The organism is Streptacidiphilus anmyonensis, from assembly GCF_000787855.1.
Taxonomy (GTDB): Bacteria; Actinomycetota; Actinomycetes; order Streptomycetales; family Streptomycetaceae; genus Streptacidiphilus; species Streptacidiphilus anmyonensis.
In genome coordinates this window covers 67,794-125,464 of sequence record NZ_BBPQ01000015.1, presented here as the reverse complement: position 1 = coordinate 125,464, position 57,671 = coordinate 67,794, and the positions used below count along the sequence as shown (strand labels likewise).

Annotated in this window: 45 protein-coding genes and 2 pseudogenes (1 of these 47 only partly in view); 22 read left to right on the top strand and 25 right to left on the bottom strand. The window is 73.2% G+C overall.

Annotation, left to right across the window (positions count from 1 at the left end; all coding sequences use genetic code 11):
• Together TR50_RS16865 and TR50_RS16860 are read left to right on the top strand one after the other, a co-directional pair.
• On the top strand, positions 1–146 hold the 3' end of the coding sequence (locus tag TR50_RS16865; protein WP_042421537.1) for a diacylglycerol/lipid kinase family protein. 730 nt of this gene lie to the left of the window's left edge; only the last 146 of its 876 coding nucleotides appear in the window; its start codon lies off the left edge, out of view; it ends in the stop codon at positions 144–146.
• A 119-nt stretch (positions 147–265) separates the two neighbouring features.
• Positions 266–1,321: an LLM class flavin-dependent oxidoreductase gene (locus TR50_RS16860; protein WP_042421535.1), complete on the top strand. Its 1,056-nt coding sequence runs from the start codon at positions 266–268 to the stop codon at positions 1,319–1,321.
• 12 nt (positions 1,322–1,333) lie between these two features.
• Here the strand turns inward: TR50_RS16860 and TR50_RS16855 are convergent, their stop codons facing one another.
• The 3 genes from TR50_RS16855 to TR50_RS16845 form a co-directional block, all read right to left on the bottom strand.
• Positions 1,334–1,771, bottom strand: a complete 438-nt coding sequence (locus tag TR50_RS16855; RefSeq protein ID WP_042421533.1) for a lytic transglycosylase domain-containing protein — start codon at positions 1,769–1,771, stop codon at positions 1,334–1,336.
• Between the two features lie 390 nt (positions 1,772–2,161).
• Positions 2,162–4,321 carry an RNA polymerase recycling motor ATPase HelR gene (helR, locus tag TR50_RS16850; protein WP_042421532.1) on the bottom strand — a complete coding sequence of 720 codons (2,160 nt, stop codon included), beginning with the start codon at positions 4,319–4,321 and terminating at the stop codon, positions 2,162–2,164.
• A gap of 162 nt (positions 4,322–4,483) precedes the next feature.
• Complete coding sequence (locus TR50_RS16845; protein ID WP_042421530.1) at positions 4,484–5,380, bottom strand: PfkB family carbohydrate kinase; 897 nt, start codon at positions 5,378–5,380, stop codon at positions 4,484–4,486.
• Between the two features lie 282 nt (positions 5,381–5,662).
• On the opposite strand from TR50_RS16845, the gene TR50_RS16840 reads away from it, so the two are divergent.
• The 4 genes from TR50_RS16840 (at position 5,663) to TR50_RS16825 (ending at position 9,997) form a co-directional block, all read left to right on the top strand.
• On the top strand, positions 5,663–6,646 hold the full coding sequence (locus TR50_RS16840; protein WP_042421528.1) for an alpha/beta hydrolase: 984 nt from the start codon (positions 5,663–5,665) through the stop codon (positions 6,644–6,646).
• Positions 6,647–6,733: 87 nt separating this feature from the next.
• The gene (locus TR50_RS16835; protein ID WP_236654448.1) at positions 6,734–7,918 is read left to right on the top strand and encodes an acyltransferase family protein; all 1,185 of its coding nucleotides are present in this window, start codon (positions 6,734–6,736) and stop codon (positions 7,916–7,918) included.
• 73 nt (positions 7,919–7,991) lie between these two features.
• Entirely contained in the window at positions 7,992–9,332 is a 1,341-nt protein-coding gene (locus TR50_RS16830) for a sensor histidine kinase (RefSeq protein ID WP_152648438.1), read from the top strand.
• On the top strand, positions 9,329–9,997 hold the full coding sequence (locus TR50_RS16825) for a response regulator (RefSeq protein WP_042421523.1): 669 nt from the start codon (positions 9,329–9,331) through the stop codon (positions 9,995–9,997). Before TR50_RS16830 ends, TR50_RS16825 begins: the two co-directional genes overlap by 4 nt.
• 10 nt (positions 9,998–10,007) lie before the next feature.
• On the opposite strand, the gene TR50_RS42585 is transcribed toward TR50_RS16825, so the two are convergent.
• Both TR50_RS42585 and TR50_RS16815 read right to left on the bottom strand, forming a co-directional pair.
• Entirely contained in the window at positions 10,008–10,712 is a 705-nt protein-coding gene (locus tag TR50_RS42585; RefSeq protein ID WP_052441049.1) for an LmeA family phospholipid-binding protein, read from the bottom strand.
• On the bottom strand, positions 10,709–12,895 hold the full coding sequence (locus TR50_RS16815) for an MMPL family transporter (protein ID WP_042421521.1): 2,187 nt from the start codon (positions 12,893–12,895) through the stop codon (positions 10,709–10,711). The genes TR50_RS42585 and TR50_RS16815 overlap by 4 nt, the downstream gene beginning before the upstream one ends.
• Before the next feature lie 148 nt (positions 12,896–13,043).
• On the opposite strand from TR50_RS16815, the gene TR50_RS16810 reads away from it, so the two are divergent.
• Both TR50_RS16810 and TR50_RS16805 read left to right on the top strand, forming a co-directional pair.
• The gene (locus tag TR50_RS16810) at positions 13,044–13,781 is read left to right on the top strand and encodes a response regulator transcription factor (RefSeq protein ID WP_042421519.1); all 738 of its coding nucleotides are present in this window, start codon (positions 13,044–13,046) and stop codon (positions 13,779–13,781) included.
• Positions 13,778–15,151 carry a sensor histidine kinase gene (locus TR50_RS16805; RefSeq protein ID WP_042421517.1) on the top strand — a complete coding sequence of 458 codons (1,374 nt, stop codon included), beginning with the start codon at positions 13,778–13,780 and terminating at the stop codon, positions 15,149–15,151. The genes TR50_RS16810 and TR50_RS16805 overlap by 4 nt, the downstream gene beginning before the upstream one ends.
• A 113-nt stretch (positions 15,152–15,264) precedes the next feature.
• Here the strand turns inward: TR50_RS16805 and TR50_RS16800 are convergent, their stop codons facing one another.
• On the bottom strand, positions 15,265–16,047 hold the full coding sequence (locus tag TR50_RS16800; protein ID WP_042421515.1) for a sigma 54 modulation/S30EA ribosomal C-terminal domain-containing protein: 783 nt from the start codon (positions 16,045–16,047) through the stop codon (positions 15,265–15,267).
• Positions 16,048–16,362: 315 nt separating this feature from the next.
• Between TR50_RS16800 and TR50_RS16795 the strand changes: the two genes are divergently transcribed.
• The 5 genes from TR50_RS16795 to TR50_RS16775 all read left to right on the top strand — a co-directional run bounded on the left by TR50_RS16795 (position 16,363) and on the right by TR50_RS16775 (position 24,150).
• On the top strand, positions 16,363–18,048 hold the full coding sequence (locus TR50_RS16795) for a glycoside hydrolase family 27 protein (RefSeq protein WP_063775090.1): 1,686 nt from the start codon (positions 16,363–16,365) through the stop codon (positions 18,046–18,048).
• Between the two features lie 161 nt (positions 18,049–18,209).
• The gene (locus TR50_RS16790; RefSeq protein ID WP_063775089.1) at positions 18,210–19,172 is read left to right on the top strand and encodes an ROK family protein; all 963 of its coding nucleotides are present in this window, start codon (positions 18,210–18,212) and stop codon (positions 19,170–19,172) included.
• A gap of 101 nt (positions 19,173–19,273) precedes the next feature.
• Complete coding sequence (locus tag TR50_RS16785) at positions 19,274–20,290, top strand: S41 family peptidase (protein WP_084700444.1); 1,017 nt, start codon at positions 19,274–19,276, stop codon at positions 20,288–20,290.
• Positions 20,291–20,431: 141 nt separating this feature from the next.
• Positions 20,432–23,014 carry an RICIN domain-containing protein gene (locus TR50_RS16780; protein WP_084700442.1) on the top strand — a complete coding sequence of 861 codons (2,583 nt, stop codon included), beginning with the start codon at positions 20,432–20,434 and terminating at the stop codon, positions 23,012–23,014.
• Positions 23,015–23,127: 113 nt separating this feature from the next.
• Positions 23,128–24,150: a LacI family DNA-binding transcriptional regulator gene (locus TR50_RS16775; protein WP_042421512.1), complete on the top strand. Its 1,023-nt coding sequence runs from the start codon at positions 23,128–23,130 to the stop codon at positions 24,148–24,150.
• Positions 24,151–24,211: 61 nt separating this feature from the next.
• Here the strand turns inward: TR50_RS16775 and TR50_RS50380 are convergent, their stop codons facing one another.
• The 7 genes and pseudogenes from TR50_RS50380 to TR50_RS50000 all read right to left on the bottom strand — a co-directional run bounded on the left by TR50_RS50380 (position 24,212) and on the right by TR50_RS50000 (position 32,533).
• Positions 24,212–24,529, bottom strand: coding sequence for a fibronectin type III-like domain-contianing protein (locus TR50_RS50380; protein WP_439654228.1), 318 nt, complete (start codon positions 24,527–24,529; stop codon positions 24,212–24,214).
• 69 nt (positions 24,530–24,598) lie between these two features.
• Positions 24,599–26,101: pseudogene (locus tag TR50_RS50375) on the bottom strand (glycoside hydrolase family 3 protein); the annotation flags it as partial.
• Between the two features lie 153 nt (positions 26,102–26,254).
• Positions 26,255–27,595, bottom strand: a pseudogene (locus tag TR50_RS50370) (discoidin domain-containing protein); the annotation flags it as partial.
• A gap of 90 nt (positions 27,596–27,685) precedes the next feature.
• Positions 27,686–29,434 carry a discoidin domain-containing protein gene (locus TR50_RS16765; RefSeq protein WP_042421510.1) on the bottom strand — a complete coding sequence of 583 codons (1,749 nt, stop codon included), beginning with the start codon at positions 29,432–29,434 and terminating at the stop codon, positions 27,686–27,688.
• Between the two features lie 180 nt (positions 29,435–29,614).
• Positions 29,615–29,968, bottom strand: coding sequence for a VOC family protein (locus TR50_RS16760; protein ID WP_084700440.1), 354 nt, complete (start codon positions 29,966–29,968; stop codon positions 29,615–29,617).
• Positions 29,969–30,129: 161 nt separating this feature from the next.
• Complete coding sequence (locus tag TR50_RS16755; RefSeq protein WP_042421506.1) at positions 30,130–30,864, bottom strand: SAM-dependent methyltransferase; 735 nt, start codon at positions 30,862–30,864, stop codon at positions 30,130–30,132.
• A 79-nt stretch (positions 30,865–30,943) separates the two neighbouring features.
• On the bottom strand, positions 30,944–32,533 hold the full coding sequence (locus TR50_RS50000) for a bifunctional NAD(P)/FAD-dependent oxidoreductase/class I SAM-dependent methyltransferase (protein ID WP_042421504.1): 1,590 nt from the start codon (positions 32,531–32,533) through the stop codon (positions 30,944–30,946).
• A gap of 93 nt (positions 32,534–32,626) precedes the next feature.
• Between TR50_RS50000 and TR50_RS16745 the strand changes: the two genes are divergently transcribed.
• A complete protein-coding gene (locus TR50_RS16745; RefSeq protein WP_042421501.1) occupies positions 32,627–33,211 on the top strand; it encodes a helix-turn-helix domain-containing protein in 585 nt (194 codons plus the stop codon).
• 87 nt (positions 33,212–33,298) lie between these two features.
• Here the strand turns inward: TR50_RS16745 and TR50_RS16740 are convergent, their stop codons facing one another.
• From TR50_RS16740 to TR50_RS16730, 3 genes are all read right to left on the bottom strand, one after another.
• Entirely contained in the window at positions 33,299–34,213 is a 915-nt protein-coding gene (locus TR50_RS16740; protein WP_042421499.1) for a DUF2705 family protein, read from the bottom strand.
• Complete coding sequence (locus tag TR50_RS16735) at positions 34,210–36,888, bottom strand: alpha/beta fold hydrolase (RefSeq protein WP_042421497.1); 2,679 nt, start codon at positions 36,886–36,888, stop codon at positions 34,210–34,212. Before TR50_RS16735 ends, TR50_RS16740 begins: the two co-directional genes overlap by 4 nt.
• Before the next feature lie 100 nt (positions 36,889–36,988).
• On the bottom strand, positions 36,989–37,645 hold the full coding sequence (locus TR50_RS16730; protein WP_042421608.1) for a dienelactone hydrolase family protein: 657 nt from the start codon (positions 37,643–37,645) through the stop codon (positions 36,989–36,991).
• 137 nt (positions 37,646–37,782) lie between these two features.
• Here TR50_RS16730 and TR50_RS16725 point away from each other — a divergent pair, with 137 nt between their 5' ends.
• The 7 genes from TR50_RS16725 (at position 37,783) to TR50_RS16695 (ending at position 48,111) form a co-directional block, all read left to right on the top strand.
• Positions 37,783–39,330, top strand: coding sequence for a long-chain-fatty-acid--CoA ligase (locus TR50_RS16725; RefSeq protein ID WP_042421494.1), 1,548 nt, complete (start codon positions 37,783–37,785; stop codon positions 39,328–39,330).
• 163 nt (positions 39,331–39,493) lie between these two features.
• Positions 39,494–40,348: a TIGR03084 family metal-binding protein gene (locus TR50_RS16720; protein WP_063775088.1), complete on the top strand. Its 855-nt coding sequence runs from the start codon at positions 39,494–39,496 to the stop codon at positions 40,346–40,348.
• A gap of 268 nt (positions 40,349–40,616) precedes the next feature.
• Positions 40,617–41,267 (top strand): pyridoxamine 5'-phosphate oxidase family protein, encoded by a 651-nt coding sequence (locus TR50_RS16715; RefSeq protein ID WP_042421491.1) that lies wholly within the window; start codon positions 40,617–40,619, stop codon positions 41,265–41,267.
• A gap of 186 nt (positions 41,268–41,453) precedes the next feature.
• Positions 41,454–42,074 (top strand): SAV_915 family protein, encoded by a 621-nt coding sequence (locus TR50_RS50085; RefSeq protein WP_063775087.1) that lies wholly within the window; start codon positions 41,454–41,456, stop codon positions 42,072–42,074.
• Positions 42,075–42,087: 13 nt separating this feature from the next.
• Positions 42,088–43,428: a diaminopimelate decarboxylase gene (gene lysA, locus TR50_RS16705; RefSeq protein WP_042421489.1), complete on the top strand. Its 1,341-nt coding sequence runs from the start codon at positions 42,088–42,090 to the stop codon at positions 43,426–43,428.
• 119 nt (positions 43,429–43,547) lie between these two features.
• Positions 43,548–46,442, top strand: a complete 2,895-nt coding sequence (locus TR50_RS16700; RefSeq protein ID WP_042421486.1) for a penicillin acylase family protein — start codon at positions 43,548–43,550, stop codon at positions 46,440–46,442.
• 223 nt (positions 46,443–46,665) lie between these two features.
• Complete coding sequence (locus tag TR50_RS16695) at positions 46,666–48,111, top strand: glyceraldehyde-3-phosphate dehydrogenase (RefSeq protein ID WP_042421484.1); 1,446 nt, start codon at positions 46,666–46,668, stop codon at positions 48,109–48,111.
• 54 nt (positions 48,112–48,165) lie between these two features.
• Here the strand turns inward: TR50_RS16695 and TR50_RS16690 are convergent, their stop codons facing one another.
• Together TR50_RS16690 and TR50_RS46730 are read right to left on the bottom strand one after the other, a co-directional pair.
• Positions 48,166–50,004 carry an ABC transporter ATP-binding protein gene (locus tag TR50_RS16690; protein WP_084700438.1) on the bottom strand — a complete coding sequence of 613 codons (1,839 nt, stop codon included), beginning with the start codon at positions 50,002–50,004 and terminating at the stop codon, positions 48,166–48,168.
• Between the two features lie 225 nt (positions 50,005–50,229).
• Positions 50,230–50,400 (bottom strand): hypothetical protein, encoded by a 171-nt coding sequence (locus tag TR50_RS46730; protein WP_160311121.1) that lies wholly within the window; start codon positions 50,398–50,400, stop codon positions 50,230–50,232.
• A gap of 93 nt (positions 50,401–50,493) precedes the next feature.
• Between TR50_RS46730 and TR50_RS16685 the strand changes: the two genes are divergently transcribed.
• Positions 50,494–51,447 (top strand): GlxA family transcriptional regulator, encoded by a 954-nt coding sequence (locus tag TR50_RS16685; protein WP_042421480.1) that lies wholly within the window; start codon positions 50,494–50,496, stop codon positions 51,445–51,447.
• A 299-nt stretch (positions 51,448–51,746) separates the two neighbouring features.
• On the opposite strand, the gene TR50_RS16680 is transcribed toward TR50_RS16685, so the two are convergent.
• From TR50_RS16680 to TR50_RS16650, 7 genes are all read right to left on the bottom strand, one after another.
• A complete protein-coding gene (locus TR50_RS16680; protein WP_052441048.1) occupies positions 51,747–52,382 on the bottom strand; it encodes a TetR/AcrR family transcriptional regulator in 636 nt (211 codons plus the stop codon).
• Positions 52,383–52,431: 49 nt separating this feature from the next.
• Positions 52,432–53,139, bottom strand: a complete 708-nt coding sequence (locus tag TR50_RS16675) for an SDR family NAD(P)-dependent oxidoreductase (protein ID WP_042421478.1) — start codon at positions 53,137–53,139, stop codon at positions 52,432–52,434.
• Between the two features lie 100 nt (positions 53,140–53,239).
• A complete protein-coding gene (locus TR50_RS16670; protein WP_042421476.1) occupies positions 53,240–53,794 on the bottom strand; it encodes a DUF421 domain-containing protein in 555 nt (184 codons plus the stop codon).
• 36 nt (positions 53,795–53,830) lie between these two features.
• Entirely contained in the window at positions 53,831–55,105 is a 1,275-nt protein-coding gene (locus TR50_RS16665; RefSeq protein WP_042421475.1) for an MFS transporter, read from the bottom strand.
• Positions 55,106–55,279: 174 nt separating this feature from the next.
• Complete coding sequence (locus TR50_RS16660) at positions 55,280–56,665, bottom strand: GH1 family beta-glucosidase (protein WP_042421472.1); 1,386 nt, start codon at positions 56,663–56,665, stop codon at positions 55,280–55,282.
• A 110-nt stretch (positions 56,666–56,775) separates the two neighbouring features.
• Positions 56,776–57,192 (bottom strand): HIT family protein, encoded by a 417-nt coding sequence (locus TR50_RS16655; protein WP_042421470.1) that lies wholly within the window; start codon positions 57,190–57,192, stop codon positions 56,776–56,778.
• 57 nt (positions 57,193–57,249) lie between these two features.
• A partial coding sequence (locus tag TR50_RS16650) for an alpha/beta hydrolase fold domain-containing protein (RefSeq protein WP_152648437.1) occupies positions 57,250–57,671 on the bottom strand: 422 nt, incomplete at its 5' end.

The window sequence follows — 57,671 nt, the reverse complement described above, 5'->3', positions numbered from 1 at the left end:
ACCGCCCCGAGGTCACCCTCGCGACCGGCACCTCGGTCACCGTCGACGCGGACCGGCCCGTGCCCGTCTGCGCGGACGGCGACGAGGTCGCCACCCTTCCGGCCCGGATCACGCTGCTGCCCGGAGCGCTCAAGCTGCTGGCGTGAGCGTTTCGGGCGCGGTCGTTGCAAACACGTGAACAGTCCTCCGTCCCTGGAACAATCGGATCCGGGACCGGGTTCGGTTCGTCGACCTCGTCGACGACCACCACGGACGGAGGGCTGCCGTGCCCCTTCCTTCAGAGCCGCTGTCTTCGCAGCCGCTGCGCAGACTGGGCTTCCTCACCATCGGCCTGTTCGACCGGGAGGACCCGCGTGCCGGGCACGAGTCCACGCTGGAGCTGATCGAGCTCGGCGAGCGGCTCGGCTTCGACAGCGCCTGGCTGCGGCACCGGCACCTGCAGTACGGCATCTCCTCGCCGGTCGCGGTGCTCGCGGCGGCGAGCCAGCGAACCCGCCGGATCGAGCTGGGGACGGCCGTCATCCCGCTCGGCTGGGAGAACCCGCTGCGGCTGGCGGAGGATCTCGCGACGGTGGACCTGCTGTCCGGCGGGCGGCTGAACCCGGGCGTCAGCGTCGGCCCGCCGACGCACTACGAGCAGGTGCGCGGCGCGCTCTACCCGGACACGGGCGACGCGGAGGACTTCGGCTACGGGCGGGTGCGCCGCCTGCTGGACTTCGTCGCCGGCGGGGAGGCCGGCGGCTTCAGCGGCACGGAGGGCTTCGAGGTCTTCTCGGAGCGGGTCGAGCCGCACGCGCCGGGCCTGATCCGGCGCATGTGGTACGGCGGCGCGAGCACGCGTTCGGCTCTCTGGGCCGCGGAGAACGGCATGAACCTGCTGACCAGCAGCGTGGTCAGGGCGGAGGGGGATCCGGAAGGAGACTCGTTCGACTTCGCCGCGATCCAGGCGGAGCAGATCCGCGCGTTCCGCTCCGCGCACCCCGAGGGCGCGCGGGCCCGGGTCTCGCAGGGGCTCGTCGTCATCCCGACGGACAGTGCGACGGCCGGGCAGCGGGCGAGGTACGAGGCGTACGCGGAGAAGCGGCTGCCGCGCACCAGGGCCCCGCAGGGCCCGGGCCGGCTGCTCTTCGCCCCTGATCTGGTGGGCCCGAGCGCGCAGATCGCCGAGCGTCTCCACGCGCACGCGGGCTTCCGCGAGGTGGACGAGGTCGCTTTCGCGCTCCCGTTCACCTTCGAGGCCGAGGACTACGTGCAGATCCTGACGGACATCGCCACGTCGCTCGGCCCCGCGTTGGGCTGGACTCCCAGCCCCGTCAGGTGAACTGATGCTGAATCAGTAGCCCTGGGTGCCGTAGGCGATGTTCTCGAAGGCGCCGTAGGTGGCGTTCGCGTAGCGGACCGCGGCGACGATGTTGTCGACCGGGTTCCAGATGTCGGTGTGACCCGGCAGCGCGTAGGTGTCGAAGGTCGGCACGATGGTCTGCATCAGACCCTCGGACGGGGTGCCCGCGAGGGCGTTGGAGTCCCAGTTGTTCACGGCGAGGGGGTTGCCGGAGGACTCGGTCATGGCACGCGCCTCGATGGCGGCGGCCGGCGGCACGTGGTCACCGTGGGCGGCGAGGATGGACTGGGCCTGCGCGACCCAGCCGCCCAGGTCGTTGCCGTAGGTCGGGGTCGCGGCGTTCGCGGTGGCGACGCCGCCGAGGACGGCCCCACCGGCGATGGCACCGGCGACAGCGAGACGGGTGGCCAGACGAGCCTTGCGGTTCATGTCACTCCAGGGACAGGGAACGGCAGCCGCGACCGTGGGAGGTCGTGTTCTCGTGCCGTTCGGGTGAGGCGCAGACATCTGTGACCGTGCGTGCGGCTGCACAACCGCAGGGAGCGCGATCGGTCTGCGTGGCGGTGTCTTCCCGCCGTCGGGGCGTCCGGCCCCGGTCCGCGGCCGGGGGGCCGCGGGCGTCGTCCCTGGCGAGTGGCTCGCCGTGGTTCGACCTCAAACACGGAAACACGGCGCGGAACGGACGGGCAAGGAAATGGACCCTGAAAGTGGCCGAGAGCACAGTTTGGGGAACAAAACGGACTAAATGCGCAGGTCAGGCGTGACCTGCGGCACAGGGCGCGCCGTCCGCCCCTGGACGGCGCGCCCTGCCGGGCGGGCTCAGGCGCTGGTCAGGACCACCAGCTGCCGGGTCGCCCGGGTCATGGCGACGTAGCGGTCGACGGCCCCCTCGACGCCCTCGCCGAACGCGTCCGGATCGACGAGGACGACCAGGTCGAACTCGAGTCCCTTGGACAGTTCGGGGGTGAGCGACCGCACCCGGTCGGTCTCCTGGAACCCCGGGTCGCCGATCACGCAGGCGACGCCCTCGTCGTGCGCCGCGAGCCAGGCGTCGAGGACCGCGTCCCGCTCGGAGACGGACCCGTGCACCACCGGGAGGCCGCTGCTGCGGATCGACACGGGCACGTTCGCGTCCGGCAGCGCGGCCCGGACCACCGGCTCCGCCTCGGCCATGACCTCCTCCGGCGTACGGTAGTTGACGCTCAGTGAGGCGACCTCGATCCGGTCCAGGCCGATCCGTTCGAGCCGCTCCCGCCACGACTCGGTGAACCCGTGCCGCGCCTGGGCGCGGTCCCCGACGACGGTGAGACTCCGGGACGGGCAGCGCTGGAGCAGCATCTGCCACTCGGCGTCGGTCAGCTCCTGGGCCTCGTCGACGACGATGTGGGCGAACGGGCCCGCCAGCCGGTCCGGGTCGGCGGCGGGCAGGGCGCTCCCGTCGACCAGGCTGTCCTGAAGGTCGCGGCCGTGCAGCATGGTCACCGCGCCCTCGCCGTCGTCGTCGGCCGCGAGCACGTCCTTGATGACGTCGGACATCCGGGCGCGCTCGGCCGCGACGGCCGCGTCGTGCCGGCGCTTGCGCCGTTCCGCCTCGGGGTCGCCGAGCCGCTGCCGGGCGGCGTCCAGCAGCGGCAGGTCGGACACGGTCCAGGCCTGGGCGTCCGCGCGCTGGAGCAGCCGGATCTCGTCGCGGCCGAGCCAGGGCGCGCAGTGCCGCAGGTAGGCGGGCACCGTCCACAGGTCGCCCACCAGGTCGGTCGGCTCCAGCAGCGGCCAGGCGCGGTTGAGAGCGGTGACCAGCTCCTCGTCCAGTTGCAGCGAGCGGCGGAACAGCTCGGGGGTGATGTCGCCGTCCTCGTCCAGGCCGAGCCGGTCCATGAGGATCGCGACCAGCTCCTCCCAGATCTGCTCGCGCGCCTCGTTGTGCGGCGTGCCGGGGCCCGGCGCGGCGAAGGCGTCCGCCCAGTCGTCGGCGGTCAGCCGGACGTCGGCCCAGTCGGTGGAGACGGTCATGCCCTTGGTCGGCGGCTCCTCGTAGATGCCGACGGCCCTGTCGACCGCCTTCACCATCCCGACGGTGGACTTGAGCCGGGCGACCTCGGGGTCGGCCTCGGGCCGGGCGGCGGCGCCCTCGGCGACCAGGTCGCGCACGGTGCAGGTCTGCACGCCCTCCTCGCCGAGGCTCGGCAGCACGTCGGAGACGTAGGCGAGGTAGGGCTGGTGCGGACCGACGAACAGCACGCCGCCGCGACGGTGCCCCAGGCGCGGGTCGGAGTAGAGCAGGTAGGCGGAGCGGTGCAGGGCGACGACGGTCTTGCCGGTGCCCGGCCCGCCGTCGACGACCAGCGCGCCGCGCGAGCCCGCCCGGATGATCGCGTCCTGGTCGGCCTGGATGGTGGCGAGCACGTCGCGCATCCTCGGCGAGCGGGTGCCGCCGAGGCTGGCGATGAAGGCGGACTGGTCGTCGAGCGCGGCGCGCCCCTCCAGGCCTTCGGCGGTGAACACCTCGTCCCAGTAGTCGGTGATCCGCCCCCGGGTCCAGCGGTAGCGGCGGCGGCTGGCCAGGCCCATCGGGTTGCCGTGGGTCGCGGCGAAGAAGGGCTCGGCGGCGGGGGAGCGCCAGTCGAGCAGCAGGCGACGGCCGTCGCCGTCGGTCAGACCGAGCCGTCCGATGTAGACGGGCTCGGCGTCCTTCGCGCTGACGATGTGTCCGAGGCACAGGTCGAGCCCGAAGCGGCGCAGCGCGCGCAGGCGGCCCGTCAGCCGGTGGACCTCCGCGTCCCGGTCCATGGCCGCCCGCCCCGCTCCGCCCGGGGCCTTCAGCGCGGCGTCGAGACGGTCGGACACGTCGGCGACCGCCAGCTCGAGGCTCTCCGCGACGGCGGCGAAGTGCTTCTCGTCGGCGCCGATCAGGTTCGGGTCGGCCTTGGGGGAGAGGCGGTCGGAGAGGGCGAAAGCGCTGGTGCTGAGGGGTTCCATGTCTCCCGTTTCGGCAGGTTTTCTGGCCTGGGCCGTCGATTGTGCGGCACCACCAGGGCCTTGCCGCAAGGCCCCCCATGCGCTATAGGTTGTTAGTGGCGGGAGTGGGCCTTGCGGCTTCACTCCCTTTTCTGTGCCCTCTTGTTCTGTGCCCTGTTGCGCCTACCCGACCCGCTGCAGCAGTTGCCCGCGGGTAATGGGGGCGTGGGTCGTCGACGGGACGGTACAGGCGTGCGCGCCCGCGACGGCGCCGTGGTGGGCGGCGCGCAGCGGTGACTCCCCCGCGAGCCAGGCGTGCAGGAAGCCCGCGGCGAAGGCGTCGCCCGCCCCGTTGGAGTCGACGACCGGGGCCGGCGGGGCGGCCGCCGGGACGTGGTGGAGGACGTCGTCCGCGAGCAGGTGGGCGCCGTCCGCGCCGGCGGTGGCGACGACGACGGAGGCGCGGCCCCGCTCCGCGATGCGGCGCAGCACGGCCTCCGGGTCCGCCAACCGGGCGGCGGAGAGGAAGACGACGTCCCCCGCGTGGGCGAAGGGCTCGTGGTACGGGTTGACCCCGTCCCAGTCGTGCAGGTCCGTCGAGAGGGTGACCCCGGACTCCCGCAGCGCCGGCAGCGCGGACGCGCAGGGGTGCGTGATCGAGACGTGCGCGTGACGGCTCACGGCGGCCAGCTCGCGCACGAGGGGCTCCGGCAGGCGGTCGTCGGGTGCGGAGCGCGTGTCGTCGTAGAGCGAGAGGCGTCGGCCCAGCGGGTCGACCAGGTTCACCGCCCGCTTGGTGCCCGCGGGTTGGGGGATCGCGGTGAGCGGGATCCCGTGCTCCGCGTGCAGGGCGCGGACCAGACCGCCCTCGACGTCGTCCCCCAGCAGGTCGAGGTGGTGCACGCGTAGTCCCAGGGCATGCAGTCCGAGGGCGAGGAAGTCGCCGGTCTGTCCGGCCCTGGTCTGTATCCCGGGTCGGATCATGTAGCTGTCGGCGAAGGGCAGGGGTAGCTCAGGGACGTGGACGACCGTGTCCACCCCGGCTCCGCCCAGCACCAGCACGTCGATCTCCGGGCTCATCGCACCCTCCTTCAACTGCGGTTTCGTGCCCGCGCGGCGCGGGTGAGGGAGAGTCAAACAGCCCAGGGGAGTGCCTGCAAGAAGATTCGCGATCTTGCGCAAGTGCTGCGGGACCGCTCGTCCCGGAAGGGTCCCACCCGGCAACCCCGTAGTACCAGGGAGCTACGCCGCAGGTGCGTCCCCCGGCGGGACGCCGACCACGGGCCCCGGTTCCTAGCTTCGGTACCGAACGCCGCACCGATCCGGTGCCGCACCGACCCGGTACCGAAGGGGAGTTGGGTCATGGCATCCCGTCCGAACGTCGTCCGGCGGCTCCGTCGAGGGCTGCTCGCGGCCCTCGTCGCCGCCTCCGTCGCCGTGCCGCTGGCCGGCGCGGCCCGGCCGACGGCCGTGCCGGCCCCCGCGCCCGCCGCCCTCGGACCGCTCACGGCGGGCGGCGGAGCCGCCGAACTGACGCATCGATACACCGCGAACCGCGCCGACATCGTGGCCGCCGAGCGCCTGGCCACGCGGTACGGGGACCGGCAGCGCGCCACGGAGCTCGCCGAACTGGCCCGGCCGGACCGGCAGTTCCTCTCCTTCGACGGACGCGACGGCGGCCGCACCGCCGAGGTCTTCGGCGACCTCGCCACCGCCCGCACCGTCGCCGTCTTCGTCCCCGGCTCGGACACGAACCTCGGCACCTACGACCGCTTCGCTGCCGGCGCGCAGGCGCTGGAGCAGCAGCTCGGCGGCGACGCGGCCCACGCGGCCGTCGTCGCCTGGCTCGGCTACGCCACGCCCGACACCGTCGGCCCCGCCGTGCTGACGGACGGCCGCGCCGACCAGGCCGCACCCCGACTGCAGGACTTCGTCCGCCGGTTGGAGGCGTTCCGGCCCGAGGCACGGACCTCGGTGGTCTGCCACTCCTACGGCTCCACGGTCTGCGCCCGCGCGGCGAGCGGCCTCGACGTCGCCGACATCGTGCTGTTCGGGAGCCCCGGCGTCGGCAGCGACATCCCGACCGTCTCCGGCCTGCACACCAAGGCCGCCGTCTGGGCCGGACGCGCGAGCGGCGACTGGGTCGCAAACGTCCCGCACGTCCGCGTGCCCGTGCTGTTCACCACGCTCGGCCTCGGCACCGACCCGGTCACGCCGGGCTTCGGCGCGCACCTCTTCGCCGCCGGCGCCGGCGGCCACAGCGACTACCTGAAGCCCGGCTCGGTGCCGCTGCGCAGCATCGCCGCGATCGTCTCCGGCGTCGCCGACCGCGGGACCTCCCACTGACGCGACCTCCCACCGCTGCGAGCTCCACCGCTGCGACCTCCACCGCTGCGACCTCCCCACCGATATGCCGCCTCCAAGGAGAACCCCGTGCGTCCCACCACCTCCCTGCGCCGGCTCGCGGCGCGCATCGACGCCGCGACACCACCGGAACGCGACCGCGCGATCGACGCCCTGCGCGCCTTCGCCATCCTCGGCGTGGTGCTCGGCCACTGGCTCGTGACCGCCATCGTCGTCGACAGCGGCAGCATCCACGTGGTCAGCCCGCTCCAGCACATGCCGGCGTTCACGCCGGTCTCCTGGGTCTTCCAGACCCTCGCCGTCTTCTTCCTCGTCGGCGGCCAGGTGGCGACCAGGAGCTACGCCTCCGCGAAGGCGCGCGGCACGAGCTATCCCGCGTGGCTGAGCGCCCGTCTGATGCGGCTGTTCCGGCCCGTCGTCGCCGTGCTCGCGGTGTGGACCGTCACCGCGTCGGCACTGTTGCTCGCGGGCGTCGACTTCGGGACCGTCGAAGCGCTGGTCAAGCTGGTCCTGTCGCCGATGTGGTTTCTGCTGGTCTTCGCCGCGCTGACGGCCGCCACCCCGCTGGTCTCCCGGTTGCACCCGCTGTGGCCGCTCGCCGTCGTGCTGCACGTCGACCTGATCCGCTTCGCCTTCGGCGGCCCCTCCTGGCTCGGCTGGCTCAACCTGCCGGCGGGCTGGCTGGTCCCCTACTGCCTCGGCGCGATGTGGGCCCGCGAGGGCCTGCGCGGCAGGATGACCGGCTGGGTCCTGCTGGTCGGCGGCGTGGTCGCGACCGCGCTGCTGATCACCCAGGCCGGCTACCCCGCCTCGATGGTCGGCGTCCCCGGCGGCAGGATCTCCAACCTCAACCCGCCGACCCTCGCCGCGGTCACCTTCGGCCTCGCCCAGTGCGGCCTCGCCCTGCTCCTGCTGGGTCAGCTGCGCCGGGTTCTGGCCCGCCCGGCCGCGTGGGCGGCGGTGGCACTGGTCAACCTGTCCGCCATGACGATCTTCCTGTGGCACCAGACCTCGATGATCGCGGTCACCGCGCTCGGCCTGCTGGCCGGCCACCCGCTGCTCGGCCTCCACACCACGCCGGACACGGCCTCCTGGATCCTCGCCCGCCTCGCCTGGCTGCCGGTCTTCGCCACGGCCCTCACTCTCTGCTGGCTGGCCTTCCGCCACCACGAGCAGGGCCGCCGCCGCTCCCACGGCCCCACCCTCCGCGTCGCCTCCTCCCCGGGCGCAGAACGCCTCCAGCCGGTGCGGTAGTTGCACTACCCGCAGGTTTCCCGCGCCGTTCCTCGCGCCCCTCCATAGTGCGACTGGCCATAGGGTGGTCCCGATGAGCGACGACGGGGGTCTGAGCGTGATGCGTCCGGGCGCAGCACTGCGCGCGCTCGTGCGCGCCCTGCGGGAGGACCTCGTCATGGCGGCGTTTCGGGAGCCCCGCCGGGCGCGGCGGGTGTCGCGCTGGATCGTCGTGCCGCTGTCCCTGGTCTCGCTGCTGCTGTTCGGGTTCGACCTCAACCAGTACGCCTTCTCCTACGCGCTGGGCGTGCCCTTCGGCATCCTCTTCGCGGGCGTCCAGTCCGTCGCGCTCGTCGGCGTGCTGTGGCGCCCGATCCGGGCCTGGTGGGCGTCCACGCTCACGATGCTGTTCGCCGCCTGGGCCGGGACGGCGTTCGCGCCGGGCCACGGGATCGTGTTCGCGCTGACCGACCAGGCGCGGAACGTGCAGGCCGGGTGGACGCCGATCACCGTCGCCATCCAGGCGGCCGTGCTCTTCCTGCTCGCGCTCCAGGTGCGCGGGCGGGTCGCGATCGAGGCGTTCGGGCTGAGCGTCTTCGCCGCGTTCCTGGCGGAGCTGTACAAGCCGCAGCAGCAGGTCTCCCCGATCGGCTTCGCGGTGATCCTCTTCGCCACCGTGACGCTGCTCGGCGTCTCCGTGCGGGCCGGGCGCGAGGCGCGGTCGAAGCTGGTGGAGCAGGAGGAGTTGACGGCGGAGGAGCGGGCCCGCCGCACCCTGCTGGAGGAGCGCAACCGGATCGCCCGCGAGCTGCACGACGTGGTCGCGCACCACATGTCGGTGATCTCCATCCAGGCGCAGGTCGCGCCGCACCTGGTGGAGAACCCGCCGGAGGAGCTGGTCGAGAACCTCGCCGGGATCCGCGCCAACGCGGTCGAGGCGCTCACCGAACTGCGCCGGGTGCTCGGCGTGCTGCGCTCGGAGGAGCCCGCCGCGGACGGGACCTCGGACGCGCCGCAGCCCACCCTGGACCGCCTCGGCGAGCTGCTGGAGAACGTGCGCGCGGCCGGCCTGACGGTGGAGCTGGTCATGGCGGGTGAGCCGCGGCCGCTGCCGCCGGGCGTGGAGCTCTCCGGCTACCGCGTCGTGCAGGAGGCGCTGAGCAACGCCATGCGCCACGCGCCCGGCGCGGCCGTGCACGTGCAACTGGACTACCGGGCCACGGGGCTCGGCGTGCGCGTCACCAACTCCGCCCCCGCGCGCCCGCCCGCGCCGTCACCCGGGGCCGGGCACGGGCTGCTCGGTATGCGGGAGCGCACCGCGATGCTCGGCGGCGAACTGGCCGCCGGACCGACCCCGGACGGCGGCTTCGAGGTGCTCGCCTTCCTGCCCACCGACGTGCCCGCCGACGTCCCCGCCGTGGAGGACCGCGCATGACCATCAAGGTGATGATCGCCGACGACCAGATGATGGTCCGTCAGGGCTTCACGGTGCTGCTCAACCTGGAGCCGGACATCGAGGTCGTCGGCCAGGCGGTCGACGGGCTCGACGCGTTGGAGAAGGCCGCCGAACTGCGGCCGGACGTGGTGCTGATGGACGTCCGGATGCCGCGCCTCGGCGGCATCGAGGCGACCCGCCGCATCACCGGCCCTGCGGACAGCGCCGTCAAGGTGCTGGTGCTGACCACCTTCGACCTCGACGAGTACGTCTACGAGGCGCTGCGGGCGGGCGCCAGCGGGTTCCTGCTCAAGGACGCCTCGGCGGCCGAACTCGCCCAGGCGGTCCGGGTGGTGGCGGCGGGCGAGGCGCTGCTCGCGCCGACGGTGACCAAGCGGCTGATCGCCGAGTTCACCCGCCTCCCGGGCGCCCCGCGCACGCCGCTGAAGGAGCGCGTGGGCGACCTGACCGAGCGGGAGACCGAGGTCCTGTCGCTGATCGCGCACGGGCTCTCCAACGCCGAGATCGCCGCGAAGCTCGTCGTCGCGGAGCAGACGGTGAAGACCCACGTCAGCCGCATCCTGGTCAAGCTCGGCCTGCGCGACCGCACCCAGGCCGCCGTCTTCGCCTACGAGACGGGCCTGGTGCGGCCGGCCGGCTACTGACCCGCGCGGTTCAGGCTCGCTTCAACGCGCCAGGTCCTGCCGTCAGTTCGATCCGCAGGCCGTCGGCGTCGACGTGCACCGAGGTGGCGCGCAGACCCAACGGGTAGGCGTGCTGCGCTCCTTGGTCCATGCCCTTGGTCAAGGCCGCGAGGCGCTCGGGGGCCAGGGCCTGGCCGAGTACCTGCGCCGACACCGCCGCGACCTGGACCCGCCCGTCGGCCACGCTCGGACGCAGCGTCAGCTGGGCCGCGCCGCCGAACCCCAGGGCGACGGTGACGGTGCCGGCCTGCGGATCGGCGGTCGCCCCGTCGACCGCGACCGAGGGCGCGGCGGACTGCACGGCGTCCGCGACCGCCGACAGCGGGACGGTCACCTCCGCGGTCGCGCCGCCGACGGTCGTCGCCGGGCCGCCGAACCGGACGTCGTCCAGGCGGACCTGGACGTCCACCGGTCCGAGGCGTCCCAACGTGGCGTCGTCACTGGACAGGTCGAGCCGCGAGATGTGCTGTCGGGCCAGGTCCCACAGGGCCGAGCCCCCGGCGCTGACGGTCAGATCGGCGCCCAGGCCCGGCGCGGCCGCGGCGATCCGGTCCCGGATCAGGCGCCCCGCCGCCCACTCGCCCGTCCCGGCGGTCGTCAACCCGGTCACGGCGAGGACGGCGACGACGGCGACGACCCGTCGGCGGCGCAGGAGGAGGGCGGGTCGGGCTTTCACTGGCCGTCCCCCTCCGGGTCGAGGTGCGGCAGCAACCGGTCCAGCCACCCCGGCAGCCACCAGTTGGCGCGCCCGAACAGGTACATCGTCGCCGGGACGAGCACCAGCCGGACCACGGTGGCGTCGATGACCACGCTGACGCCGAGGCCCAGCGCCAGCATCTTGACCACGACGTTGACGGAGAGCAGGAAGGCGAGGAAGACGCTGGTCATGATGAGCGCCGCGCAGGTGATCACGCGCGCCGTCGCGGCGAGGCCGGTGGCGACCGCGCGGCGGTTGTCGCCGTGGCGCAGCCAGGTCTCGCGGATCCGCGAGAGCAGGAAGACCTCGTAGTCCATGGAGAGGCCGAAGACGATGGCGAACATCATCATCGGCACGTAGGACTCGACCGGGACCTTCTCCGTCACCCCGAACAGCGAGCTGCCCCAGCCCCACTGGAACACCGCGACGACCACCCCGTACGCCGCGCCGATGGAGAGCAGGTTCAGCAGCGCCGCCTTGACCGCGACCAGCAGACTGCGGAAGACGCTGAGCAGCAGCAGGAAGGCCGCCGCGACCACCACGCCGATGATCAGCGGCAGCTTGGCGACCAGCTGGTCGGTGAAGGTCAGCCCGGACGCGGTCACGCCCGTCACGTAGCCGGTCGCGCCGCTGTCCTTCAACGCGTGGGGGAGGGCGGTGTTCTGGAGCGTGTGGAAGAGGTCGGTGGTGGCCCGGTCCTGGGGGCCGGTCGTCGGGGTGACCGTGCTGATCAGCAGGACGTGGTCGGGGCTCGCCGCCGGAGGCGTCACCGACGCGACACCGTGGACGGCCTCCAGGTCGGCTTGGAGCGTGGTGGCGAGCTGCCGGCGCGCGGACGCGTCGGCGACCTGGTCGCCGTCCAGCTGCACCACGACGGTCAGCGGGCCGTTGGCCCCCACGCCGAAGCCCTGCGCGATCAGGTCGTAGGCGCGCCGGTCGGTCCGCGAGGTGGGCTGGGCGCCCGCGTCGACGTGGCCGAGGTGCATCGACGCGACGGGCGCGGCGAGCACGGCCAGCAGCGCCACGCCCCCCGTCAGGAAGATCCACGGCTGTCGCCCGACCCGCGCGGCCCACCGGTGCCACACGTCGCCGTCCCCGGTCGGCTCCGCGACGGGCGTGCGCACGTGGAGCCGGTCGATCCGGCGGCCCAGCAGGCCCAGCAGCGCCGGGGTCAGTGTCAGCGACGCACCGGCCGCGACCACCACCGTGATCCCGGCGGCCGCGCCGAGCGCGCCGATGAAACCGATCCCCGAGGCGTACAGGCCGGCCAGCGCCATCGCCACCGTCGCGGCCGCGACCAGGACCGCGCGCCCGCTGGTGGCGACGGTCCGCCCCACCGCCTCGGCCGGGTCGAGCTCCTCCTCGGCCGTCAGCAGCGCCCGGAACCGGGTGGCCAGGAAGAGCGCGTAGTCGATGCCGACGCCGAGCCCCATCATCGCCGCGAGCGTCGGGGCCGCCTGCGCGAAGTTCGTGTGCGCGGCGATCAGGCCGAGCCCGCTGAGGCCCACGCCGAGCCCCAGGACGGCGGTGAGCAGCGGCAGCCCGGTCGCGGCGACGCTGCCGAAGCCGACCAGGAGCACCAGCAGCGCCACGCCCAGGCCGATCGCCTCCGAGACGGCGTCGGCCGACTTGGGCTCGGCCAGCTGGCCGAGCGGATCGCCGTACTCGACGGTGACCCCGTCCGCACGCAGCGGCCGCACCGCCGCGTCGACGCCGTTCAGGTAGGAGCGGTCGAAGCCGGCCGGGTTGCCGGAGAAGCGCACGGTCACGGTCCCGATCGCGCCGCCCGGGGCGACGGCGCCGGGCGCGCTCAGCGGGTCGGCCACGGACAGCACGTCAGGCAGGCGGCGCAGGCCGCCGACGGCGCTCTCGATCGCGGCCCGGTGGGCGTCGAGCGTGCCGTGGCCGGCGTCCAGCACGAGGGGGGCGGAGACGCCCGACGAGCTGTCGTCGCCGTGGGCCTTCAACAGGTCGGTGCCGGTCTGCGCGGCCGTTCCCGGCAGCGAGAAGCTGTCCGCGTAGGTGCCGCCCCACCGGTGGTTCGCGCCCGCCAGCGCGACGAGGAGGACCAGCCAGGCGGCGGCGACCCGCCAGGCGTGGCGGGCGCACCAGCGCCCGGTCCGGTGCAGCAGTCCGGGCTCGGCGCCCGCTTCGGTGATCATGGGCCTCACTGTGGCGTGGCGCGGTGAGCGCCGTGTTGGCGGAATGTTCGGGGAGTGTACGGGCGGGCGCGGACGGGGTGCGCGGGCCGGGCGGGTCCGGGTCGCCCGGTTAGCATCGGCCTGTCCGCGATCCCGAGAGGCCCCCGGTATGAACCTCCCGCCCCCTGCTCCCGGCGGCTCCCCCTCCAACGGCCTGGTGCTGGTCGTGGAGGACGAGCGGCACATCGCCGACATCCAGCGGCTCTACCTCGCGCGCGAGGGCTTCGGCGTGCACGTCGAGTCCGACGGCGCGGCCGGGCTGGCCGCCGCACGCCGGATGAGTCCCGTCGCCATCGTCCTCGACATCGGCCTGCCGGGTGTGGACGGCATCACCTTCTGCCGCACGCTGCGCGACGCCGGCGACTGGACCCCGATCCTGCTGGTCACCGCGCGCGGCGAGGAGACCGACCGGATCCTGGGCCTCGAACTCGGCGCGGACGACTACCTCGTCAAACCCTTCTCCCCGCGCGAGCTCGTCGCCCGCGTGAAGACCGTGCTGCGCCGGGGTCCGGGCCTGGGCGCGGACACGGTGGTCCGCCTCGGCCGGCTGAGTCTCGACCTCGCCGCGCACCGCGTGCTCCGCGACGACGAGCCGGTGGAGCTGACGGCCACGGAGTTCGGGCTGCTCGCCCACCTGGTCCGGCACCCCGGCCGGGTCTTCACCCGCGACCAGCTGCTCGCCCAGGTCTGGGGGTACCCCGGGTACCGGGACACCCGCATGGTCGACGTCTTCGTCTCCCAACTGCGGGCCAAGCTCGGCGACGCGAGCCCGCTGCGGACCGTGCGCGGCGTGGGCTACAGCGCCGCCGACCCCGGCGCGGCCGGCACGAAGGGCAGCCCTTCGTGAGCGCGGAGCGCCGGCCGAGGAGACGCAGGACGCTGGCGGGCAATCTCGTGCTGCTCAGCACGGTCGTCGCGGCCGTCGCCGCACTGCTGACCGGGCTCGTCGCCTGGCAGTCCGCCGCGCACGCCGCCGAACAGCGCGAACGCGACACCCTCACCCGGCAGGCGACCCTGCTCAGTCGGCTGCCCGTGATCTCCCCGGTCGTCTTCGGCGGTGCGGAGCGCCTGGCCGGGCCGAACGGCGAGCAGTTCGCCGTCATCACGCCCGGCGGCGACGTCGCGGGCGGCGCGGCGCCGGCGGTCGACCTCGCCTCCAAGGCCGCCCTGCTGGCCGGACGGCCCGTCTCGACCCGGAGCATCCTGGCCGGTCAGGATGTGTTGCTGGTGGGGAACCCGACCGCGCGCGGCGGCGCGGTGGTGCTGACCGAGCCCTACGCGACCGTCGACGCGGAGACCGGACAGGTCCGACGCGACATCCTGCCGCCGCTGCTGGTCGGCCTGTTGGGCGCGGCGCTCGCGGGCGGACTGCTGGCGCGACGGATCGCCCGGCCGCTCACCGCGTCGGCGGCGGTCGCGCACCGCCTGGCCGAGGGCGAACGCGGGCTCGTCGCACCGGTCGCCGCCGGGCCGCGCGAGGCGGCGGAGATCGGCCGCGCCCTCACCACCCTGGACCAGGCCCTGGCCCGCAGTGAGAACCGCCAGCGGGAGTTCCTGCTCTCTGTCTCCCACGAGCTGCGCACGCCGCTGACGGCGGTTCAGGGCTACGCCGAGGCCCTGGCGGACGGCCTGATCGAACCCGAGCAGGTGCCCGAGGTCGGCCGCACCCTCGCCGAGGAGACCCGCCGCCTGGACCGTTTTCTCGCGGACCTGCTCGACCTGGCCCGCCTGGAGGCGGACGACTTCCGCCTCGAACTCGCGGACACCGAGGTCGGCGCGGTCGTCGCGGAGGCGGCGGCGTTCTGGTCCGGCCCGTGCGAACGCCAGGGCGTCGAGCTGCGGGTGGAACGCCCGGACGCGCCGCTGGTGGTGCGGACGGACCCGTTCCGGGTCCGGCAGCTCCTCGACGGCCTGGTGCAGAACGCCCTGCGGGTCACCCCCGCCGGCGCCCCGCTGGTCCTCGCGGCGCGCGCCGGGGACCTCGGCACGGCGCAGATCGAGGTCCGCGACGGCGGCCCGGGGCTGACCGAGGACGACCTCGCCGTCGCCTTCGACCCGGGCGCCCTCCGCGACCGCTACCGCAGCACCCGCCCGACCGGCACCGGCCTCGGCCTCGCCATCGCCCACCGCCTCACCACCCGCCTCGGCGGCAGCATCGCCGCAAGCGCGCGCGGCCCGGAGACGGGGGCGTGCTTCACCGTGACGCTGCGGCGGTAGCCGCGCTCAGGGGCGGGGGGACGCGAGCAGCCACCCCGTGCGGATGGTCCCGCGCGTTCGGCGACGCGCCACCTTGGCTGGCTTGTCGCGCAGTTCCCCGCGCCCCCGCGAGGTCACTCGCCTCGGACGAGGCCGAAGCGGCCGTCGAAGCGGCGGTAGAGGAGGCGGCCGCGGCCGGAGTCGGGGTCGGCGTAGAAGAGCGCGGAGAGCTCGGACTGCTCGCAGCGCTCGACCGCCTCGTGGTCCGTCAGGCGCGGCGCGGGGCGCGGGCAGAGGGTGAGCAGGGAGGGGTTGTAGCGCGGCGCGCTCTCCGGCGCGGTGGAGGCGAGGCGGTAGCCGGTGGGGCCCGCGCGGTAGACGACGGAGTCCTGCTCGGTGGACGGGTCGGTGAACAGGTGGGCCTGGTAGTCCATCGCGTCCAGCGTCCGGACGGCGACCTCGGGGGCGCACCAGACGAGCAGCGGCTCCTTGATGCGGGCGATGGCCGGCATCATCGCGCGGCCCGCGCGCTCCGCCCAGCCGGCGGTGGCGGGACGGGCCTCCTCCCGCGTCGCCGCCGGCAGCTCCTCGGGCGCGTCGGCGCGCTCGGTCCACGGGCGGGGACGCCATTCGAGGGAGACCTCGGCGATCCGCTGCCGCAGGCCCTCGACCAGCCGGTCGCCGGCCAGGCGGGCGTCCGCGGCGAGGCGCTGGACGCGCACGCGGCGTCCGTCGACCTCCGCGTCCACCTGACACAGCGTCTGTTCCGCCTCCTCGCCATGGGTGCGGCTCAGTCGCACCCGCAGCGCCTCGACCAGCGCGTCCGTCCCGCTCACCAGATCGCCGACCCGCCGCCGCACCTCGTGGGCGAGATCCAGCGCCACCCCGTCGGCACGCATCAAGATCGCGTCGTTCACGAGCCCAAGCCCTCCGCAGTTCGCCTCTCCAGCCGCCGGGGACCGTCCCCCCGCAGCCGATATTCCACATCCGTCAGGAAGAGTGTCCAGTGCCGAAAGGTGCGAATCGACGCCGGGGTGCCCACTGACACGAGCATTGCGCAGTTCTGATCAATTGCCGAACCATCGTGCAGAACTGCGCACCGATGTCTATTCAATCGCGCAGTCCTTCCCTAGCATCTGAGCCGACGCCGCACCCCTGCGAGTGCGCCTCCCCTCATGCGCGCCCCCCACGCGCGTGACGCGGCGTCATCCACTTCTCCCGAAGGGACAACCGTGCCCCGCTCCGGAACGAAGACCGCACGCGGCCTGGTCGCCACCGTGGCCGCCGCGGCCGCCGCGTTAACGCTGGGTCTGGCCGCCGCCCCGCAGGCCGCGGCCTCGCCGACCGCGACGTCCGGCTCCGCCCTCGCCCTCACCCCGCCGATGGGCTGGAACGACTGGGCCCACTTCCAGTGCGGCTACACCGAGTCGACGATCCTGGCCAACGCCCGCGCGCTGGTCTCCACCGGGCTCGCCGCCAAGGGCTACAACACCGTCACCACCGACGACTGCTGGATGCAGACCACCCGCGACGCGAACGGGAACCTGCAGGCCGACCCGGGCCGCTTCCCCGACGGCATGGCCTACGTCGGACAGCAGCTGCACGCCATGGGCCTCAAGTTCGGCATCTACGAGGACGCCGGAACCTCCACCTGCGGTGGCTACGCGGGCAGTTGGGGCCACTGGCAGCAGGACGCGAACCTGTTCGCCTCCTGGGGCGTGGACTACCTGAAGCTCGACGGCTGCAACGTCCCCTCCGTGGCCGGGCAGAGCTCCGAGCAGACCTACCAGAGCGCGTACCAGCAGATGGGCCAGGCGCTGAAGGCGACCGGACGTCCGATCGTCTTCTCCGAGTCCGCGCCCGCCTACTTCCAGGGCACCACCGACTGGAACACCGTGCTCGGCTGGGTCGGCCAGTACGGCCAGCTCTGGCGTGAGGGCTCCGACATCGCGACCTACGACGCGAGCAAGCCCAACACCAGCCGGTGGAGCAGCGTGCTGGGCAACTACGGCTACAACAACCCGATCCACCGCTACGAGAGCCCCGGCAACTGGAACGACCCGGACTTCGTCATCGCCGGCGACGGCGGCCTGACCTCCGCCGAGTCGCGCAGCCAGCTCTCGCTCTGGGCGGAGATGGGCGCGCCGATGATCCTCAGCGACGACGTGACCCAGCTCAGCGCGGCCTCCGTCGCCGACCTGGGCAACAGCGACGTCATCGCCGTCGACCAGGACTCCCTCGGCCACCCCGGTTATGTCGTCTCCCAGAACGGGACGCTCGACGTGCTGACCCGTCCGCTCGCGAACGGCGACCGCGCGGTGGCGATCCTCAACCGCTCCGGGGCGACGGTCACCGCGAACACCACGACCGCGACGGCCGGCTTCACCGGCGGCAGCGGCTGCACCTTCGGGGTCAAGGACCTCTGGTCCGGCGCGACGTCCACGACGAGCGGGGCGATCAGCGCCTCCATCCCGGCGCACGGGACCGCGATGCTGCGGATCACCCCGAGCGCGGGCTGCGGCGCGACGGTGCAGAGCGGTCAGGTGAGCGGCATCGCCGGCCAGTGCCTCGACGACTCCGGCTCCGGCACCGCCGACGGGAACCCGGTCATCGTCTACGGCTGCACCGGCAACCCCAACCAGCAGTGGACCCTGCCCGGGGACGGCACCGTGCGCACCCTCGGCAAGTGCCTGGACGTCCCGGGCTCGGCGACCACCGCCGGAACCTACGTGGACCTGCGCGGCTGCAACGGCTCGGCGGGGCAGCAGTGGAGCTACGACCAGGCGGGCAACCTGGTGAACCCGGGCTCCGGCGACTGCCTGGACGTCTACGGGGGCGGCTCCGCCAACGGCACCAAGGTCGACATCTGGCCCTGCGGCCAGAACCAGTTCAACCAGACCTGGTCGCTGCCGCAGTAGCCCGACTGGCGGTCCCACGCCGGTCCGACGCCGGTCCGGCGTCGGACCGGACGTCTGTCGATGGTGCACGACCCGTTGCGCACTCCTGAGCGCCTCCATATAAAGGACACAACTTCGAGCGTTGTTGCACCATCCGGCACCACCGGGGGAGGAGGGCCGTGATGAGATCCGGCGAGGGAGTCGTTCTGGCGCTCGACGCGGGCGGCGGCAGGCTCAGGGGCGCCGTACTCGCGCCCGACGCCACCGTGCTGCACCGGGCGAGCGCGGACACCGGCGTCGAGCGCGGCCCCGACGCCGTCGTGGAGACCCTGCTCGAGCTCGCCGCGGAGCTGGCGGCGGAACACCGTCCGGTCGCGGCGGGCATCGCCGTGCCGGGCGTCATCGACGAGGCGGCCGGGATCTGCACCTTCGCCGCCAACCTGGGCTGGCGCGAGGTGCCGATCCGGCAGTGGGCGGCCGAGGAGCTCGGCATCCCCGTGGTGCTGGGCCACGACGTGCGCGCGGCCGCCCTGGCCGAGGCGCGCCTCGGCGCGGGCCGCGGCTGCCGGTCCTTCCTGTTCGTGCAGATGGGGGCCGGCATCGCTGCGGCCCTGGTGCTGGACGGGCGCATCCTGATCGGCGGCCACGGATCCGCGGGGGAGATCGGGCACCTGACGGTCCGCCCCCGCGGACGGCTCTGCGCCTGCGGCAAGCGCGGCTGCCTGGAGACCGTGGCCTCCGACGCGGCGCTGGCCGGCGCCTACAGCCGGGCGACCGGTGAGCAGGTCGGCGCCGAGGAGCTGTGGCGGCGGGCCCAGGCGGGCGACGACGTCGCCGAGTGGCTGTGGGACCGTACCGTGCCGGCCCTCGCCGACGGCCTGGCCGCCGCCGTCGCGCTCTTCGACCCGCGCCGCATCGTGGTGGGCGGCGGCCCGGCCCAGGTCGGGCGCGCCTGCTTCGACCCGCTGCGGTCGGCGCTGGAGAAGCGCCTCGGCTTCCAGACGACCCCGGAGATCCTCCCCGCCGGGCTGGGTCGCGACGCGGGCTGCGTCGGCGCGGGACTGCTCGCGCTCGAGCAGCGTCCCGCCCGGGTGCGCGGCGGCACGCCGTCCCGCCCGCACGCCCACCTCGCCGGGCGGCGCTGACCGGCCCGTCCGCCCGGCCCTGCTGATGGAGCGCCTCCGGCGCGCCGCGCCCGGCGGAACTCCCTGGACGCTTGCGCGAGCTCCCTGATCTACTCGGCGCCATGATCGTCACCACGTCTTCATCGGCCCTGGACGCTGTCGCCGTCGTCGAGTCGAGCGCCCGGCTGGTCGCCGAGAACTACGTCTTTCCCGAGATAGCGCAGGAGTTGGCCGCGCTGCTGCGGCGGCGGAGCGCGGAGGGGGCCTACCCCACCGAGTCAGCACAGGAGTTGGCCGACGCCGTCACCGCCGACCTGCGGTCCGTCAACGGTGACCTGCATCTGCGGCTCAAGTACCACGCCGAGCCGGTGCCGTCCGGGCAGGGCGCCGCCGCGCTGACCGCGATGCGCCGCGAGTTCGACGCCTCGCTGGGCGGCGTGCCCCGGGTGGAGCTGCTGGACGGCGGGGTCGCGCTGCTGGAGATCGCCCCGGCGATGTTCCCGCTGGACTGGGCCGCCGAGCCGCTCGCCGCGGCGCTGACGCTGGTGTCCCGGGCCCGCGCCCTGGTCCTGGACCTGCGCCGCAACACCGGCGGGGACCCGGACACCGTCGCCTTCGTCTGCGGCTACCTGCTGGACGGTCGCACCCACCTGAACACCATGCTCTCCCGTCAGGGCGAACTCGCCGAGCAGTCCTGGACCCCGCCCCACGTCCCGGGCGCCCGCTTCGGCGCGAGCAAGCCGGTCTACGTGCTCACCAGCGGACGGACCTTCTCCGGCGGCGAGGAGCTGGCCTACGACCTGCAGCAGCTCGGGCGGGCCCAGGTCGTGGGCGAGACCACCGGTGGCGGCGCGCACCCGCGCGAGGGGTGGACCGTCCACCCGCACCTGGAGGTCGCCGTGCCCGTCGCCCGCGCGGTCAACCCCGTCTCGGGCACCAACTGGGAGGGCACCGGCGTCCAGCCGGACGTCCCGTGCCCGGCCGAGGCGGCGCTGGACCGGGCCCTGGAACTGGCCTGGGCGCGCCTGGCCGAAAACGACGCGGAAGCGGAGCGGGGCCCGGAAGCGGAGCAGGACGCGGAAGCCGGGCAGGACGCGGGAGCCGAGCTGAGCACGGGAGCTGAGCAGGGCGCCGGCTGAGCCGGGCGTCGCGGCGGGCCTGATCCGCATCCGGTGTGGATCGCGGGTCAGGTCTGCCGGGGGTCTTGACGCGGACTCGATTAGTTCGGATTCTAGCGGAACTATTCCTCTCGCTCCTCTCCCCCCCGTGGAAGGACCCTGATGAGCAGATCCCTCCGACCGCGCCTGGTGGCGGCGACCGCGTTCGCGGTCGTCGCCGCAGGCCTGCCGCTGCTCCCCGTGGCGGCCGCGCATGCGGCGTCCGGCGGCACGATCACCGTCGGCGGCCAGTGTCTGGACGACGTCAACGCCGCCACCGCCGACGGCAGTCCGGTCCAGCTCGCCGGCTGTGACGGCGCCGCCGAGCAGAGCTTCACCTGGAACTCCGACGGGACCGTCGGGGTCCTCGGCACGTGCCTTGCCGTCGCAGGCGGTTCGAGTGCCAACGGCGCGGCGCTGCAACTCGCCGCCTGCTCGGGCGCCGCGCCCGAGCAGCACTTCGCCTTCCAGCCCGACACCACCGTGCTCAGCGCCGAGTCGGGCAAGTGCCTCCAGGTGCAGGGAAGTTCGGCAGCGGTCGGCGCGGCCGTCGGGCTGGAGCCGTGCAACCCCTCGCAGGCCCTCCAGGACTTCCAGGCGGCCGGCGCGCCCGCCTCCGGCTACACGCTCTCCGCCGGCAGCTCCGTCTCCGGCGGGAACGGGGACGACACCCCCGCGTTCCCGTACCTGGACAAGAACGGGCAGTTCTACTACCAGTCCGCGCACTCGCTCTACGGTGCGACCGACGGCCGGTCCTGGGACTTCTACACCGGAACGAACTTCGACACCGCGTCGACGGCGTCGATCAGCAACTCCGGTACCAACAAGGACACCACCGCCTTCTGCAACAGCAGCCCGACCGGCGTCGACGCCACCAACGCACCGGCCGGGTCCGGTTACGCCGAGCGCAACTACTGCGACCTGGCGGGCGTCTGGGTCGATCCCGACACGGGCACCTGGTACGGGCTGGTGCACAACGAGTTCACCCCGCAGCCGTTCGGCGACGGCCTGCACTACGACGCGATCGACTTCGCCTCGTCGACGAACCAGGGCGCCACCTGGACCATCCAGGGCCACGCCATCACCTCGCCGTACAGCACCAAGCGCGGCGACACGGCGGCCTTCCCGGGCTCGACGTACTACTACGGCGACGGCGATCCGCGGCTCTTCGTCGACTACCGCTCGGGCTACTTCTACGTCTTCTACATGTCCCGGCTCGTCGACAAGAACGGCGGCTGGGGCGGCTTCCAGGAGCACGTCGCCCGCGCGCCGATCTCCCAGAAGATGAGCTCGGCGTCGTGGAGCAAGTGGTACGACGGCTCCTGGTCGCAGCCCGGCGTCGGCGGCGCGGAGAGCGACGTCGTCCCGTCCGACGGGGTCGGATCGGGCTGGATCCCCTCCGCCCAGGGCTACTCGCCGAACACGGCGGGCAGCGTCGGCAGCCAGATCGCCGCCGGGACGACTCCCGTCACCTCGCAGCTGTCGGTGCTGAACATCGCCTGGGACGCCTACCTCGGCAAGTACATCGGCACGCCCGAGAACGAGGCCGGCAGCAACCAGCCGCAGCACTTCTACGTGACCGACGACCTCGCCACCGAGAAGTGGACCGACATCGGCTCCGCCGGTCCCGCCCAGAGCTCCTGGTACCGCTGGTTCCTGGACCCGGCCAGCCTGACCGGGGGCGCGATCGTCGGCCGCACTTTCCGCTCCTACTGCGAGTACTCCTGCACCCCGAACGACTCCGAGTACACCCAGTTCACCGTCGCGCCCACCTCGTCCGCGGGTCTGCCCTCCTCGCCGGTCGGCGCCGGCGGCTCGTACCAGGTGGGCGCGGGCGACGGGCAGTACCTGACGCAGAGCGGCAACGCCGTGACGACCACCACCGCCCCGTCCGGCAGCGCGGCGCAGTGGACCTTCACGCCGACCGGTGACGGCTTCTACACCGTCGCCAACGCGTCCAGCGGCCAACTGCTCGGCGTGGACTCGACGAAGAACGCGGGACGGGCCTGGGACGCGGCCGCGGCCCTCGGCAAGCCCGGCAACGGCGGGCCGACGACCGGCCAGCAGTGGTCCGTCCAGACCATGGTGCAGTCCCCGGCGGGCAGCGGGTCCTCCACGCCCACCGGCGGCTACCGCCTGGTCAACCGCTACAGCGACCTCGCGCTCAGCCTCACCGGCGGCAGCTCCGCCGTGGCGACCGCCCCGCAGCGCGGCTGGACCAACGCCGGGACGGCCGGGGACACCCGCCCCGTCTCCGCGCAGACCCTCGCCTTCACCGCGACGGGCACCACCGGCGACCTCAGCGGCACGCACACGCTGACGCTCGGCAGCGAGGCCCTGGACGACCCCAACTGGTCGACCGCGCAGGGCACGCAGCTGGACACCTGGTCCACCAACGGCGGGCAGAACCAGAGCTGGGTCCTCACCCGCCAGTCCGGCGGCTCCTACACCGTCGCGAACGCCTACTCGGGCCTCTGCATGGACGACGACGGCGGCAACAGCGCGGCCGGCACCGCGGTCATCCAGTGGGCCTGCACCGGCAACAGCAACCAGCAGTGGACGGCGACGCGCCTGGCCTCGGGCGCGTACACCCTCACCAACGTCCATACCGGGCTGCTGCTGACCACGGCCTCGACGGCCGACGGCGGGCTCGTCACCCAGCAGGCGGACACCGGCTCCGCCCTGCAGCAGTGGACGATCGGCTGACCCTCCCGCAGGGAGCGGCGCCGTCGGGAGGGAACGACCTCCCGGCGGCGCCGCTCCGGCGCTCGCCCGGGAATGAGCCGCCGCCCCTCAGAGGCGGCGTGTATAACTCATGCATGCCGAAGAAGCCCGCACCGGACGTGGTCACACTCGTCGACGTCGCGAAGGTCGCCGGTGTGTCGCGTGCGACGGTCTCCCGGGTGGTCAACGGCAACGCCTCCGTCGCGCCGGCGCTGCGCACGGCGGTGGAGAAGGCCGTCGCCGCGACCGGATACACCCCCAACCTCGCCGCCCGTTCCCTGGTGACCCGCACGACCGGCTCGATCGCGCTCGCCGTCTCCGACATGAGCGCCGGGCAGATCTTCGCCGACCCGTTCTTCGGCCGCGTCGTCAGCGGCGTCACCCAGGCGGTGCGCCCGCGCGGTGTGCAGCTGGTGCTCGCGATCGTCGACGACGAGCCCTCCCGGCGCCAGCTGGTCAACTTCCTGCGCCAGGGCCACGTCGACGGCGTCGTGCTGGTCTCCACCCACACCGACGACCCGCTCCCGGCAGCCCTGGCCGACGCCAAGGTCCCGGCGGTCCTCTTCGCCCGCCCGAGCGAGCCGTTGCCGATCAGCTTCGTGGAGCTGGACCAGCGCGCCGGCGTCTTCCTCGCCGTCGACCACCTCGTCGGGCTGGGACGCCGCCGCATCGCGACCGCGTCCGGCCCCCTGGACACCCCGGCCGGCCGCGAACGCCTCGCGGCGTTCCACGAGCGCCTCGCCCACCACGGCCTCACCGAAGCGGGTTGCGTCGAGGGCGACTTCACCCAGGCGGGCGGGGCGACCGCCATGCGCGAGCTCCTCGCCTCCGCGCCCGACGCGGACGCGGTCTTCGTCGCCTCCGACCTGATGGCCCTGGGCGCGGTCGCGGTCCTGCACCGCGCGGGGATCGCGATCCCCGAACGCATGGCCCTCGTCGGCTTCGACGACAGCAGCGCCGCCACCAACTGCGACCCGCCCCTGACGACCGTGCGGCAGCCGGTCGAGTCGATGGCGGCCCAGATGGCCGAGCTCCTGCTGGAGCAGATCGCCGCGCCGGAGCAGACCTTGCAGTCCAGGGTCTTCCAACCGACGCTGGTCGTGCGCGAGAGCGCGTAGCGAACAGGGACGCGGGGCTCGGCCGACCGGCTGAGCCCCGCGACCCCGACCCGCCGTGACGTCAGTCCATGGCGTTGGCCGTGACGTCGGTCGGATTGGTGAGGGCGCCGGTCAGCGGCAGGTTGCGGGAGCTGTCGCCGACGAGGATCCGGTAGGCGCCGGCCGAGGCGATCCAGTTGCCCGAAGTGGTGTCCCAGTGCGCCAGGTCGTGGGCCGTCACGGTGAAGGTGACCGTGCCGGACGCGCCGGGGTCAAGGGCGATCCGCTGGAAGCCCTTGAGCTGGTGGGGTGGCTCGCCGGCCGAGGCCGGGTCGCCGACATAGAGCTGGGCGACCTCGGTTCCGGCGCGGCTTCCGGTGTTGGTGACGGTGGCCGTCACCGTCGCCTGGCCGTTGTTCAGCGCCCTCACCTGGAGGTTGGTGAACGAGAAGTTCGTGTAGGACAGGCCGAAGCCGAACGGGAACAGCGGCGTGACGTTGTTCGCGTCGTACCAGCGGTACCCGATGTCGAGCCCCTCGGAGTACTGCACGGTGCCGCCCACTCCTGGCCACTGGGCCGCGGTGTTCGCCGGAACCTGCGACAGCGACGTCGGGAAGGTGACCGGCAGGTGCCCGGAGGGGTTCACGTCGCCGAACAGCAGCGCCGCGATGGCCTGACCGAACTCCTGGCCCTGGTAGAAGCCTTCGAACACGCCCGCGACCTGGTTCAGCCACGGCATCAGGATCGCCGAGTTGTCGTTCAGGACCACGATCGTGTTCGGGTTGGCCGCGGCGACGGCCGAGATCAGCGCGTCCTGGTTGTTCGGCAGGTTGAGTGAGGTGTTGTCGGACTCCTCGTGGCCGTAGTTGTCCGCCGCGAAGACGATCGCCACCTTCGAGGACTGCGCCAGCGCGACCGCCGAGGCCTGGTTGGAGCCGTCGTCGTAGGCGACGGTGACGTTCGTCCCCGCCGTGCGCTGCTGGATGCTGTACAGCGGGTCGTAGGTGCCGGTGCTGGTGGCGCTGCCGCTGCCCGCGCCGCCGGTGATCGCTCCGGAGCTCGCGTCGGTCCCGATGACGGCGATGGACTCGTTGCCGTTCGGGTCGAGCGGCAGGACGCCGTTGTTCTTGAGCAGCACCGTGCCCTCCTCGTCGCCGCGCAGCGCGACCGCGCGGTGCGCGGGCGTCGCGACGATGGCGGTCGTGGAGCCGCTCGGCGCCTTGTCGAACATGCCGAAGCGGAACATCTGGGTCAGCACCCGGGAGACCATCGTGTCGAAGGTGGCCTGGGTGACCTGGCCCGCCGCGACGGCCTGTTCGAGCGACGAGGCGAAGAAGCCGCCGAACGGCATCTCGACCGTCTCCCCGGCGTTCGCCGACGGCACGGTGGAGTGGATACCGCCCCAGTCCGAGGTGATGAACCCCTGGAACCCGGCCTGCTGGTACATCGGGACGTTCTCGATCGACGGGTTCTGGCACGAGTACTCGCCGTTGACCATGCTGTACCCGCACATGAGCGCCGCCGCGCCGCCCTTCTCGATCGCGGTCTGGAAGCCCGGCAGGTAGATCTCCTGGAGGGTGCGCTGGTCGATGATCTCGTTGCCGGGCGCGGACGGCTGCTCGATGTTGTACGCGGCCGCGTGCTTGACCTCGGCCATCACCCCCTGGCTCTGCATGCCCTGGACGTCGGCGCTGACGATCTCGCCGGTCAGGTAAGGGTCCTCGCCGAAGGTCTCGTACGAGCGGCCCCAGCGCGGGTCGCGCACCATGTTGATGGTCGGGCCGAGCGAGACGTTCACGCCCTTGCCGGCGAACTCCTGGCCGACCGCGACGCCGAAGCTGTGCTCGTAGTCGGTGTCGAAGGTGGCGGCCGACACCTCGCCGTCCGGGAACTGGGTGACCCCGCCGAGTCCGTCGCCGACCCCGCTGGGCCCGTCCTCGAGGTTGACGCTGGGGATGCACAGCGAGGGCTGGGCCGCGATCTGCCCGATGTAGACGTTCGAGCCGTCGCCGTAGAGCATCGCGTCCTTCTGGTCCTGCGTCATCGCGCCCATCAGCTGCGCGACGCGGGTGGAGACGGCGACGTTCGGCTCGTTGATCCACGGGCAGGTGCCGGGTGCCGGCTGCGGCGGGGGCGGCGGGATGGTGACGGTCTGGTTCCCGACCGTGTAGACGGAGAACTCCCAGAGCGAGTCGCCGTAGCCCGTCCCGCGTGCGGTGGCGTACATGCGGACATAGCGGCCGGTGCCGGTCACGTTCAGGGTCTGGGTGCCGCCCGTGCCGGTGGTGGTGGAGTAGATCGACGTCCAGTTGGCGCCGTCGGTCGAGGTCTGGATCTGGAACCCGGAGGCGTAGGCGTTCTCCCACTGGAGCACCACCTGGCAGATCGGCAGGCTCCCGCCGAGGTCGACCTCGATCCACTGCGGATCGGAGGACGCGCTCGACCAGCGGGTCAGGGTGCTGCCGTCGGTGGCGTAGAACGGGTCGTACGCCGGGTTGCCGTCCTGGATGGAGGACGCGGTGGCGGGGTGCCCGAGGGCCGCGTTGGCGGTGCCGCAGCCGCCCGTCCCGCCGCCGGAGCCGCCGCTGCCGCCGGTGAGGACCTGCATCTCCCAGAGCGAGTAGCCGTAGCCGGTGGCGCGGGCGGTGCCGTACATGCGGAGGTAGCGGCCGGTGCCGGTGACGTTCAGGGTCTGGGTGCCGCCGGTGCCGGTGGTGGTGGAGTAGATCGACGTCCAGTCGGTGCCGTCGGTCGAGGTCTGGATCTGGAACGCGGAGGCGTAGGCCGTCTCCCAGTCCAGGACCACCTGGCAGACCGGCAGGCTCGAACCCAGGTCCACCTGGAGCCACTGCGGGTCGCTGAACTGGCTGGACCAGCGGGTCCCGGTGTTGCCGTCGACGGCTGCCGAGGCGGGCGTCCCGGCGTTCTCGGTGGACGACGCCGTGGCCGGCTGGTCCAGCGCGGCGTCCGTGGTGCCGCAGGACGCGCCGCCGCCCGTGCCCGCCGTGCCGTAGACCTGGAACTCCCACAGGGAGTAGCCGTACTGGGTGGCGCGGGCGGTGCCGTACATCCGGACGTAGCGGCCGGTGCCGGTGACGTTCAGGGTCTGCGTGCCGCCGGTGCCGGTGGTCGTCGAGTAGACCGTCGTCCAGTTCGCGGCGTCCTCGGAGACCTGGATCTGGAAGGCCGTCGCGTAGGCGGTCTCCCACTGGAGGACGACCTGGCTGATGCTCGCGCTCGCGCCGAGGTCCACCTGGAGCCACTGCGGGTCACTGGCCTGGCTGGACCAGCGGGTCCCGGTGTCGCCGTCGACGGCCGCCGAGGCGGGGAAGGCGGCGCTCTCGGTCGACGAGGCGCTCGCGGCCCTGCCCTGCGACAGCAGCGTCCCCGCCGCATGGGCGGCCGGTGCGGTGGCGACCACCAGGGCGGTCAACAGGGCCAGGACGGCGAGCGCCGCCGTCCACAGTCTTCTGACGGTGCGCCGGGGGACGGGAGCGAACCCCGGTGAACGTGCTGGGTGTGCGTTCACGACTCTCCTCACGGGGGACGGGGAAGCTCAGTAGCCGACGGCCACTTCGAGCCACTGCGGGTTCGCGTGCGAGATGTACGAGGACTGGCCCGCGTAGTCGTCGTACGGGAAGCCGTAGGCCAGCCCGTTGATCGCGTGGTCGTGCCAGAACTTCGCGTAGTAGTTGGCCGGAGCCGCCTGGTAGTACTGGCTCGGGTCGGACCACTGGGCCTGCGGCAGCGTCGCCACATGGCGGTTGAGGGCCGCGCACTCGGCGGCGTTGCTCGCCAGCGTTCCGGCGCAGCCGAAGATGTTCGAGGTGGTCTCGTCGATGCCGACCGAGTTCGCGTACGCGGTGAAGTAGCCGGCGTTCACGCCGCCCGTCTGGAAGCTCGGGTCACTGCCGGGCGCGATGATCCGGTACGGCGCCTGGGTCTGCGCGAGCACCTTGAACTCCTGCGGCACGGCGTTCTGGAAGTCCGTGAACACCTGCGTGCGGCTCTCGTCGAAGACCTGCTGCGTGTCGCCCACCTGGACGTCGTAGCCGTCGGCCGCGTGCAGCCGCATGGCGATCGGCAGGCCCCAGGCGTCGACGCGGGTGGTGTTGCCGTTGAACACGGCGGCGCCCACGGTGAACTCGATGAAGTCGAAGTACTTGCTGTTCGGCGAGCCGAGGTAGAAGTACATCCGCCCGGAGGAGTTGGCGGGCATGTCGAGGTAGGGCTGGTCGGCGATCGAGTGCGTCTGCCCGTCGAAGCTCCAGTACACCTGGCTGTCCGGGTAGGCGCCGTTGGTGCGGTTCAGCACCTTGACCATCAGCACGTTCTGCGCGGGCGGGATGGTGCTGGTGTCGCCCCAGAACGGGTCGGGGCTCCCGGAGTTCGCGGTGAAGACCTGGAACTCCCAAAGGGAGTAGCCGTACTGGGTGGTGCGGGCGGTGCCGTACATGCGGACGTAGCGCCCGGTGCCCGACAGGTCGAGGGTCTCGGTGCCGCCTGCTCCGGTGGTGGTGGAGTAGAGCGTGGTCCAGTTCGTCGCGTCGTCGGACACCTGGATCTGGTAGGCCCGTCCGGCGGCGGTCTCCCACTGGAGCACCACCTGACAGATGCTCTGGCTGCTGCCGAGGTCGACCTGGAGCCACTGCGGGTCGCTGAACTGGCTGGACCAGCGGGTCCCGGTGTTGCCGTCGACGGCCGCCGAGGCGGGTGTCCCGGCGTTCTCGGTGGAGGACGCGGTGGCGGGCCGGTTCAGGGCGGCGTTCGTGGTGCCGCAGCCTCCGCTCGTGGTGGGCGTGCCGTAGACCTGGAACTCCCACAGGGAGTAGCCGTACTGGGTGGCGCGGGCGGTGCCGTACATCCGGACGTAGCGGCCGGCGCCCGTGACGTTCAGGGTCTGCGTGCCGCCGGTGCCGGTGGTCGTGGAGTAGACCGTCGTCCAGTTCGTCGCGTCGTCGGACACCTGGATCTGGTACGCGGTCGCGTAGGCGGTCTCCCACTGGAGGACGACCTGGCTGATGCTCGCACTCGCGCCGAGGTCCACCTGGAGCCACTGCGGGTCGCTGAACTGACTGGACCAGCGGGTTCCGGTGTCGCCGTCGACGGCCGCCGAGGCGGGGAAGGCGGCGTTCTCGACGGACGAGGCGGTGGCGGCCTTGCCCTGCGAGAGCAGCGTCGCCGCCGCATGGGCGGGCGGCGCCTGGGTGAGCGCCAGCAACAGGCCGGCGAGGAGGGCGGAGACGGCGAGAAGCGCGCGAAGCGCTCTCCCGCGGGCGAGGGTTGGCGAAGGCGATCCGGGCATGCGGCGGCTCCTCAGGCGCGCGTGCGGGTGGGTGGAACGCGCAGCGAGAGTGAGGGGGAGCGCCTGAGAGAGCGCTCTCTCGCACGAGCAGTGTGAGGAGCCGCGCGGGGCATGTCAAGGCCCGAGAGCGTTCTCCGAAGCCCTTGAGGAGTCCGCGAGTTGTCGGTGCGTCAGCTGGCCTCAGCCACGCGGCGAAAGGCAGAAGGGGTGCCCTGCGGGGTCCAGCAGGACGCGATAGCGGCCCGGGTCCGGCTGCGCGGCGGGCACGGTCGCCCCGAGGTCGAGGAGCGCGCTCTGCGCCGCGTCGAGGTCGTCGACGTCGAAGCAGAGGTGGGCCTGCTGCGGGACGGCCGGATCGGGCCAGGTGGGCGGGCGGTGGTCCGGGGCGAGCTGGAAGCCGAAGAGCAGACCGGCCTCGGTGGTCAGCCCCGCGAACTCCGCGTCGGAGGACGGATGCAGGGGGAGCCCCGTCGCCTCCCGGTAGAAGGCGGCGAGCGCCGGCGGATCGGGACAGTCGAGCGTGACGGCGGCCATGCGGATGATCGGGGGCAACGCGTCCTGCCTGTCCGGGAGATGACGATACGCCGCCGGTCGGCGGCGCGAGAGGAGGGGCGGGGCACGGAGCGCGACGTCCCCTGTGCCGAGGACGACCGGGGGCCGCGCGCGGCGCACCCGCGCGCATCCCGCGTCCCGGCTCAGCCCAGTTGACGGAGCACGAGGGTGATGAACCCCCAGGTGTCGCGGTAGACGTTCAGCCACTCGTCGCGGTGGACGGCCGACACCTCCAGGGCCTGGGCGCGGTCAGGGTCTTCGGGGTGGTCCAGGGCCCACGCGGCCAGGGAGCCGGTCCAGGCCCACTCGTAGGCGTCGAGCTCGTGGCGGGTGCTCAGGTGGGCGTGCACGGGGACCAGGCCGGCGTCCGTGACCTGGCGCATGACCGCCTTGAGGTCGCCGGAGTCGCCGAGCATCTCCTTGGCCTCCTCGGTGGGCTCGCGCTCGAAGTAGCCGTCGCCGACGAGGAGACGGCCACCGGGGGCGAGGTGCCGGGACGTGGCGGCGAGGGTGCCGGGCAGGCCGTCGAAGGCGTGGGCCGCGCCGACGCACAGGACCAGGTCGAAGCCGTCCGGGTCGGTGAAGTCGTCGGCGTCCTGCTCGTGCAGGGTGAGCCGGTCGCCCACGCCGAGCTTCTCGGCGCGCTCGCGGGCCTCGGCGAGGGCGGGCCCCGAGAGGTCCACGCCGACGGCCTGCAGGCGCGGGAAGCGGGCCAGCGCGCGCAGCAGCCACTCGCCGCTGCCGCAGCCGAGGTCGAGGACGCGGGCGTCCTCGCGGGAGACGGCGCGGTCCAGCAGCGAGGAGACGGACTCGTCCGTCAGCGGCGCCGCGATCGGATGGTCGGTGTGCGCGATGAGGGAGAGCAGTTCTCGTTTCACCGGCGGAGGGTGACACGGGCCCGCGGCCCGCGTCACGTCAATTTCCGCCGAGTCGGCCGTCCCGCGCCGGGGTGCGACGTCAGCGTCGTCGCGCCACGAGCACCGCGTCGTGCATCGTGACCTCCCCGCCCTCCGGGTTCACCGCCTGCCGGGCGCGGGTCTCGGCGCGGACCTCCCAGCGGGCCGGGTCCAGGTCGGCTGCCACCTGCTCCGGGGTGTACATCATGTCGAGGTACACGCCCGGTCCGGGGCCGGTGCGCTTGTCCCTGGGGTGGTGGCCGACGATCAGCAGGGTGCCGCCCGGGGCCACGGCGTCCGCGAGCGCGGCGAACAGGGCGCGCCTCGGCTCCGTCGGGAGGTGCATGAACTGCGCGGTGACCAGCTCGTACGCGCCCGCCGCCGGCGGGTTCTCGCGCAGGTCCGCGTGGGACCAGGTGATCCGCTCCGCGATCTGCGGGCCCGCCGCCCTGGCGTGCTCGGCGGCCCGGTCGAGGGCGACCGTGGCGATGTCCGTGCCGGTGACCTGCCAGCCGCGTGCGGCGAGCCAGATCGCGTCCGCGCCCTCGCCGCTGCCGACGTCGAGCGCGCGGCCCGGGGTGAGGGAGGCCGCCTCGGCGACGAGTTGGGGGTTGGGGTTGCCGCTCCACAGGGTGGGACGGGAGCGGTAGCGCTCCTCCCAGGCGTCCTGCTCGAAGTGGGTCAGCTGGAGCTCGCGGTAGGCCTCGACCGCGTCGCGGGTGTCCGCCGCGACCAGGTCCGCGTTGATCATCGCACCGGCCCGCAGGCCCGCCGCCGCCGACACGACGACCTGGGCGCTGACGTCGGCGACGTTGCCCGCCACCCAGACGCCCGGCACCTCGGTGGCCCCGGTGGGATCGGCCGGCACGCGGCTGCCGACGACCTCGCCGCCGAACTCGACCGGGACCGGCCGCAGGCCCAGCGACTCCAGCAGTCCCGCACGAGCCGTCATGGACGTCGCCACGACCAGTGCGTCGAGCGGGACGAACTCACCCGACGCCAGCCGGACCCCGCTCAGGCGGTCCGCGTCCGTCTCGACCGCCGTGACCGGGCCGTCCGCGAGGTGGATGCCGCGCGCGGCGAGCCGCTCGGCCTGGGCGGCGTCCGGGGCCTCGGCCCCGTGCCGCAGCACGATCACGTGCTCGCTCCACTGCCGCCACAGCTCGGCGTGGTGCCAGGCGAGCGGTCCGGTCGCGAGGACGCCGACGCGGCCGTCGCGCACCTCCCAGCCGTGGCAGTAGGGGCAGTGCAGCACGTCCCTGCCGAAGCGTCCGGCCAGGCCGGGCACCTCGGGCAGTTCGTCGACCAGGCCGGTCGTCACCAGCAGCCGCCGGGCCCGCACCTCGTTCACGCGTCCGTCCGGCGACTCGACGGCGACGACGAACCCCTCGCCGTCCTTCGCCGCGGAAGTGGCCGTTCCGACGGCGAACTCACCTCCGTAGTCGGCCAGTTCGGCGCGGCCCGCGGTGAGCAGCCCGGCGGGCGGGGTGCCCTCGCGGCCGAGGTAGCCGTGGACGTGCCCGGAGGGCGCGTTGCGCGGCTTCCCGGCGTCGATCACCAGCACCGAGCGCCGCGCCCGCGCGAGCGTCACCGCCCCGCTCAGTCCGGCCGCGCCGCCGCCCACCACGACCACGTCGTATGCCTCGTCCACCGGGTTCTCCTCTCGCCCGTCCGGTCTCGCCCGTCCGGCTGTGGCGTCCACCGTGCGCCCGGCCCTGCGGATCGGCAAAGTAAACTTGCCGATATGGCAAACGAGGACGCCGAGGTTCTGGCGCTGGTCGGTCCGCGACTGCGGGAGCTGCGCAGGAAGCGCGGCACGACGCTGGCGCGCCTCGCGGAGGCCACCGGCATCTCCGTGAGCACGCTGTCGCGGCTGGAGTCGGGTGAGCGGAAACCGACGCTGGAGCTGCTGCTGCCGCTGGCCCGCGCCCACCAGGTGCCGTTGGACGAGCTGGTGGGCGCGCCGGAGGTCGGCGACCCGCGGGTCCGGCTGAAGCCGGTGCAGCGGTTCGGCGCGACCATCGTGGCGCTGACGCACAACCCGGGCGGCGTCCAGGCCTTCAAGATGATCATCCCGCCCGAGCGCTCCGAGCCGGACCCGCGCACCCACGAGGGCTACGAGTGGCTCTACGTCCTCGCGGGCGAACTGCGGTTGGTCCTCGCCGACCACGACCTGGTGCTGAAGGCGGGCGAGGCCGCCGAGTTCGACACCCGGCTCCCGCACTGGTTCGGCAGCACGGGCGCCGCGCCCGTCGAGGTGCTCAGCCTCTTCGGCCCCCAGGGGGAACGCATGCACGTGCGCGCACAGCCCCGCAAGGCGGCGGGCTAGCCGCCGGGCCGGCGTCCGCCGGATGACGCCGACAGGTGGGGTGGCCGGTCGGCCCTGCTTCCCGGCCTCCTCCCCGTCCGGCTCCCGTCAGGAGACGATGTCCTTGGCGCGGAGGTGACGGAACGCCAGAGCGCCGAAGACCAGCGCCAGCGAGACCGCGATCGAGACGCCCTCGATCATGCCGGTCCAGTCCGGGTTCGGCTGGAGGACGTCGACCCACGCGTACATGCCGTGCGTGGGCAGGAAGCTGCGCAGCGAGCCGAGCGCGGTGATGTTGTCGAGGATCCCCGACAGGATGGCCAGGCCCACCGCGCCGCCGACGGCGCCCAGCGGGGCGTCGGTCAGCGTCGACATCCACAGGGCGAAGCCCGCGACGGAGAGCTCGCAGACGAAGAGGTAGACCGCGATCAGGGCCAGCCGGCCCGCCGCCGTGCCCGCGGGCAGCGAGCCGGCGAGGCTCAGATGCAGGTCGCCCCAGCCGTACGCGGCCGTGCCGACACCCAGCGCGACCAGCGGCAGCACCAGCACCGCGACGGCGCTGAAGCCCAGCGCCACCGCCAGCTTGGCGAGCAGCAGCCGCGCCCTCGGCACGGGGGCGGCCAGCAGGTAGCGCAACGAGGACCAGCTCGCCTCGGAGGCGATCGTGTCGCCGAAGAACAGCGCCACCGGCACGCTGAGCAGGAACCCGCTGGCCATGAAGAGCACCGCGAAGGCGAAGTTGACGCCGGAGGAGGTGGCCGTCTGGATCAGCGACGGGCTGCCGTCCCGGCCGGAGGGCGTGCCGCCGACGGCCAGCGCCGCCCAGACGATCACCGGCAGCGCGACCATCACGCCGAACACGACGGAGGTGCGGCGGCGCGACAACTGGCGGCGCGCCTCGACGCGCAGCGGCAGGGTGCGCGAGGGACGGTAGCCCGCGGCCGCGCCGGACCCGGCGGCGGCGGAGGCGGCCCGCACGGCGGCTTCGGCCTGAACGGTCCCGGTGTCGGTGTCGGTGCTCATGCGCGCTCTCCGGTGAGGGTCAGGAAGGCGTCCTCGAGACGGCGGTGCGGGCCCACCCGTTCCACCGGCACGTCGAGGCGCAGCAACTCGGCGAGGAGCTCGGGGACGGCGAGTCCGTCCACGCGGACCAGCAGCCCCGGTTCCTCGGTGGCGGCGGCGACGGAGACGACGCCGCCCAGCTCCTTCAGCCCGGCGATCACCGCGTCCCGCGCCTCGGCGGTCATCGCGCCCGTGCCGACCAGCAGTTCGTCGTCGTTGCCGGTGATCTCGGCGACCGGTCCGGCGGCGAGCAGCCGGCCCTGGGTCATCACGACCAGGTGGGTGCAGGTCTGTTCGACCTCGGAGAGCAGATGGCTGGAGACGATCACCGTGCGGCCCCCGGCCGCGTAGCGGGTGATCACCGCGCGCATCTCGCGGATCTGCTGCGGGTCCAGACCGTTGGTCGGCTCGTCCAGGATCAGCAGGTCGGGCAGGCCGAGCATCGCCTGGGCGATGGCCAGGCGCTGCCGCATGCCCTGCGAGTACGTCCGCACCGGGCGGTCCAGCGCCTCGCCGAGGTCGGCGATCTCCAGGGCCTGCGCGACATGGGCGTCCGCGGCGGGGCGGCCGGTGGCCTGCCAGTACAGATCCAGGTTGGCCCGGCCGCTCAGGTGGGGCAGGAAGCCCGCGCCCTCGACGAACGCGCCCACCCGGGACAGCACGGGGGCGCCGGCCGCGACCGGCTGCCCGAACAGGTGGACGCTGCCCGCGTCCGGGCGGATCAGGCCCATCAGCATCCGCATCGTCGTGGTCTTGCCCGCGCCGTTCGGGCCGAGCAGGCCCAGCACCTGGCCGCGCTCGACGCGGAACGACAGGTCCTTCACGGCGTAGCGGTCGGTCGACCCGTGGTAGCGCTTCGACAGCCCGGCCACGACCAGCGGCGACGCGGCGAGCTCCGGGTCCGGGGTCTGCCCGGCCCGTCGGCGGCGGCGTCCGCCGACGCCCGTCAGCACCAGCGCGGCCGCGACGGCCGCCGCGACGAGCGGCAGCAGCCACACCCACACCGGCAGCGGCGTCCGGTCGTTGCGGAGCGCCGTGTCCATGGGGACGGTGAGCGGGTCGGCGGCGGGCAGCGAGACCTGGTAGGTGGCGGGCGCCGCGGGCGAGGAGTAGCCGAGGTCGGTCGCGGCCAGGACCAGGCGGAGCCGGTGCCCGGCGGCGAAGTCGTAGTCGACGGCCGGGAGTTGGACGTCCACCGGGCCGGAGGAGGTGATCCGCAGCGGGGTGACCAGCTGGTGGGGCAGGACGGTGCCGCCGTCCGGCGAGACGTCGTAGAGCTTGGCGAAGAGGACGGCCGGAGCCGAGCCGTCGGTCTTGACGGTGACCTCGATGCTGGGCGCGCCGGTCAGCTGCAACGCGCTGTCCAGCGGCGCGGACTGGAACGCGGCGTACTGGCCGGGCAGGTCGGAGCCGAGCGACAGGCTCCCCCCGGTCAGCCCGCTGAGCTGCGACAGCGCGCCGCCGAGGCCGGGCACCGACGACACGGCGGGCGGCATCCCGCCCGCCGGGTTGGCGACCGTCTGCGGGCGTCCGTCGAGCGTCACGGTGCGGCGCGAGGTCCCGGCCAGCGTCGGGTAGCGGTCCGCGCTCGCGCCGAACTGGACGATCTGACCGGCCGAGACCGAGACGCCGCCGGTCCGGGTGACCCGGAACGCCGGGCCGGTGTCCACCGCCTGGTCGTGTTTCAGGTACCGGTCGAACCAGGCCAGGGTGCGCGCCTGCGTCCGGGCGGTCTCCTGGTCGCCGCCGTCGTGGCCGCCGGAGAACCAGTCGACGGCGACGGGCGCGCCGTTCGCCGCGATGGCCCGCGCCGTCTCGTCGCCCTGGCTGAGCGGGAAGAGCGAGTCGTTCTGCCCCTGCGTGATCAGCGTCGGCACGCGGATGCTGCCCGCGACGGAGTCGGGGCTGGACTGCCTGAGCAGCGCGAGCCCGGCGGGATCGGAGGTCCCGGACAGCGCGGCGCGCTGGTACAGCTGGCACAGCTGCGCCGTGAACCGGCACGCGCTGCCGCCGCCGCTGGTGAAGAAGACTCCGGACCAGAGCTTTTTGAAGACCCCGTCCGGGAAGAGCGCCTGGCCCAGGTCCCACCAGGTGATCTGCGGCGCGATGGCGTCGACCCGCTTGTCGTGACCGGCTGTCAGCAGCGCGATGGCCCCGCCGTAGGAGCCGCCCGCGATCCCCACGCGCGGGTCGTCGGGCCCGTCCCGCAGCACGTCGGGGCGGCGCCCGAGCCAGTCGATCAGCCGCTGCACGTCCGCGACCTCCCGGTCGGGCGCGTCCAGGCCGATCGCCCCGGTCGACTTCCCGAAGCCGCGGGCGGACCAGGTCATCACCCGGTACCCGTGCTGGGCGAGGTAGCGGGCCTCGCCGGCCATGTCGTCCTTGCTGCCGCCGAACCCGTGCGCGAGCAGCACCGCAGGGCGCGGGGTGGCGTCCCCGGTGGTGAAGTACGCGGTGTCGATGCGGACGGTGCCGCTGCTCCCGGGCGTCTCGGGCATCGTGAACACCTGGTCCTGCTCGTGGACGGCCGGCGAGCCGCCTCCGCCCGCGGCGACGGCCGTCCCGCCCCCCACGACGATCAGCGCGGCCACGGTCGCGGCGGTCCACCGCCGCGTCAGGCGTCGTGTCAACGGCACGAGCAGGTCCTTTCGGGTCTCACAGCAGGAACGGCCCAGGCATCGTAGGCACAACGATCACCCGCGCGACGACGTGCCCCCGCCCTCGCCGGGTCGGGCCTCAGTCCTGCGCGTCCTGCACGTCCGGTTCGTCGAGCTCGTCCAGCTCGGCGAGAAGGTCCAGGGCCACGGCCCAGGTCCGCTCCGCCGCCTCCGCGTCGTAGTCGGGGAGGTCGGGGTCGGTGTAGAGGTGGCCCGCGCCGCGGTAGCGGTGGATCTCGGTGTCCGCGCCCGCGCGGGTCATCCGCAGGTACCAGGCGTTGAGCCAGTCCTCCGTCTCGTAGACGTCCGGCTCGGCCACGTGGAGCTGGACCGGGATGGAGGTGGCCGCGTCCTCCGGGATGTCGGAGGTGCCGTGCAGGAGCAGCAGGCCGCGGGCGCGCTCGTCGGCGAGGGCGAGGTTCTGGGCGACGGCGCCGCCGAGGGAGAAGCCCGCGTACACCAGGCCCGGTCCCTCGGAGGCCAGCAGCGGGGCGACCGACGCGACCGCGCGGCGCAGCAGCTCGTCGCGGGTGATCTCGTCCCGGTAGGCCAGGCCCGACTCGACGTCCTCGAAGGTCCGGCCGTCGTAGAGGTCCGGGGTGTGGACGACGTGCCCGGCGGCGCGCAGGCGCTCCGCAGCGGCGTGGACGGCCGGGCGCAGGCCGTAGGCGGAGTGGAAGAGGACGATCTGGGCCACGGACGGCTTCCTTCGCAGGCTGGACGGGTGCCCGTCCATCATCGCCGATGCGGAACGGGCCGCCCGACGGGTTCCGCGCGCGCCGCGCCGCGTGCGACGCTCCTACTCCGCAGTGCCGCCGCTCCGCCGTCCACCCCTGCCACGCTGTGCTCCGCCGACGACGATGGGGGACCCGCATGGGTTCGTACCTGCCCGATGCCGTACGCGACCACGCCGCGCGACGCCCCGACGCGCCCGCCGTCACCGAGGACGGACGGACCGTCGGATACGCGGAGCTGGACGCGCGCAGCAACCGTCTCGCCCAGGCGCTGCTCGGCCGGGGGCTGCCGCCGGGCGCGCGCGTCGGCGTCCTGGCCCGGCCCGGGGTGCTGACGGCCGAGCTCCTGCTGGCCTGCGCCAAGGCCCGACTGGTCGCGACGCCGCTCAACTGGCGGTTGGCGGAGCCCGAGTTGGCGGCAGTCGCGCGGGACGCCGAGTTCGCGGCCGTGATCACCCAGGAGGAGTTCCTGCCCGGCGCGCGGGCGATACGCGCCGTGCTGCCCAAGGCGCCCGTCGTCGTCGACGGCCCGCCCGGCTCCGACGAACTCGGCTACGAGGCCCTGCTGGCCGCCGCGTCCGACCGGGATCCCGGGGGCGGCGGCGCGGGCGAGGCAGACACCGTCTGCCTCCAGCTCTACACCTCCGGCACGACCGGTCAGCCGAAGGGCGTCCGGATCACGCTCGGCAACCTCGACGCGGGCGAGCACATCGTGCGTGAACTGGGCTGGGACCAGCACGCGGTGAGCATGAACGCGATGCCGTTCTTCCACATCGCCGGGGCGGGCTGGCTGGTCCAGGCGCTCGTGGCGGGCGCGCACACCGTCACCGTTCCGGACCTGGTCCCGCAGCGCGTCGTCGAGCTGATCGAGCGGCGGCGGATCAGCCACGCCTTCTTCGTCCCGGCGGTGCTGCACATGCTCACCTCGCTGCCGGACATCGCCGCCCGCGACTTCTCGGCGCTGCGGCTGATCGCCTACGGCGCCTCGCCGATCACGCCCGTGCTGCTGCGGCGCTCCATGGAGGTGTTCGGCTGCGGCTTCCTGCAGATCTACGGCCAGACCGAGACGGCCGGCAGCGCCACCCGGCTGCTGCCGGAGGACCACGACCCCGACGGGCCCCGGGCCCATCTGCTGCGCTCCGCCGGGAACACCCGCCCGGACGTCGAGGTCCGCGTCGCCGACCCGCTCACCGGCGAGCCGCTGCCGACCGGCGCGGTCGGCGAGATCTGCACCCGCTCCCACTACCTCACGCCGGGCTACTGGCGCCGCCCCGAGGAGAACGCCCGCCTGTTCACCGTCGACGGCTGGCTGCGCACCGGCGACGCGGGCTACCTCGACGAGGAGGGCTACCTGTTCATCACCGACCGGATCAAGGACATGGTGATCACCGGTGGGGAGAACGTCTACCCGGTCGAGGTGGAGGCCGCCCTCGCGGAGCATCCGGCCGTCCTGGACGTGGCCGTCTTCGGCACGCCCGACGAGCGCTGGGGCGAGGCGGTCACCGCCGCGGTCGTGCTGCGGCCGGAGGCGGGCGAGGTGAGCCCGGCGGAGCTGATCGCCTTCACCCGGGAGCGGATCGCCTCGTACAAGAAGCCCCGCATCGTCCTCTTCCTGGAGGAGCTGCCGCGCAATCCGACCGGCAAGATCCTCAAGCGGGTGCTGCGCGAGCGCTACGCCGAGGCGTAGCAGCCCACCCGGCAGGGACCGACGGATCGGGGCCGTCCGCCGCCGCCCGACGCGCAGGGCCTACCGGGATGCCTGCGACCCCCTGGGAGAGGCACTGGGGCCCCGTTGATTTGTCCCCGGCGCGGTGCCATCGTCGCTGGGGACGCCGAAGGGAGGCGACGACGTGGTGGACGCCGCGCCGGTCCTCGCGGACCTGTACGCCGAATCGCAAGCGCTCGACGACCTGGCCGCCCGGGACGATCTCGACTGGGCCGCGCCGACCCCCGCCGCAGGCTGGACGGTGGCGCACCAGATCGGCCATCTGGCCTGGACGGACGGGAAGGCGCTGGTCTCGGTCCGCACCCCGCAGGCCTTCCCCGAGGAGCTGCGACGCGCTCTCGCGGTAGGCGAGGACTTCGTCGACGCCGGCGCGCGCGAGCAGGCCCGCAAGCCCGCCGCGCAGCTCCTCGCCGAGTGGCGCGCGGGACGCGCCGCCCTCGCCGACGCCTTGGCCGAGGCCGAGCCGGGCGCGCGGTTCCCGTGGTACGGGCCGCCGATGAGCGTCGCGTCCATGGCCACCGCCCGGCTGATGGAGACGTGGGCGCACGGGCTCGACGTCCGCGCGGTGCTCGGCCTCGCGCCCGAGCCCACCGGGCGGCTGCGCCACATCGCCCGACTCGGCGTCCGCACCCGCGACTTCGCCTTCGGCGTGCACGGACTCACCCCGCCCGCCGCCGAGTTCCGCGTCGAGCTGCGGGGGCCTGCGGGTGAACTGTGGGCCTTCGGGCCGGAGGGCGCACAGCAGCGGGTGAGCGGGGACGCCCTCGACTTCTGCCTCGTCGTCACCCAGCGCCGCGACCACCGCGAGACGGGGCTGCTCGCGGTCGGCCCCGACGCCGCCGCCTGGCTGCGGATCGCGCAGGCCTTCGCCGGACCGCCCGGCAAGGGGCGGGCAGCCGACGGGACCCGCACCGGCACCGCCGCCGTTCGCCCCGCCGCCGTTCGCCCCGCCGCCGTTCGCCCCGGCGACAGCCCCTGAGACAGTCCTGCGCAACCCGCGTAGCGTGGCCTCGAAGGTGCCCCGAGGAGGCGTCGATGCTGCGCGTGGGCTTCGTCCGCGAGGCCCTGCGCCGGCAGGCCGCCCGGGTCTGGGGCGAGCGGGCCGACGACCTCGTCTTCGGCCCGCCGGCCGCCGACCGGGCGTAGCGCGGAGCTCGGGCGTTCGTCTACGGTTGCCGGTAGGTGGTGCGGATTCAGTGCCACAACCGCGAGCGCGGGACGAAAACGGTTGCCTGAGAGGGCTCGATATGTCAGAAATCGCAGTCACGGACCGGACGCGCCATCGGCGGATGCGGGAGAACGGCAGCACCCGCAAGGAGGACCTGGACGCGGTGCTGGCGGCCGGGTTCGTCTGCCACCTCGGCGTGGTCGTCGACGGCGTCCCGATGGTCGTGCCCACCTGCTACGGCGCCACCGCCGACACCCTGTACTTCCACGGCTCCGTCGCCAGCCGCAGCCTGCGACAGGACCCCGCGGCCGAGGTCTGCGTCACCGTCACCCATGTGGACGGCCTGAGCCTGGCCCGCTCCGTGTTCGAGCACGGGATCAACTACCGCTGCGCGATGATCTACGGCACCCCGCGGCTGGTCGAGGACGAGGAGAAGCTGGAGGGCCTGCGCGTGCTCACCGAGCAGTGCGCCCCCGGTCAGTGGGAGTACGCGCGGCAGCCCAACCGCAAGGAGCTCGCCGCCACCGCGTTGCTGGCGCTGGACCTCGCCGAGGCGTCCGTCAAGATCGCCGCCGGTCCGCCCGAGGACGGGGACGGTCCGGACGCGGAGCTGGGCCTGTGGGCGGGCAACGTGCCGATCCGCCCGGTCTTCGGCGCCCCCGTCCCGGCCCCCGACCTGGCCGAGGGCATCGCCCTGCCGTCCCACATCGCGGCCTTCCAGGAGCGCTGAGCCTTACCCGCGCGTCAACAATCCGGGGGAGGGCGTCAGGAACGCGTCAGGAGCGGCCTTCGGCCCGTGAGCAGCGGGAACGACCGGTTTAGCGTCGAAGGCGCACCGGCCTCGCGGCGTCGTTCGAGGCGGCGGACCGGTGGCTGACGACTGGTCACGCTCACGCGCGTCGGAAGGATGCAGGACATGACTCGGTACCTGGACGGCGAGGACCCGGAGCCCACGAGGGGCGTCCCGGTCGGACTGCTGCTGGTTCCGGTCCGGTCGGGCCCGGCGGGGGAGGTGCTGCGGCTGTTCCGGACGCCGCTGGGCGAGCGGACGGCGGTCGGCTTCACCAGCAGGCGACAGCTCGCCGCGGTGCTCGGCCCCGACCAGGCCGCGGTGGAGATCGCCGAGCCCGCGCTGCGGGCCATGGCCGACGCGCTCGGCGTCCCCGGGCTCACCGTCGATCCGCAGCTGGCCGCCGCACCCGCGGCCGCGCTGCACGGCCCCGACGGCTGGCACCCGTGGCGGGCGCACCCCGCGCCGGACGCCCCGGGCGTGGCGGCCGCGCATGCGCCTGCGGCCCTCGGCCACCCCGGGGACGCCCCGCTCGCCGAGCCCGCCGAGCCCGCCGAGCCCGCCGCGGGCGCAGCAGGCGCCGCCGGCGTCCCGGGCGGTATCGGCGCCGCAGACGCCGCGGCGGCTCAGGGCCTCGCGGGCACCTCGATCGTCGCGGGCACCTCGACGCCCGCGGGCGCCCCAGGCGCTCCGCGCTCGCCCGGCGCGAGGACCGCCGAGCCCGTCGCCGCCGGCTCCGGACGCTGAGGGGGCGGCCCGGATGACGACCACACTGCTCCCTCCCCGCCTCCCCGAGGCGGACGCGCCCTGGCTTCCGGTGTGGCCCGCGTCGACGCGGCCCGCCGCGGACGGGGACCTGACGGTGGGCGGCGTCTCGCTCGCCGAGGCCGCCGAGCGTTTCGGCACCCCGGTCTACCTGGTCGACGAGGACGAGGTGCGGGCGCGCTGCCGCGCCTACCGGGAGGCGTTCCCGGAGGCGGAGATCCACTACGCGGCGAAAGCGTTCCTGTGCCGGGCCATGGCGCACTGGGTGGAGGAGGAGGGCCTGGGGCTGGACGTGTGCTCCCGCGGCGAGCTGGAGCTGGCCGTGACCACCGGGTTCCCGGCCGAGCACATGGTGCTGCACGGCAACGCCAAGAGCCCGGACGAGCTGGAGGCCGCGCTGCGCCTGGGCGTGGGGCGCATCGTCATCGACGGGGTGGCCGAGATCGCGCGCATCGCGGCGCTGGTGCCGTACGGGGCACGGCAGCGGGTGCTGCTGCGGATCGCGCCGGGCATCGCGGCCGGCGCGCACCCGGCGGTGCGCACCGGCACGGTGGACCAGAAGTTCGGGCTCTCCAGCACCGACGGCACCGCGCAGCTGGCGATCGCCCGGGTGCTGGAGCAGCCCCGGCTGGAGCTGGCGGGCCTGCACTGCCACCTCGGCTCGCAGATCGACAGCGCCAAGCCCTACCTCCAGGCCGTGCGGCGCATGGTCGCCCTGATGCACGGCACCCGGCAGGCCCACGGCGTGGTCCTGCCCGAACTGGACCTCGGCGGCGGCCACGCCATCGCCTACCGGCCCGGCGAGGAGGCCCTGGACGTCCGGGCGCTGGCCGCCCGGGTCCGCGCCGAACTGCGGTCCGCCTGCGCGACGGTGGACCTCCCCGAGCCCCGGCTGCTGCTGGAGCCCGGCCGCGCCATCGCCGGCCCGGCCGGCGTCGCGCTCTACCGCGTCCTCACCGTCAAGCACAACGGCCGCCACACCTTCGTCGCCGTCGACGGTGGCATGAGCGACAACCCCCGCCCGGCCCTGTACGGCGTGCGCTACGCCCCGCGCCTGGTCGGCCGCGCCGCGAGCGCGGAACTGCGCCCGGTGCAGGTCGTGGGCCGGCACTGCGAGGCGGGCGACGTGCTCGCCTCCGGCGTGGAACTCCCGGCCGACATCCGGCCCGGCGACCTGCTGGCGGTCCCGGCGTCGGGGGCCTACCACCTGTCGATGGCCTCCGGGTACAACCTCGTCGGCCGTCCGCCGGTGGTGGCCGTGACCGGCGGAACCGCGCGGCTGCTGGTCCGCCGCGAGTCGCTGGCCGACGTCCGCAGCCGCGACGTCGGGCTGTGAACTGTCGGGATTCTGCGGCAAGTTCCAGCAAGAGATGGCATGGCTCGTACATCTTCCTAACGCGAGGGTAACTAACGTATCGTCAGCTGACGATCCCTCTGCCAGGAAGGCGTACCCCCATGCGTCGACTCACCCAGTGGCTGAGAGCGGCGGCAGGCGCCGCCGCTCTCGTCACGGTGACCAGCCTCGCTCTGCCTGCCGCCGCCTCCCCACCGCGCGTCGCCGCGGCGGTCCAGGACTACTGCGGGGGGCAGTGCAACGACATCCTGCCCCCGGGGGAGAACGGCAACGCCACCCTCGCCGACATCCTCGCGAACAAGGTCTTCGGCACCCGGCCCGCCCACACCGACGACCAACTCGGGCCGTACAGCTCGCTGGTGGACGGCTACACCGGGCTGACCGACTCGGCGCTCTCCACCTACTTCGACAACTCCTCCTTCGGCGTCCCCGCCAACCAGGTGGAGAGCAGCATCAGCCCGCGCAGCGACGTCACCATCGTGCGCGACAAGGCGACCGGCACTCCGCACATCACCGGGACCACCCGCTACGGCACCGAGTTCGGCGCCGGATACGCCGCCGCGCAGGACCGGCTCTGGGTGATGGACCTGTTCCGGCACGTCGGACGCGGCGAGCTGAGCAGCTTCGCGGGCGGCGCGGCCGCCAACCGGCAGCTGGAGCAGAGCTTCTGGCAGGCTGCCCCCTACACCGAGGCGGAACTCCAGGAGCAGATCGACTCCGTCGCCAACGAGGGCCCGCGCGGGCAGCAGGCGCTCGCCGACGCGCAGGCGTACATCGACGGCATCAACGCCTACATCACCTCGGCGTACAACTCCCGTACGTTCCCGGGGGAGTACGACCTGACGGGGCAGATCAACGCGATCACCAACGCGGGTTCGATCCAGCCGTTCAAGCTGACCGACCTGGTCGCGCTCTCCTCCGTCATCGGCGCGCTCTTCGGCAGCGGCGGCGGCAACCAGGTGCAGTCGGCGCTGGTCAAGGAGGCCGCCGACGCCAAGTACGGGACCACGCAGGGCGACCAGGTGTGGAACTCGTTCCGGGAGAGCGAAGCCCAGAGCGCGGTGACCACCGTGCACGACGGTCAGAGCTTCTCCTACGGCCAGGACCCGGCCTCGCCGCAGGGTCTCGCGATGCCCGACCCGGGCTCGCTCACCCAGCAGCAGCTGATCTTCGACCCGACCGGCTCGACGGCGTCCGCCACGACCGCCGCCTCCAGGGCGGCGAGGACCGCGAGCCGGACCACCGACGCCGCCGTGGCCAAGAAGGCCCCGGCCAAGCTCCGGCCGCTGGTGGGCGTGTTCGACAAGGGCGTGCTGCCCGGCAACCTGCTGACCGCCAAGCACGGCATGTCCAACGCCCTGGTCGTCTCCGGCAAGTACACCGACGACGGCCACCCCGTCGCCGTCTTCGGCCCGCAGACCGGCTACTTCGCGCCGCAGCTGCTGATGCTGGAGGAGATCCAGGGGCCCGGCATCAGCGCCCGCGGCGCGGCCTTCGCGGGCCTGAGCTTCTACGTCGAGCTCGGGCGCGGCCCGGACTACTCCTGGAGCGCCACCAGCGCCGGCCAGGACATCGACGACGTCTACGCCGTCAAGCTCTGCAACACCGACGGCAGCCCGGCCACCAAGGACTCGATGGCGTACCTGCTGAGCGGCGTCTGCACGCCGCTGACGGCGCTGGAGCGCGACGACTCCTGGAGCCCGACCACGGCCGACAGCACCCCCGCGGGCTCGTACAGACTCATCATGTACCGCACCGCCTACGGGCTGGTCACCGCGCGGGCCACGGTCGGCGGGGTGCCCGTCGCCTACACCTCGCTGCGGTCGACCTACATGCACGAGGCCGACTCGATCATCGGCTTCCAGATGCTCAACGACCCGACCGCGGTGAACTCCCCGCAGACCTTCCAGCAGGCGGCGCAGCACATCGACCTGACCTTCAACTGGTTCTACGTCGACGACGCGCACACCGCCTACTACAACTCCGGCCGCAACCCCGTACGTCCCGCCGACGTGGCGGCCGACCTGCCGGAGTGGGCCGACCCGGCGTACGCCTGGCAGAACTGGAACCCGACGACCTGGACGGCCGACTACACCCCGCCCGCCCAGCACCCGCAGAGCGTCGACCAGGACTACTACGTCTCCTGGAACAACAAGCAGGCCCCCGGCTTCGCCTCGGCCAACTTCGGCGACGGCCCGGTGCACCGGGCCAACATGCTCGACAGCCGGGTGAAGGCGCTGGTCACGGCCGCCGCCGCGTCCGGGCCCAAGGTGACGCGGGCGACGCTGGTCCAGGCGATGGAGTCGGCCGGCCTCACCGACCTGCGCGGCGAGGACGTGCTGCCCCAGCTGCTCGCCGTGATCGACAGCTCCCCGGTGAGCGACCCGGGCCAGGCCGCCCTGGTCAACCAGCTCCAGGGCTGGCTCTCCGACGGCGCCCAGCGCAGGGAGACCTCGGCCGGCAGCCACACCTACGCCGACGCGTCCGCGATCCAGACCTTCGACGCCTGGTGGCCGCTGCTGGTGCAGGGCGAGTTCCAGTCCGGCATGGGCTCCGACCTCTTCAACGCGATGATCGGCGCCCTGCAGATCAACGAATCCCCGTCCGGCGGCCAGACCGGTCCGAGCACCGGCCCGGTCGACGCGAACGAGTCCATCCCGCACAAGGGGTCCTCGTTCCAGTTCGGCTGGTGGTCCTACGTGAACCTGGACCTCCGGGCGGTTCTGGGTCAGCACCCCGCCGACGCCCTCGCCCAGCCCTACTGCGGCGGCGGCAACCTGTCCGCCTGCCGGCAGATGCTGCTCACCACCCTCCAGCAGGCCGCGGCGGAGTCCGCCGCCACGGTCTACCCGGCCGACGACACCTGCTCCGCCGGCGACCAGTGGTGCGCCGACTCGATCGTCCAGCGCGCGCTGGGCGGGATCACCGACTCGAACAGCAACTGGCAGAACCGACCCACCTACCAGCAGGTCGTTCAGTACACGTCCCACCGGTAGGCGCATCAGGGGCGCGAGGAACTGCGCGACAAGCCACCCTGGGTGGTGAGTCGCCGAACGAGCAGGGCCATCGGCATCTCGGTGGTTGCTCGCGCAGTTCCTCGCGCCCCTGAGGCGTGTCCCGACTGCGGCATAGCTCACGTCGGGCCGGGGGGCTGAGCTGTGCGGGCGGAAGATAGCATGAGGGGCGTCGCCCGGCTCGAATACCGCGAAAGATGAATTTGTGACTGTCAACGACGACGTGTTCACGGACTGGATGAACCGCGAGGAGATCGCGGAGTCGATGATTCCGATCATCGGCCGACTGCACCGGGAGAAGGACGTCAACGTCCTGCTGCACAGCCGCTCCCTGGTGAACAAGTCGGTGGTCAGCATCCTCAAGACCCACCGCTTCGCGCGCCAGATCGCCGGCGAGGAGCTCTCGGTCACCGAGACGATGCCGTTCCTCCAGGCGCTCACCACGCTCGACCTCGGCCCGTCCCAGATCGACCTCGGCATCCTGGCTGAGCAGTACAAGGCCGACGACCGCGGCCTGACGGTCGAGGCGTTCACCGCCGAGGCCGTCGACGGTGCCACCGGCGCCAACAAGCTGGAGCGTCGCGAGGCCCGCGACGTCGTGCTGTACGGCTTCGGCCGGATCGGCCGCCTGCTGGCCCGCCTGCTGGTGGAGAAGGCCGGCTCCGGCAACGGCCTGCGCCTGCGCGCGATCGTCGTCCGCAAGGGTGCGGCCGACGACCTCGTCAAGCGCGCCTCGCTGCTGCGTCGCGACTCGATCCACGGCCAGTTCAACGGCTCGATCACCGTCGACGAGGCCAACAACACGATCGTCGCCAACGGCAACGAGATCAAGGTCATCTACTCGGACGACCCGTCCTCGGTCGACTACACGCAGTACGGCATCGACGACGCCATCCTGATCGACAACACCGGCCGCTGGCGCGACCGCGAGGGGCTGTCCAAGCACCTGCGGCCCGGCATCGCCAAGGTCGTGCTGACCGCGCCGGGCAAGGGCGACGTCCCGAACATCGTCCACGGCGTCAACCACGACACCATCAAGCCGGACGAGCAGATCATCTCCTGCGCCTCCTGCACCACGAACGCGATCGTCCCGCCGCTGAAGGCGATGGAGGACAAGTTCGGCGTGCTGCGCGGCCACGTGGAGACCGTCCACTCGTTCACCAACGACCAGAACCTGCTGGACAACTTCCACAAGGCCGAGCGTCGTGGCCGTTCCGCGCCGCTCAACATGGTCATCACCGAGACCGGCGCCGCCTCCGCCGTCGCGAAGGCCCTGCCGGACCTCAAGGCGAAGATCACCGGCAGCTCGATCCGCGTCCCCGTCCCGGACGTCTCGATCGCCATCCTGAACCTGCAGCTGGCCACCGAGACCTCCCGCGAGGAGGTCCTGGACTACCTGCGCGAGGTGTCGCTGACCTCGTCGCTGCGCCGCCAGATCGACTTCACCACGGCGCCCGACGCGGTCTCGATGGACTTCGTCGGCTCGCGCCACGCGTCGATCGTCGACGCCGGCGCCACCAAGGTCGAGGGCGACAACGCCATCCTCTACCTGTGGTACGACAACGAGTTCGGCTACTCCTGCCAGGTCGTCCGCGTCGTCCAGCACGTCTCGGGCGTCGAGTACCCGACCTTCCCGGCCCCGGCGGTCTGATCGTCGCAGCGAGCCGGCCCCGCACCCTGGTCAGGGTGCGGGGCCGGTCCCGTCTCAGGCGAGCTGAGGGCTCTCCTCCGCGTCGTCCAGGCTGTGCTCCTTCAGGAAGCCCCCGGACTGGTGCTGCCACAGCTTGGCGTAGGCGCCCTCCGCGGCGAGCAGCTCCTGGTGGCTGCCCTGCTCCAGGATCCGGCCGCGGTCCAGGACGACCAGGCGGTCCATCCCGGCCACGGTGCTCAGCCGGTGCGCGACCACCAGGGCCGTGCGGCCCTCCATCAGACGCCACAGCGCCTCCTGGACCAGCACCTCGCTCTCCGAGTCCAGCGCGCTGGTCGCCTCGTCGAGCAGCAGGATCGGCGCGTCGCGCAGGATCGCGCGGGCGAGCGCGACCCGCTGGCGCTGGCCGCCGGAGAGCTTGACGCCGCGCTCGCCGACCATGGTGTCGAAGCCGTCCGGCAGGCCGTCCGCGAACTCGGTGACGTGGGCGGCCTCGGCCGCGAGACGGATCTCGGCCTCCGTGGCCTCGGGCCGGGCGAAGGCGATGTTGGCCCGCAGGGTGCGGTGGAACATCGCCGGGTCCTGCGGCACGTAGGAGATCAGGCTGCGCAGGTCGGCCTGGCGCAGCCGGCTGATGTCCTGGCCGCCGACCAGGATGCGGCCGGCCTCGATGTCCGTCATCCGCAGCAGCAGCCGGGTCAGCGTCGTCTTGCCGCCGCCCGAGCGGCCGACCAGGCCGATCTTCTCGCCGCCCGCGACGGCCAGGTCGAGGCCGTCGAAGAGCGGCGTGTCCTTGCCGCCGTGGGTGAACACCACCCGGTCGAAGCGGACGTCCGCGCCGCGGGGCCGCAGCGGCTCCGGCTCCGGCACGTCGAGCACGGTGGGCGGGGACATCAGCAGCTCGGTGAACTGCGCGGCCTCCGTCATCGAGCTCTCCAGGCGTCGGTAGATCTGGTTGAACTCGAACATGATCCGCGTGGCGTTGGAGAAGTAGGTGAAGGCGACCACGACCGCCTCCACCCCGTTGCCCTTCGCGGCCAGGAGCACCGCGAGCAGCAGACCCGCCGCGTTGGTGAGCACCGACATCGGCGCGACGAGGGTGTCGATGTGGAGGTTGCCGTAGTCCCAGGAGCGCAGCGAGCGACGCCTGGACTCCGCGACGCGCGAGCGGTGCTCGGCCGCCTCGCGGTCCTCGGCGGCGAAGGCGCGGACGGTGTCCATGTTCATCAGGCTGTCGGCGACGTGCCCCGAGACCCGGGCGATGGCCGCCTCGCGCTCGTTCACCAGCTCCTGCCGACGCCGGATCAGCGGCGCCACGACCAGCGCCGTGAGCGCGATCATCGCCAGCAGCACCACGACCAGCCACGGCTGGTAGGTCCACAGCACGATCGAGCCGAAGACCAGCGGCACCAGGCTGCCGACCACGTTGAAGGTCAGCGTGTCGACGAAGTCCTCGAAGCGGGAGGCGAAGCTCAGCACCCGCTTGGTCAGCGACCCGGCGAAGTTGTCGTGGAAGAAGGCGGCGTCCTTGGCGAACAGCTCGTCCATCCCGACGACGTAGAGCTGCTCGATGCCGTGGCCGTCCACCCGGTTCAGGCAGTGGATGCCGATCCGCCAGAACACCTCGGACACCAGCAGCACCCCAGCGAACCCGAGCACGTACGGCATCAGCGCCGCCGTGGTCAGGTCCTTGCCGGGGTCGTCGGCGATCCGGGCCACGAGCTTGGCGACGATCAGCGGGGCGATGTAGGAGATCCCGATATTGCCCAGTGCGGGCGCGAGCATCGCGGGCAGTGTCATGCGTCTGAGCCGGACCATCTCCCGGCCGTAGTGACGAAGGGCGAGGAGTACCGCGCCGCGCTGCGGTCGTTCCTCGGGTGTCGGGGGTGTGGGCATCCCATGTCCTCGGAGAGTGGTCGTCGGTGCTGGGCGTGCGCACGGCGGAGCCACGCTGCGTCGGGCCAGGGGGTGGTGACGGAGCGTCCGTGCGGGTACGGAGGAGATGTCGGGTAGAGCAGTCTTCCGTGTGCCGGTCCGCACCGTCCAAGCCTTTTTCCCCGGATGGGTGAGTTTGCGCCGTGATCGCGCGGCGATCGCGCGCCCCCGGCTCCCCGTGCCCGGTTACCCCCGCGAGCGCAGCTCGTCGAGGAGGCGCTCGGCGTCGCGGTCGCGGCGCTCGTGGGGCTGCGTCGTGCCGGAGGCGGTGGGGGGCCGGCGGCGCGCACGGCGCGCGTTGCGCTCAAGGCCGAGGACGACGAGGGCGAGGAGGAGGGCGAGCGTCAGAATTCCCATGGCATGAATCCTGCGCTCGTCGACATACTGCCACCAGTGGCAGGGAAGACCCTACCCGTCGATATCCTGCCAAGGGCGACGTACCATGGGCGCATGCTGCGCACCGTGGCCGTCGCCCTGATCGACGATTTCGCCCCCTTCGAGTTCGGCGTGCTGGCCGAGGTCTTCGGCATCGACCGGACCGAGGACGGGGTGCCTCCCTTCGACTTCCGGGTCTGCTCGCCCCGGCCCGGCACGCCGGTCCGCACCACCGTCGGCACGAGCATGACCACCGAGTACGGCTTCGACGCGCTGCTGGAGGCGGACCTCGTCGGCGTCCCCGCCTACCAGATCCGGGGTGTCTACCCGGCCGAGCTGATCGACGCCCTGCGCGCCGCGCACGAGCGCGGGGCCCAACTGCTGACCGTCTGCAGCGGCGCGTTCGCGCTCGGCGCGGCGGGCCTGCTCGACGGCCGCCCCTGCACCACGCACTGGCGTCACGCCGAGGAGTTCGCCGCCCGCTTCCCGCTGGCCCGCCTCGACCCGGACGTCCTCTACGTCGACGACGGCGACATCATCACCAGCGCCGGCACCGCCGCCGGCATCGACGCCGCGCTGCACCTGGTCCGCCGGGAGGTCGGCTCGGAGGCTGCCACGGCGATCGCGCGGCGCATGGTCGTGCCGCCCCAACGTGACGGCGGGCAGCGGCAGTTCATCGTCCAGCCGGTGCCCGAGTTCTGTGCGGACTCTCTGGATCCGCTGCTCGCCTGGCTCTCCGAGCGGCTGGACCGCGAGCACAGCGTGGCCGACCTGGCCCGCCAGGCCCACATGTCCGAGCGCACCTTCGCCCGTCGCTTCGTCGCCGAGACCGGCACCACCCCGCACCGCTGGCTCTCCGGTCAGCGCATCCTGCACGCCCGCAGGCTGCTGGAGCAGACCCCGATGGGCATCGAGGAGGTCGCCCGCGCCTGCGGCTTCGCCACGGCGGCGATGCTGCGCCACCACTTCCGCCGCGCGGTGGGCGTCGCCCCGGCGGACTACCGCAGGAGCTTCGCCCAGGCGCGGTGACGCGGCGTCAGCCCGCCGTCGTTCGAGCCGGGGCGGCCGCGGCCGGCTCGGCCGGCTGGGCGGGCTCAGCCGCCCCGGTCGGCGCGGTGGCGGGTCGGTGGCGGCGCGGAAGTGCGCAGGTGACGGCGATGGCGGCCAGGAGCAGAGCCGCGCCGACCTCGAAGGCGAGGCGGAAGTCGCCCGTCAGCGCGGCCTCCGCGCCGAGGCCCGTCCGGGCGAGGTCCGCGGTGCGGGAGGCGGCGACGGTGGAGAGCGCCGCCTAACGAGCTCGTCAGTTTGCGGATGATCCGCGAAGCGACCTATTGCGGCCGCACGACACCGCGCACGGCGGCCAGCAGCGCGGAGCGGTGCTCGCGCAGGCGCTCCGCGGAGAGTGCCGGCGTCGCGCTGACCGCGCGCAGTGCGGGCGGGGCGGAGAGCCAACTGTCGGTCATCCGCAGGACGATGGCGAACAGGTCGATCGCCGGGAGGTCCCCGCGCACGCGGCCCGCGCGCTGGGCGGCGGCGACCGTGTCCACCCGGGAGCGGAAGTTGGCCACCTCGGCGTCGCCGGCGTCGAGCTGCTCGAACGCGCGCCAGGCGGCGATCCGGCCCGCCTCGGGGTTGGCGAGCACGTAGTCGAAGCGGGCGGCGGCGAAGGCGACGAGGTCCCCGTCGTCCATCGGCGCGGCGCGGAACACCGCGGCCGCCTGGTCGGCCACGACCGCGTCGAAGAGGGCCTGCTTGTCGCCGAAGTAGACGTACAGCAGGCGCTTGTTCGCGCCCGCCCGCTCCGCGATGCGGTCGATGCGGGCGCCGGCGAAGCCGTGCTGGGCGAACTCCTCCGTGGCCGCGCGCAGCAGCAGCGCCTTCGTCGCCTCGGCGTCACGCGGGCGCGTACCGCGCGCCGCCGCGGGCGCGCTCGCGGCGGGTGGCGTGGGGGAGTCGGACGGCATGGCCCGCACCCTATCGAAGGCGTTCGGGCCCTTGCGGCTCATGCGCGGCTCACCAGGAGAGCGGACCGTTGACGTCACCGAAGGTGCCCGTCGGGCCGTCCGGGCCGACCAGGGCCATCCGGACGATGATCTCCGCACCCTCCTCGACGGTCTGGGTGCCGGTGTTGTGGTTGAGGTCGGTGCGCGTGTAGCCGGGCTCGACGGCGTTGATCCGGATCTCGGGGAACGCCTTGGCGAACTGCACGGTGACCATGTTGACCGCCGCCTTCGAGGCGGGGTAGGCGACGCCGGGGTAGAAGGCGGTCGGGTGCGTCGGGTCCGCGAGGGCGGAGGTGCGCGACAGGCCGCTGCTGAGGTTCACCACGACCGGCGCGGCCGAGCGCCGCAGCAGCGGCAGGAACGCGTGGGTGACCTGGACCAGCCCGAAGACGTTGGTCTCGAACAGCGCCCGCATCGACTCCGCCGTCTCGTCCGCCGCGCCGACGATGCCGCCGTCGGGCAGGCGCCCCTCGACGCCGGCGTTGTTGACCAGCACGTCGAGCCCGCCCTCGGCCTCGATCGTCTTGGCTGCCGCGGCCACGGACTGCGCGTCGGTGACGTCCAGATGCACGAAGCGGGCGCCGAGCTCCTCGGCGGTCCGGCGTCCCCGCTCGGCGTCGCGGGCGCCGACGTAGACGGTGTGGCCCTCGGCGAGGAGGCGGCGTGCGGTCTCCCGGCCCAGGCCCTTGTTGGCTCCGGTGATGAGGGTCGTCGTCATGGGTTCTCACGTCCTGGAGGGGGCACTTGTATCTAACTGGATAGTTACAAGCCTACGCCGAACCGGGCACAAGTCAACAGTTGGTTACTTGGACGGTCGGTCACCCGGGGAGCCGGGCCTCGATGCGTTCCAGCACGACGCGCAGCGCGGCCACGTCGTCCTTGTCGGCGAACTGGTCGCCCAGGCGCAGCCGTACCAGGACCGAGCCGCTCGGCTCCAACTGCACGAGCTCGGTCTCGTCGATGCCGTCCCCGCCCTGGGTGTGCACGGCCAGCGCCACGTCCCCGCGCGAGATCCCCTGCCGGCGCATCGCCGGCAGGTTCAGCACCCCGTCCTCGGCGAGCACCGTCGGGGTGCCCTCCAGCAGCCGGGAGAACCAGGGCCAGCGCGCACCCTGCCGCACCAGCACCGCGTCCGTCAGCAGCAGCACGGCCGCGCCGAACAGGCCGCCGCTGACGGAGTTGTCGTTGCCGATGACGGCGTTCTGGACGACGTTGGACAGCAGCAGCATCACGACGAGGTCGAAGGTGTTCAGTTGCGCGAGCCCGCGCTTGCCGACGATCCGCAGCATGACCAGCAGGGCCAGGTAGACGATGATCGTGCGCGCGGCCTTCTCGCCGTAGGAGATGCCCGCGATGAACATGTCGTTCCACATCCCGGCCACTGTAGGGACCCCACGACGGGGGTCGCACTAGGCCACGCCGCGCACCCGCCGGACCAGGACGCCGCCGAGGACGGTGACGACGGCGGTGGCGAGGTAGAGGCCGGTGTAGCCGCCGAGGTGGGCGATGACGGGCGCGGCGATCGCCGGAGCGAGGACCTGGGGGCCGGAGTTGGCGATGTTGATGACACCCAGGTCCTTGGCGCGGTCGCGCGCCTCCGGGAGCACCTGGGTGACCAGGGCCTGGTCGACGGCGAGGTAGACGCCGTAGCCGGCACCGAGGACGGCGGCGGCCGCGAGGGCGGCGGGCCAGGTGTGCAGCAGGGCCAGCAGCAGCGCCGCGGCTGCCATGACGAGCGAGCACAGCACGACGAAGCCCTTGCGGCGTCCGATCCGGTCCGAGAGCGCCCCGACCGGGATCGCGGTGAGCGCGGCGAAGAGCGTGTAGACGACCGTGAGGATCAGCACGCCCGTGCCGGGGTCGCCGTAGTGGACGGCGTCGGAGAGGAAGTAGAAGAGGTAGAGCGTGCCGAGCGCGTTGCCGAGGTTGATCAGGAAGCGGGTGAGCCAGGCCCAGCCGAAGTCGGGGTGCTCCTTGGGGCTGACCCAGAACGAGCGGGCGAAGGCCCGCGCGTCGAAGGCGGGTCGCAGGGCGCGCGGCAGCACGGGTTCGTCGCGCCGCAGCACGAACGGGAGCGCGAGCACGACGGTGACCACGGCCAGGGTGCCGTAGCCAGACCAGACGCCGGTGACCAGCAGGGTGGTGATCAGTGCGCCGAGGACCAGGCCGAAGGACTGCATGATGCCGGTCCAGCCGGAGACCTGGGCGCGCTGCGCGAGCGGCACCCGGTCGGCGATCGGGGTGGTGACCCCGGCCAGCATGGCGTTGAGGCCGGCCTGGCCGAGGCACCAGCCGACGGCGACCCCGGCGACGGTGTGCTGGGAGGCGGTGAGGGCCAGGCCGGCCGCCCCGGCCAGCGCGCCGCCGAGGATCCAGGGGCGGCGGCGGCCGAACCGGCTCGTGGTCCGGTCCGACAGCGCGCCCGCCAACGGGTTGGCCAGCACCGCGACCAGCGCGCCGAGGCCGGTGACCAGCGACAGGGCGGCGCTCTTGTGGTGCGGGTCGATGTGCTCCAGTTGCAGCGGCAGCAGGATCTGGATCGGCGTCATGAACGCCATGAAGACCGCGAGCGTGGCCAGCGAGAGGTCCGCCGTCCAGCCGGGCCGGACCGGCACGGTGGGCTCGGCGAGGACGGCGTCGCCGTCTCTGGCGTCCTCCTGGTCCTGTCGGACGGCCTGGCGCATGGCGGCTCCTTCGTACCTGGGGGCCTGGTGGTGCCTGGTGGGGGGAGTGCCGAGGGTCCGGCGACGATATCCCGCGACGGGTGGACCGGCGAGGGGTCGAGCAGAGGGGACGAGCAGAGACGCGTGCAGGGAGTCGAGCAGAGGGGACGAGCAGAGGGGACGAGCGGGTGGGCCTCAGGACTTCTGCGGCTTCTGGGCGGCGATCAGGGCGCGGTACCACTCGAAGCTCGCCCGCGGGGTGCGGGCCTGGGTGGCGAAGTCGACCTCCACCAGGCCGAACCGCTGGTGGTAGCCCTCCGCCCACTCGAAGTTGTCGAGCAGCGACCAGGTGAAGTAGCCGCGCACGTCCACCCCTTGCGCACGGGCCCGGGCGACCGCGTCGACGTGCCCGGCGAGGTAGTCGACGCGGGCGGCGTCGTCCAGTCCGGCGGGTTCGCTGCACCCGTTCTCCGTGATCCAGACGGGCGGCAGCGCCTCGCCGTACCGGGCCTTCAGGCCCAGCAGCAGGTCGGTGAGCCCGTCGGGGACCACCGGCCAGTCGAAGGCGGTGCGGCGGTAGGTCTCCTGGGGTTCGACGAGGTCGAAGGGCAGGCCCGAGGCGGGATCGGCGGGGGCGGTGATCCAGGACGGGTTGTAGTAGTTGATCCCCAGCCCGTCCAGCGGAGCGGCGATCACCTTCAGGTCCTCGTCGCGCACGATCCCGCCCCAGCTGGGGTCGCTCAGGCCGTAGACCGACAGGTCGGGGTAACTCCCGGTCAGCAGCGGGTCGTTGAAGAGGCGGTTGTGCAGCGTGTCGTAGGCGTCGGCCGCCAGCCGGTCCGCCTCGGAGGCCGCGTCGGGCCGGAGCCGTACGGGGGAGCAGTTGTTGGCGATCAGCACCTGCGTGCCGTCCGGTCCGGCGGCCGCCCGGATCGCCGCCACCGCGAGCCCGTGGCCGAGGAGTTGGTGGTGCGCCACCGGCACGGCGCCCAGCAGCAGGGCCCGTCCGGGAGCGTGCACCCCGAAGCCGTAGCCGAAGGACATGTGCACGAAGGGCTCGTTGAGCGTGATCCAGCGCCGGACCCGGTCGCCGAGCCGCTCGGCGACCACGGCCGCGTACTCGCCGAGGCGGTAGGCGGTGTCCCGGGACATCCAGCCGCCCTGGTCCTCCAGGGCCTGCGGCAGGTCCCAGTGGAACAGCGTCGGCGTCGGCTCGATCCCGGCGTCCAGCAGGGCGTCGACGAGGCGGTCGTAGAAGTCCAGGCCGCGCGGCTCGACGCGCCCCGTGCCGCTCGGCAGAACGCGGGGCCACGAGACCGAGAAGCGGTACGCGTCCAGTCCGAGCCGCCGCATCAGCGCGACGTCCTCGCCGAAGCGGTGGTAGTGGTCGCAGGCGGTCGCGCCGGTGTGGCCGTCGCGGACCGCGCCGGGCCGCCGCACGAAGGCGTCCCAGATCGACGGTCCCTTGCCGTCCTCCTCCGCCGCGCCCTCGATCTGGTAGGCCGCGGTGGAGGCTCCCCAGACGAAGTCGGCCGGGAACCGGGGGAGGGGGGTGGTCGGATCGGCGGACCGGTTCACCATGCGCACCACTTCCAATAACGTGAGACTAACTCATGTTTGTGGGCGTAGTCTGGGCTCCGCTCGACCGCGTGTCAATGGTGCGTCGTCGTCGACGGTGTCGACGGTGGGGCTCAGTCCTCGTCGAGCGCCTCGCGGATCCGCGCCGCCGTCGCGGCTGCCTCCTCCGGGCTCGCGTACCGGGTGCGCGGCCAGAAGAACCCGCGCAGGCCGTCCTTCGGATTGCGCGGCACCACGTGGACGTGCAGATGCGGCACCGACTGGCTGACCCGGTTGTTGGTCGCCACGAAGCTGCCCTTGGCCGCCATGCCCCGCTCGACCGCCACGGTGATCCGCCGCACCCGCTCGAAGTAGGGCCCGACCTCCTCCGTCCGCAGGTCCGTCAGGGTCGGCACGTGTCGGCGCGGGATCACCAGGACGTGGCCGGGGAAGAGCGGCCGGTGGTCGAGGAAGGCGACGGCCACGTCGTCCGCGAAGACGGTGGGCACGTCGACCTCGCCCGCCGCCACCGCGCAGAACAAGCACTCCATCCGCCGATTCAAGGCTGCCGCCGCCCCGCACCCAAGCAGGCGCGCGGGGGAGCGGCGTCAACGGGTGCGGGTGATCCAGTGGGCGAGGGCGTCGAGGGCGTCATCCGCCGCGGGGAGGGCGCCGAGGCAGCCGAGGAAGCCGTGGAAGACCCCTGGATGCAGGTGGACCTGGACGCGGACGCCCGCCGCGCCGAGGCGGCGGGCGTAGCGCAGACCCTCGTCGCGCAGGAGGTCGCAGTCGGCCAGCACCACGAGGGTCGGCGGCAGGCCGGAGAGGTCAGGCGCGCGGCCGGGGGAGGCGAGGGGGTGGCGCGGATCGCCGTCCGGACCGAGGTACTGCTGCCAGTACCAGCGCTGGTGGGCGGCGGTGTGGAAGTAGCCCGTCGCGAACCGCGTCACCGACGAGCCGGCGTCGGGGGTGCCGGCGGTGTCGGCGGTGTCGGGCAGTGCGTCGAGGACGGGGTAGACCAGCACCACGC

Coding starts and splice junctions, on each gene's coding strand:
- TR50_RS16855 (WP_042421533.1), bottom strand. CDS start 1,771: ATGAACCGCAAGGCTCGTCTGGCCACCCGTCTCGCTGTCGCCGGTGCC.
- helR (WP_042421532.1), bottom strand. CDS start 4,321: ATGGAACCCCTCAGCACCAGCGCTTTCGCCCTCTCCGACCGCCTCTCC.
- TR50_RS16845 (WP_042421530.1), bottom strand. CDS start 5,380: ATGAGCCCGGAGATCGACGTGCTGGTGCTGGGCGGAGCCGGGGTGGAC.
- TR50_RS16840 (WP_042421528.1), top strand. CDS start 5,663: ATGGCATCCCGTCCGAACGTCGTCCGGCGGCTCCGTCGAGGGCTGCTC.
- TR50_RS16830 (WP_152648438.1), top strand. CDS start 7,992: ATGAGCGACGACGGGGGTCTGAGCGTGATGCGTCCGGGCGCAGCACTG.
- TR50_RS16825 (WP_042421523.1), top strand. CDS start 9,329: ATGACCATCAAGGTGATGATCGCCGACGACCAGATGATGGTCCGTCAG.
- TR50_RS16815 (WP_042421521.1), bottom strand. CDS start 12,895: ATGATCACCGAAGCGGGCGCCGAGCCCGGACTGCTGCACCGGACCGGG.
- TR50_RS16810 (WP_042421519.1), top strand. CDS start 13,044: ATGAACCTCCCGCCCCCTGCTCCCGGCGGCTCCCCCTCCAACGGCCTG.
- TR50_RS16790 (WP_063775089.1), top strand. CDS start 18,210: ATGAGATCCGGCGAGGGAGTCGTTCTGGCGCTCGACGCGGGCGGCGGC.
- TR50_RS16785 (WP_084700444.1), top strand. CDS start 19,274: ATGATCGTCACCACGTCTTCATCGGCCCTGGACGCTGTCGCCGTCGTC.
- TR50_RS16780 (WP_084700442.1), top strand. CDS start 20,432: ATGAGCAGATCCCTCCGACCGCGCCTGGTGGCGGCGACCGCGTTCGCG.
- TR50_RS16775 (WP_042421512.1), top strand. CDS start 23,128: ATGCCGAAGAAGCCCGCACCGGACGTGGTCACACTCGTCGACGTCGCG.
- TR50_RS16765 (WP_042421510.1), bottom strand. CDS start 29,434: ATGCCCGGATCGCCTTCGCCAACCCTCGCCCGCGGGAGAGCGCTTCGC.
- TR50_RS16760 (WP_084700440.1), bottom strand. CDS start 29,968: ATGGCCGCCGTCACGCTCGACTGTCCCGATCCGCCGGCGCTCGCCGCC.
- TR50_RS16745 (WP_042421501.1), top strand. CDS start 32,627: ATGGCAAACGAGGACGCCGAGGTTCTGGCGCTGGTCGGTCCGCGACTG.
- TR50_RS16740 (WP_042421499.1), bottom strand. CDS start 34,213: ATGAGCACCGACACCGACACCGGGACCGTTCAGGCCGAAGCCGCCGTG.
- TR50_RS16730 (WP_042421608.1), bottom strand. CDS start 37,645: ATGGACGGGCACCCGTCCAGCCTGCGAAGGAAGCCGTCCGTGGCCCAG.
- TR50_RS16725 (WP_042421494.1), top strand. CDS start 37,783: ATGGGTTCGTACCTGCCCGATGCCGTACGCGACCACGCCGCGCGACGC.
- TR50_RS16715 (WP_042421491.1), top strand. CDS start 40,617: ATGTCAGAAATCGCAGTCACGGACCGGACGCGCCATCGGCGGATGCGG.
- TR50_RS50085 (WP_063775087.1), top strand. CDS start 41,454: ATGACTCGGTACCTGGACGGCGAGGACCCGGAGCCCACGAGGGGCGTC.
- lysA (WP_042421489.1), top strand. CDS start 42,088: ATGACGACCACACTGCTCCCTCCCCGCCTCCCCGAGGCGGACGCGCCC.
- TR50_RS16700 (WP_042421486.1), top strand. CDS start 43,548: ATGCGTCGACTCACCCAGTGGCTGAGAGCGGCGGCAGGCGCCGCCGCT.
- TR50_RS16690 (WP_084700438.1), bottom strand. CDS start 50,004: ATGCCCACACCCCCGACACCCGAGGAACGACCGCAGCGCGGCGCGGTA.
- TR50_RS46730 (WP_160311121.1), bottom strand. CDS start 50,400: ATGGGAATTCTGACGCTCGCCCTCCTCCTCGCCCTCGTCGTCCTCGGC.
- TR50_RS16685 (WP_042421480.1), top strand. CDS start 50,494: ATGCTGCGCACCGTGGCCGTCGCCCTGATCGACGATTTCGCCCCCTTC.
- TR50_RS16680 (WP_052441048.1), bottom strand. CDS start 52,382: ATGCCGTCCGACTCCCCCACGCCACCCGCCGCGAGCGCGCCCGCGGCG.
- TR50_RS16675 (WP_042421478.1), bottom strand. CDS start 53,139: ATGACGACGACCCTCATCACCGGAGCCAACAAGGGCCTGGGCCGGGAG.
- TR50_RS16670 (WP_042421476.1), bottom strand. CDS start 53,794: ATGTGGAACGACATGTTCATCGCGGGCATCTCCTACGGCGAGAAGGCC.
- TR50_RS16665 (WP_042421475.1), bottom strand. CDS start 55,105: ATGCGCCAGGCCGTCCGACAGGACCAGGAGGACGCCAGAGACGGCGAC.
- TR50_RS16660 (WP_042421472.1), bottom strand. CDS start 56,665: ATGGTGAACCGGTCCGCCGATCCGACCACCCCCCTCCCCCGGTTCCCG.
- TR50_RS16655 (WP_042421470.1), bottom strand. CDS start 57,192: ATGGAGTGCTTGTTCTGCGCGGTGGCGGCGGGCGAGGTCGACGTGCCC.